Here is a 57130-nt window from a genome sequence, read left to right as displayed (position 1 = left end):
ATAACATGAGAAAGAAATAAAAAAATCGTACAAAAGGGCAAGCCTATAATGTACGATTGGGCATATATAATGTTTTAAAAATGAATTAACTTCCTTTCAATAGATACAGCTACTGCTTCTGACCTTGAATTAACACCTAATTTATTGTATATATTTGTTAAATATGCTTTTACCGTTCGCTCAGCTATTCCCATATCAAACGCAATTTCTTTATTTTTATATCCGCGCGCAATAGCTTTCAGCACAAACAATTCTTTATCTGTTAAGTTATTTTCTGCAACCTTATCAGCATGTACTTCTTTCCTTTTATACTTCACTATCTTTTCCATAATATTTGGTTGTAGTAAAATCTCACCTCGAATAGCCGCTTCCAATGTTCGAAACAAATTCTCTCGATCCGTATCTTTTAGCAAATATCCTTTTGCCCCTAACTCAATTCCCTTTAACATTAATTCATCTTCGTTATAAGTAGTTAATATAATAATCGGCGTATGGTTTTGTTTTTCATTCAAAGCCTCAATTGTTTCTAAACCACTCATTTTAGGCATATTCAAATCCATTAAAATGACATCAGGTTTCTTCTTTTCTATGAAAGAAAGGGCTTCTTCTCCGTTTGCAGCCTCACCTATAATTTGAAATGAATCACTCGTTTCTATTATTAATTTCAGACCTTCTCTTACAACGAAATGATCATCTACAATTAATACGTTATGTTTCATGGCTATCTCCTTCTTTATTTATAGGCACTTGAATATACACTTTCGTACCTTTCATCTTTTCACTCAATATATGTATTTCTCCCTTAATCAATCGAACACGCTCATTTAGACCAATTAAACCATAATGTCCAGGATTCTTACCGATATATCTAGTGTCAAAACCAATTCCATTATCTTCAACTTCAATAGTAAGTTTTTCAAGATCATCGATATATTCAACATTTAAATTTACATCTGCTGCCTGCGAATGTTTTGCGATATTCGTTAAACATTCACTAATTACATATAAGCAGTGCTCTTTTACTACGCTTGAAATATACGGTGGACTTTGGATAGTAAATCTCACATGTATAGACGTAGCTTCAGAAAAACGTTGAATCTCTTCTTTTACTGCTCCATTAAATGAATTAGTAGTATGACGCAAATCATCAATAACCAACCTTGCATCATGTAAAGTTTGTCTCGCTCTTATCATAGTTTGTTTCATAATCTCTTGAGATCGTCCTGTATTCCCTTTTTGCATATGGGCATCTATCGCTTCCAATTGCATAATTAAGCTTGCTAAACCTTGCGCTAACGTATCATGTAAATCTCTTGCCATACGCTGCCTTTCATTAGCTAATGTCAATTCTTCCACTCTCATATATGCAGACTCTAACTCTTGAATATAGCTCTGTATACGATTACGTGCATCAAATTGCTGCTTATTAATATAAGAAAAAGGAATAATAATTGCTAACACTAAAAGAAACATAGAGATAAGAATAGCTAATTTATTCACACCATAATTGATACTAATTGCAGCACAAAATATTGCATACATAAGAGTAAAAACTGCCATTACTTTAAATATATTGTTATAAACATATAAACTTTGGGCGATTAAAATAGGAGTTAATCCAACAAAAATCGCTATCGAAGCATTTGTTGCAATAAACGCAGCCAAAAACACAATGAAAAGTTGTACAAAAAAGAAGTACAACAATTGCCTATTTTTTAATGAACTCGCATACCAATGAAAAATAGTATGAATAACAATGACTATTGTAAAGAAAAAACTATCCATAGAGAAAATATTATTACGAAACTCTAAAAGTACTGAAGCTATATATACGAGTGTAATCCATAAAACAATAAACCTTCTTGGAATAAATACCGCTTCCAAGACATTTTTATCCAAATCTATATTTGAATTTATTTTTTTCATATTCGACCTCCACCATTATATTATACAAGATACAGCTTACATTTTGATAAAGTGAAGGCTTTTACATACAGCCCGACTCCCACAAATAGCGGGATAAGTCACTTATTCCTCTTCATCCTCATTACCAAATACAAATATGAACTATTGCATATCGAAATGCATTGATGTTTTTGTAAGCGCTTACTATAATGAATTTATAAAGATTTATTACATCTTACTACTAAAGGAGGCAATCATATGGAAATCGCAATGGCAGTTTTAAACTTTGTAGGTGGAGTAATTCCATTAGTTCAAGAGCTTTTAAAAGCATTCATGTAAGGTTATCATTCAGCAATTATTTATAAGAATTATCATACAAATGATCTGTATATCAAAAACACATTGATACACAGATCATTTGTGTGAGAAAACTTTATACGAGAACTATGTCACCTAGCAGAACAATAATGATACATCTATCTCAAGTTGGAAAAAGACGCTCACAAGGGCGTCTTTTTCTTATATTACTATGTATTCAGGAGAAATCGATTTTTTCAAAATAGATTTTTTATGTCTTATAAACCCTATTGTAGTATCCCAGCTTCAACTACCTAAAAAATAACATTGTCAACCGAACTTAAATTGGTTATTATAAAAGCGAATATAACAGGAGATGAGCAGATGAATATGAACGAAAAGAAATCTTTTTCAAAAGTTTCTCGGCGGAAATTAGTCGATGAAGTGCTAGAACGTCTACAAGAAAAAATCTTTTCTGGCGAGTATGAAGTTGGTGATCGCCTCCCTACAGAGCCGCAATTAATGGAAGAGTTAGGAGTAGGACGTTCAACATTGCGAGAAAGCATAAAGATATTAGTACATGCTGGCATATTAGAAGTTCGACAAGGACAAGGTACTCGTATTGTCTCACTCAATACAACGCAAGATTCATTTGAAAAACGATTGCAAGCAGCTAATATAAATCATGTGTATGAAGCACGAAATATGCTAGATAAAGAAGTAGCGATGTTAGCGGCACAGCGCCGAAGCGACGAGGATCTTTTATACTTAAAAGGACATTTGAATAAAAGAAAACATGCCCTTCAAGAAGGTAATTATGTAGCATACATAGATGCAGACATTCAGTTTCATTTAGCAATTGCAAAGGCGAGCAAAAACGAAGTTCTACTCGATTTGTATCAATCTTTCGTACCTGCCCTTCGCCACATTTTAAGCCAATTCATATTAAATACAGTGGACTATGAAGATAACTCTGACATTCATGAAAAGTTATTCCAAGCTATTTTTAAACAAAATACCGAAGAGGCACGAACATACGCCGTTCAAAATTTGGAGCTGAAATAAGCTCCTTATCTATTACACACAAACATCAGATGATATACTGAATAACATCTGATGTTTAAGAGAGGAGAAAATGAAATTGAAACATCAAGAACGAACTTATTTGTATATACTAGCACTATTTTTTGTTTCTATTAATTTACGTATCGGAATTACATCTGTTTCACCTGTATTAGAAACAATCCGACAAGACTTAAATATAAGCAATTTTTCCGTTAGCTTTTTAACAGCTATTCCTGTTTTTTGTATGGGGACATTCGCCTTACTGACTGGGAAGGTAATTAGGAAATACGGGGCAGAAAAATCAATTATGGCTTGTCTTATTTTAATCGGCTTTGCAACATGTATGAGAGCTTTTACCTTTTCCATTTCCACATTATTCGCGAGCTCTTTATTTATCGGTATTGGAATTGCACTTGCAGGTCCGTTACTATCAGGTTTTATTAAAGAAAAATCCCCTACGAAAATCGGCTTAATGATTGGCATATATTCAGTAGGTATGGGAACTGGTGCTTCTTTAAGTGCAGGATTAACGATTCCTTTACAACATGTATTAAAAGACGATTGGAATATGGCACTCGCTTTTTGGGGTGTGCTTACTATTATCGCTATTATATTTTGGTATCCCGTTATGAAACGAAAAAAGAATACGAGTACACAAAATAAAAAGAATAATAGCTTGCCTTTAAGAAATAAAAAAGCATGGTTGTTTACAATCTTTTTCGGACTACAATCAGGAATATTTTACTCTATTACAACTTGGCTTGCGCCGGCAAATCAAAGTATGGGTGTGAGTAGCGAACAAGCGGGGACTCTTATAACTGTTTTTACAGTGATTCAAATGATATGCAGTTTTTTAATTCCAACATTAGCGGATATTTATAAAAACAGAGCACTTTGGTTATTAGGAAGTATATGCTTTGTACTCGTAGGTTTATCGCTTATGATTTACCCATTAACCACACCATGGGTCCCTTCTATTTTACTAGGTATCGGGCTCGGCGGCATATTTCCACTCGCTCTCATGCTACCGCTATATGAAACAAAAACTTCAGAAGATGCGAGTGCATGGACTGCTATGATGCAGTCAGGAGGATATATTATGGGCGGATTCATTCCTGTCCTAGCAGGAATCGCTCGTGATTATTTTAATAGTTATACGCAAGTTTTTATTATAATGGCACTTTTAAGCTTCATTTTATTCCTATTAACTTTAGTCATGAATAAAAGGAAAAGAAATGCAGAAGATCTTGTCTCCGCTTAAATTCAAAATGTTAATATATGGTATAATTTAATTAAAAACGAAAGGAGCTTCTAACATGTGGTTCATTTCGGCAATCGCGCCTGTTGTAATAGTTGGTGGAATTGTAGTATTTGTAATTAAAAGATTGGAACATAAATATAAGAACGGAAAATTAGGTAAGAAAAAATCTCAAAAAGCTCAACTGTTATTAGATAGTTTCATACCTATGGGAATGCTTGTTGGCTGTATGATCGGTTTGATTTTCGGTATGTTTTTCCCGGACTTCTCCCTGCTTTCAGTTAGTTTAGGGGCCGGAATAGGCTATTTATTTGGTTATTTCGCCTATGAAATTTATAGTAAGACAGGAGATAATTTTTCATAATCCAAAAAGAATAATCAGGACAGTACATAGTAGTCATATACAATATGTACTGTCCTTTATTTTTGCATCAATGCTATCACCTTGCCTTTCACATCCTATACACCTTTTTTATTGATTTTCCTCTCCTCCCTCTTTTGTATATCCACTTTTTTATTTTCATTGGATCTATACCCATAGTAAAGTAGAGCACATGTAATAACTGAACCTACAATATATCCTAAAAAACATCCTAACCAAAACATAATGTGACTGCCTCCAATGCTTTATAAATTTTATGTAATACAACGCCTTACATGCTCAATCGTTTATTTCTATAAACTATACATCCTCTAAAGTTATTCATACCATTATTTCTCCCCTTACCTCAAATAACAATTTTATTATTTATCATAAAGTTAACACTCTCGTTAAACATATATAAAGATTGTTGTATTTCTTACTTTTCTCCTTGAAAACAATATATACTACATTTGAAATAAGCGGGTACGTCTGCTTATTATCTAAATTCCCGTGCAATATCCCTTCACGAAATGCTAGGAGCAATCCTAGCATTTTTTACAATAACGTTTGACGAAAAAGTTTTGGCCACTTTAAACATATGTAAATTATAGTTTCTTTTCAACTTTATCACTTAAACGGTTATATCATTTGAGTAAGCTAGTACATTCGCCCTCATCTTATTTTTTCCACTATAAAAATCCATCCTCTCTTCTTCATTTTAACTTTAATCATGAAACAAAAAAATCCCCTCAAAGCATCAACTTCAAGGGGGAGCCTGTTTTTCATTTACTTATATACGTACAGCTGTACCACTGACAGCAACCATTAACATTCCATCACGAACAACCTCGTAATCTACGTCAATACCAACGATAGCGTTCGCACCTTTTTGTTTTGCAAGTTCTTTCATTTCATCCATTGCGATATCACGAGCTTCTTTTAGCTTGCTTTCGTAAGAACCAGCACGACCACCGACAACATCACGAACGGAAGCGAATAAGTCGCGGACAATATTTGCACCCATAATAGCTTCACCATTTACAATATCAATATACTCAATAATTTCTTTACCTTGAATTCCAGACGTTGTTGTTACAATCATGACTGACACTCTCCTATAACTTATAATTTTTGATTAGCTTTCTTATGTCTTTATTATGACATGGAACAAGCAACTAATCTATTGAATTACCTTACAGGAGTGTGACAATTTTGTAATAATAAAGCGCCTATTCTATTTAACGAATTCTCCTTCCTCAAGTGTGTGAAGGGCGTAGCCCAACGATAGGTGGGAGATGAATTTCGGTTTGGCGTAGCCAAAAGGCTTTGCCTTTTATTGTCACCTTGTATTGGTCGTGAAATACAGAAGAAATGTATTTGATGATGATATGTCGGACTATGCAAAAGACATTTTTGTCCGACTATCTGAAAACTATAACATCACATTAGTTGAATGGAATCATGATGTAGACCATGTACATATCTTATTCAAGGCACATCCGAATACAGAAATGACAAAGTTCATTAATGCTTATAAAAGTGCAAGTTCTCGACTAATCAAGAGAGACTTTCCACATGTGAGAAAGAAACTTTGGAAAGAAATGTTTTGGTCAAAAAGCTTTTGCTTGATTACTACGGGTGGTTCACCGATAGATGTAGTAAAGAAATATATTGAAAATCAAGGAAAAAGTGAGGTGTAGGAAATGTTAAAATCATACAAATATCGTATCTATCCAAATAAAGAACAACAAATGTTTTTCTCAAAAACATTTGGATGTGTTCGATTTGTATACAACAAGATGCTTGCAGATAGAATCAAATCTTATCAAGAATCACAGGATAAACTTGATAAATCTGTTAAATATCCTACGCCTGCACAATATAAGGCTGAATTTCCATTCCTAAAGGAAGTCGATAGTCTTGCGTTGGCGAATGCTCAAATGAAGGACGTTAAGTTGTGAGTAGTTCACTAAAGCGCTTTAACATTAGGATACATAAATGATTCTCTATTTTCTTTCCAATCCTTTTCTACTTCTTTAAAAGTTGGTCGCCCTAACTCTTCCTTGTTTTTCTGTTTATGAAACCATTTCTTTACATACTTCTCCCCATTTTGATTTTGAACTGTACAAAGGAAACTATTACTACTATCCTTTAATATTTTTACAATCACGAAAAGACACCTCTTCCCTTTTTAATATCATAATAGAACTTGATCTTTTACTATAAGCCCTTCCTCTCTTATAGTCATACGACTCCTCGGCCGCGCCAAAGTTGTAAGATCAAAAACGATATTCACTATGTTTACATTTTGCATAATTGATATGTGAAGTAAATATTATTTAAAGAAATCGGAGTTATAAGCATTATGCTTATCAAATATTTTATAGATTTCTAACTTATCATCTAATTTTGCATCTACTAAAATTAATATATTTCCATCGTAAATGTATTCTTCATATTTCTTAGCATGTTCTTCGGGAATTCCTAATCCGATAAATGCTCCTATTAAACTTCCAGCTCCTCCGCCAATACCGGCTCCTCCAATAGCTGCTGCGATAGGTCCCGCTGCTACGATTGGACCCATTCCAGAAACAGCAAGTATACCAAGACCTGTTAATAAACCACCAAGTCCGCCTGCTACTCCTCCTGCCACAAGCCCTGTCGCTGAAAAGATATCCGCTTTATGTGGCGTTTCACTATTCACTTTTTCACCCGATTTTTCTTCCAGATGTTCAATTTCCTTTTGATCCTTCGCAATAGCTGAAATGTTACCCGCCGAGTATCCTTTATCTTTTAATTCATTAATAACGAATGCCGCATCATCAATTGTTCTAAAAATACCTACTATTTTTCTATCTACATCCATAACTATTAACCTCCTAAAGTTTTATATAATGTATCTTTATCTTTCTTCATTTCTGTATACACTAACCTTCTTATTAACATAACCATTTACGAAAAAAGCGAATAGTAACAGCATTACAAGCGAACTACTTAACAAGTAAATTAAATCAAATGTAATATCAATCATCATTTCATTCATGTATACCAGACTCCTTTTTATTTAAAGTAAAATTATATTTTGATAGACTAATCTACTAAACATAGAAATCTTACAATTCATCTTCAGTCAATCTCTTTGTAGTATATGTATACCCTTCGTAACCCTTTCTAAACCTAAAAAACTAGAATTATATTTTTCTTATTTATATGTTTAACATTTTTTAAAACGGGTATGTTTATATTGTTATGCTTACTATACAGAAAGGAATATTTCGATGAATGCAATCCAATCTACTACTATTCTTTATAATGAAACACCTACAATAAAGCAGATTCATCATTTTTATGCTTTAATGACAACATTTCAAACTAATTTATTTATAAGTAAACACGGAACACTTACTTCTATTAAAAGCTTAAGCACATTAATATCCTTTTTCCTTACTGTAAAAAAGAGAGAGCTTGTATTATTTATCTTTGAAGGAATAGATGCAAAAAAAGCTTTAAGAACACTCTTTCCTTCTTAAAAGTTTTATTATCCCCCTATTCCCTCGATCGTTACTTTTCATATATGTTTTTATATTTCAAACTGATTTCCTCTATTCAAAACGAGACCCCCTAATACAATAGGGGGCTTTCTAGTTTGGCCTTATGAAAACTGATATAATATATATTACGTTTTTCATCCTTTACAATTGAAAACTTTGAATAACCTTGAAGGTAGGAATTTTTAATGAAATCGAAAGCAAAATTTAGTATTCGCTACAAAATTATGGCTGGTTATTTAGTTATGATTTTGTTCTTACTTATTTCTTTCATTATGTTAAACAATGAGATTTCCAATTTACAAAAATCTCGTAATTTTATTATTGATCACGATTTTAAAGTTCTTAATTTAACGAATCAAGTGGAGAAAGAATTGCTAACAATTGAAAATAAAGCGAAAGGATTTATTACTTCTAATAACGCAAATTACGTGCAATCCCTGAACACTGCGGAAAAGGATTACGAAGAACATTATCAAGATCTTTTGGCTCTATTAGAGGATAATCCCTCTCAGCAAGAAAAATTAAAACAGATTAACGAAAATATTAATAGTTGGATTAATAAAGAGATTCATCCATTAATTACAAATCATAATAGTAATAACATACAAGCAATCGACACGACTCAAATTCAGTCATTACAATCGCAGCTAACTAACTTCCGTGGTGTAGAGGAGCAACTAACGAAAAAAAGAGCTGCACAATTAGATACTGAAAATAATAAATTAGAGATTTGGTTATACAGTTTATTGTTCTTACTTTCTTGTATCTCTATTATCATTTCACTCTATATTTCGAATTCCATTACAAAAACGATTAAAAACGTAATTCAAGCTATTAAATCCATTTCTTCTAAAGAAAAAATTACTGAAAGAATTCATGTAAACACGCGGGATGAAATAAAAGAGCTTGCTCATACAACGAACCACCTACTAGACGAAATATCTAAAAGAGAGTGGTTACAAACCGAGCTTGCAGAATTAATTTTAATGTATCAAGGTATACCTTCTATTGAGATGTTAGGTAAAAAAATTCTTAGTGGAGTTATACAAAAAACGCAAACCTCTTGCGGTGCATTCTATGTACGTGAAGAAATTGAAGAAACTGTCTACTATGTAAAGAAAGCTTCTTTCGCTGATCAAGGTGCTGATATTGGAAAACAATCCATTAAAATGGGTGAAGGTTTAATTGGGCAATGTGCTTTAGAAAAACAAAGCTTTATTCTTCGAGAAATACCAGAAGAATTTCGTTATGTCACTAGCGGCTTATTAGAAATACGCCCTCAAAACCTACTAGTCGTCCCTATCTTATTTGAAGATGAAGTGATCGCAGTAATGGAGTTAGTAAGTGTAACTGAGATTTCAGACTTACATCAAGATTTAATTCAACAAACCGTTGATAACCTAGGTCTAACCATCCATAGTATTATGGGACGTATGCGAATTCAAACTCTTTTACATGAATCACAAGCAATGACAGAAGAGTTGCAAGTTCAATCAGAAGAATTACAAACGCAAGCTGAAGAACTACAAATGCAAGCCGAAGAATTAAGAACAACTAATGAACAACTAGAGTCTAGAACTGAAGAGGCCGAGCAAAAGACAGCTGACTTACAAATTACTAAATCAGAATTAGAAGAAAAAGCAAGTGAAATATTACGTAGCTCAAAATACAAATCAGAATTCCTAGCAAATATGTCACATGAATTACGCACACCGTTAAATAGTATTTTACTATTATCTGAAATGTTAAGAGAAAATCATGATAATCATTTATCCGATGATGAAATTGAATTAGCAACCGTCATTCATTCATCAGGGAAAGATTTACTTACTTTAATTAATGACATACTAGATTTATCTAAAGTAGAAGCTGGGAAACTAGATGTTATTTTTGAAGCAACGAACATAAGTGACATGGCAGCAAATATGCATCAAAACTTTTTACATATAGCTGCACAAAAAAATGTCGCATTTACTATTGAAGACAGTGATATTATTCCTGATTTATTTTATACAGATGCAAAGCGGATTGAGCAAATTATTAAAAACTTATTATCCAATGCATTTAAATTCACGGAAAAAGGATCCGTCTCTTTACATTTCGATCCGATAGAAACAACCAATTTGAGTAATGAAATGCAGTCTATAAGTAATGATTGGATTACAATTTCAGTAAAAGATACTGGTATTGGTATCGCTACAGAACAGCATCAACTCATTTTCGAAGCCTTTCAACAGGCAGATGGCGCAACGATTCGGAAATATGGTGGTACAGGCTTAGGATTATCTATCTGTAAAGAGTTTGCTAGATTATTAGGCGGTTGGATTACGTTAGAGAGTAATTTAGGAGAAGGCAGTACTTTCACAGTATATATTCCTAACCTTCCAAATGGGTTAAATGATATACAGTTATCCAATTTAGAAGTCGCAGCAACGATAGATGACATTATTCCTGTTGAAGTTGTTGAGGAAACTATAGTTACTCCAGAAACAAATAACGTCTTCCAAGAGAAAACTATTTTAATTGTCGATGATGATCATCGAAATATATTTGCATTACAAAATGCATTAGAAAAACAACATGCCAACATTATTACTGCACAAAACGGCATAGAGTGTTTAGAAATACTAAAAAGCAATACAAATATTGACCTTATCTTAATGGATATTATGATGCCGAATATGGACGGTTATGAAACGATGGAACATATCCGAATGAATTTAGGGTTACATGAAATACCTATTATCGCATTAACTGCTAAAGCAATGCCAAATGATAAAGAAAAATGTTTATCTGCTGGCGCTTCAGATTATATAAGTAAACCATTAAATTTACATCAACTCTATTCGGTAATGAGTGTATGGTTAATAAAATAAGTGAGGTTTAGTTTAAGTGGAAAATAAGTATTATAATTTTGATCCATCCGTAGATATGGATAAGCGTACGAACTTAGAAATTGAATTACTATTGGAAGCGGTATTTAAACTGTCAGGATTTGATTTTCGCCAATATGCTCGCACATCTATTTATAGAAGAATTTGTAATAGAATGCAGCTCTCTAATATCCCTACCATTTCAAAATTAATTGAAAAAGTAATTCATGAGGAAGGGTTTTTAGAACAGTTATTAAATGATTTCTCCATTAATGTAACTGAAATGTTCCGTAACCCTACTTTTTTTAAAGCGTTAAGAGAGCATGTTATTCCTGAATTAAAAAAGTATCCTGAAATTAGAATTTGGCATGCTGGATGCGCAACTGGTGAAGAAGTGTTATCAATGTCCATCTTACTTCACGAAGAAGGATTAAGTGAAAAAGCTGTTATTTACGCAACAGATATGAATACGAATGTGTTAGAAAAAGCAAAACAAGGCATCCTTCCGTTAAATAAAATGCAAACTTATACGAAAAACTATTTACAAGCTGGCGGTACACAAGCATTTTCTAACTATTATTCAACAGATAGTCGTTTTGCTTATTTTAATCCATCCCTGTTACAAAACATTATTTTTGCGCAGCATAATTTAGTAACCGATCAATCTTTTAACGAATTTCATATTATACTTTGCCGTAACGTTTTAATTTACTTTACGAGTAAACTTCAAAACCAAGTACAGCAACTATTTTATGAAAGTTTAGGACACAATGGGTTCCTATGTTTAGGAAATAAAGAAACTCTTCGTTTTTCAGATATAATGCCGCATTATATCCAATTTAATCCTAACGAACAAATCTATCAAAAAATACAATAAAAAGCGTATGAAATCCTATGTTTGGATTTCATACGCTTTTTATTTCGCATTCGTTTGTATCATAATTAGACACATATCATCTGATTGTGTTTTCTTCTGTTCTTCCTTATAAAACCCTTCTATCTCTTCTTCTAAATCTCCCCATTTTCTTTCTGTAAAAGCACGTAATTTCTCTTCAGACTCAAATTCATCATTTGCAATTGCTTCAAGAACACCATCTGTAAATAATACAATTTGAGCGTTCTTCTCAAAAGGTATGACTGTCTTCTCGACTTTTATTTCATCAAAAAATCCTACCGCACAACTCCCGCGATTTAGTTCCACTACATTCTCTTCATCAACTAAAACGTATCCAGAAGGATGTCCTGCATTTACATATTCAATTGTTCTCTTTTCTGTATCAACTACTAAGTATATCGCTGTAAAATAATATGGAATATTGTCATTCTCATTATGTAAAAGAGTCATATATTTATTTAAGTCTTTAATGACAAGTTCCGGATCGATTAAACATTTAATCGATTCACGTAATACAGACGAAATAAACATACAAACTAATGAAGCAGATACACCATGTCCCATCACATCTAATAATATAATACCGTAGCGGTTTTCATCGATTTTATACCAATAATACATATCTCCAGCTAGTTTGAATGAAGGTAAGTAACTTGCTTCAATTTTTATATGATCTTCTCTTAATGGGCTACTTAATAAGTTTCTTTGTACTTGTGTAGCTAAATCTAATTCATTACGAAGATTTTCCTCTTGTTCTTTATGCCAATTCAATTCCGATTTCAAGCGTAATGCCACACGCATACGAGCTAACAATTCAACTTTATTTATAGGTTTCGTAATATAATCCATTGCGCCTATATCAAGCGCTTCAGCTAATTTATTCGCATCTTCTAAAGCTGTTACAAAAATAATAGGAATATCTTTAAACTTCTCCTCGTTTTGTAATCGCCTACAAACTTCAAGTCCATCAATCTCAGGCATCATGATATCTAATAGTATTAAATCAATTTCATTATGCCTGGAAGAATCTTTTCCAAAATGGATGTATTCGAAAAGCTCTTGTGCAGAATTAAGCGATACAAGATCCTGATATCCGGCTTGTTTTAAAATTTTTTCAATTACAAAGATGTTAACCGGATTATCATCGACAATTAAAATGGACACAAGTTATTTCCCCTTTTCTTATTTAAAATGTAAATCTATTATCATTTTCTATTTTTCTAGTATTACATACTCAGTTATAAAATAAAAATTTCCTACTCATACGTATTTATACAGCAAAAGAACAAACCCCCTAGAAATGAGAGTTTGTTCTTTCACTCTATAAAGTGAAACTTTAATCAGTGGGGGTTTTCTTCATCCCCCACTGATTATTAGTTGAACCAATCGGACTTTTATGGGCAGTTGATCCCCCACCTAAATTCTTTGCTTTCGCTGCATTTTGAGGTGTGGGTCTTACTGCCCATTAAAGTGGGGTAAATTTCCACTATTAATTTAACACCATCGCTTTGTCATTTAAAAGACGATCTAATTCTTCCATATGATTTGTTTCATCTGCAATCATATCTTCTAACTTTACAACTAACTCTGTCATATTTAATTTCGCTGCCTGTTCTTTTCTCGTTTCATAACGCTTAATTGTTTCATATTCTGATTGTCTAGCGTATTCTAACATTTCTCTAACATCTTTTACTTGTTTCACTGGTAAAGGGATCGTAGTAGGTGTACCACCTAGCGTCTTAATTTTCTCCGCTAAATATAGGGCATGTCCTTGTTCATCACTAATTTCAGATTCAAAGAAAGGTTTTAACACTTGTCTATATATACCAGAAACCGTAGCTGCATTATGGTTGTACATAATAATTGCCGAGTATTCTCCTGCTAAATCTTCATTCAATCCTTCGATTAGTTCTTTCACATCGTGTGACATTTTAATATCTCCTCCTATACTTAATAACTACCCCTTTTCTCATGTTTTAAACATAATTATTTTAAATTTTTTATGTATCTAAAAACGCCGCTTGCTTCAATTTACTTATCGCTTGTCTTTTAATACGAGAAACGTGCATTTGTGAAATACCTAACCGTTCCCCTGTATCCTTTTGATTTAAATTTTCTCCAAATATATAATGAATAACACTCTTTTCCGTATCATTTAATACGTTAAAAATATCATCTAAAACGAGACGTCTTTCTGTCTGTTCATATCCTTGCTCTACTTCACCTACAGATTCAATTCTCGCTACCGAACTTCCATCAGATGAATTTTCAACTACATCATCTAAGGAAGATACTTGATAATTATTTTTAGCATCCATAATTTCCAGAACCTCCTCTTCGGATAGTCCTAAATGATCCGCAATCTCTATAATCTTCGGTGAACGTTGCAGTTGATCTGTTAGCTCCTCTATCGCAAGTTTAATTTTCCCGCCTAAATCTTTAATTCGCCTTGGAACATGAATACCCCAAGTTTTATCACGTAAATACTTTTTTATTTCCCCTACTATCGTAGGTATTGCAAACGGCTCAAAAGCATTCCCTATCGAATAATCATACCTTCTTATTGCGCCTAAGAGTCCTAACATTCCTACTTGTATAATATCCTCATGCATCGGCCCACCTTTTGAATAGCGATATGCAATGGAATATACGAGATTTTTATAATGATTAACCAATCTTTCCTGCGCTTCATCACATTGTTTTTGTTGGAATTCTGCAATTAGTTTAATAACGTCTTCTTTAGTAAGATTTGTAGGTTGAGATTGGATTTCCATCATTCTCCACCTGCTCTCTTTGTATATATTTTGTCATTAAAACTGTCATGCCCTCATCATGCATAATTTGTATATCATCCATTAACGTATTTATTAAATATAAACCTAAACCATTTTCCGGCAAATGTTCTACTGGTTTATTAATATCATACGGACCAACTTTACTTTTTAAGGTGCTAAAATCAAAGCTAACTCCATTATCCGCAACCATAATTTCTAATCGATCTTCATATAGACCAAAGACAATTGTAATTTCTCCAACGTCTTCTTTATATGCATGTTGTACAATGTTTGTACATGCTTCACTAATAGCAATTTTCATATCTTCTATATCGTCATAAGCAAAGCCCATTCGATTCGCAACACCAGCCATTGTTAAACGAATAATAGCCACATATTCTGCTTTTGCAGGAATTTTCATTTCTATCTTTTCAAATTTCTCCATCATCCCTAGTCACCTTCTTTCTACTTTTTCAAAATCTGAATTCAAATTTAATATTTCTGTTAGTCCTGTAATATCAAATAATCTTTTTAGTCTTTTAGATACACCAATAAACTCTAGTTTTCCATCATTTTTCTTAATTGCTTTTAATAGCGCTATAAAAACGCCTAAACCTGTACTATCCATATAATCTACCTTATTAAAATCTACTACTATATAAACCTCTTTCTCACTTGCAATAGGCATTACCTTATTTTTTAAATCTGATGCCGTATACGCATCAATCTCACCATTAAGTTGTACTGTATAACCTAAATCATTTTGCAAAATATTTATTGCCAAATTCATCATTTCCGCCCCCTTATCTCAAACTACTACTATTTAATTACCCATAAAAATTAGTTTTAAACATATTTTTTCATTTTAATTATAAATAAATTTTCTACACCTTTCTCAGCTTAACACTAAAAAAAATACTACCAAATGTTTAAACCTTATAAATTTGTGTATGTATAATGTATAAACATTATTTTTAGGGGGATCTATCTATGGAAGAGCACAGCTTTAAAAAGGGAGATTTTGTTCAATTTTCTTATCGACACGATCATGCTACAAAATTAATTGGTTCCATTATTAACATACTAACGAATACAATTGTAGTTGATATAGGTAATAGCGAGGACTTATCTCATATAGAACCGAGGCAGGTCGTAAGAATAAATAATTGTAAAAAAGTAACGATAGCTTAATATGAAATCTCAATCAGTGGGGCCATCCTCACTCATTCCTATGTAAAATACATTAAAAAAGCATCCAAATTATTTTAATTGGATGCTTTTTTATGTATTTTTATCAGTTTATTAACTTTATAGCTATATATAATAAACTTAAGATTACTATTCATTATCATACTTACGCTTTCCTTAGCATTCTAGAAAAGAATGTAACGATTAAAATAAAGACGATTGCACCTAATAAAGCTGGAAGAATAAAGATACCTCCCCATTCAGGGCCCCAGTGACCAAATAAGGCACTACCTACCCAAGATCCGATTAATCCAGCAATAACATTACCAACTATACCTAAAGGAAAGTCTTTTCCCGTAATCATTCCAGCTAACATACCAATAAGTCCACCTACAATACACGTAATAATAAGTCCCACAATTAGACCTCCTATATATTTTTATAATGGATTTATCAAGCTTTGGCGTTTAACCAAAGCTTGATAAACATGTATTATTCTTTGTTATCCAATCCATCACTTATCTTTTGTTTCACTTTTCCGACTTTTTCTTTTACAGTTCCCTTCGTCTTCTCCCACTTCCCTTCATTTTTCAACTCTCTATCTTCTGTAACTTCACCAATTCCTTCTTTTACTTGCCCCTTTTTCTTTTCAACTTTACCAGTAATTTGTTCTTTTAGCCCGCTCTCACTCATATTTCCAATCTCCTTTTCGTAATAGATTTGTAGATTTAAAGAGTATGAATTTAAATAGAATACGTGCATCTTCTTTCTTGTAACCATTCACCGACTCTTTCTAAATCCTTAACGAATAACAAGATTTTCCCTTCATCCAGTTTTTCTTCATAAAAGTTAGCTTCTTCCTCATTAAGTCCTAATTCTTGCATCTTATTTCTTAACTGATCTCCTGTTTTTTGAAAAACATTAATAATACTTGTCCCAAGTCCCTCTTCTTTTATTCCAATTGTATTCACGTCTGCATTGTCTGCGATTCTATCTGTCCTTTCTTTCTCATGTGTTAATACGTAAATATCTTTTTGGTCGATTCCTTTCTTCACTAGATCATTCGCTGCATTCATGACCTCTTTCTCCGTAATAAATTCATATACAAAAGGTTTACTATACTTCGTTTCCATCTTTAACTTCCTCCTCTAAAATGAATTATTTGTTATATTATATGTAATACACCCATTTTCGAAATGTTAAACATAAAATATGAAAAAAATTATGTGAATTTTGATTTTGATAGAGAATGAACCGCATATTTTTCATATATACGCTTCATATTATTCATACGAACATCATTAAAACTAGTAAACATGTCTCCCTATGATTTACAAAATTATCTCCTTACAATAACTACCTAAAATAACAGAAAATTGTTATAATTAAACGTAAGGAGGGATACTATGAAAAAAATCATATCTATATGCGCTCTAACCGCTCTATCTTTCACTTTAATAGGCTGTACAAGCACTTCTACTACAAATAATACTCCAACAACTAAGCAAGAAAATACGAAAAATGCCATTCAATTAAACTCTGCAGACATTACCAACATTGAGATGCTTAGAACAACAAGTAATACTAGTTCCAAATCTCAAACAGATAACGAGGAAATGATACAATCAATCGCTTCAGCAGTCCAAAAAGGAACACCGAAAACAATCACACTAGATCAAAAAAAGAAACAATCTGCGCATTCTACTATAACCGTTACATATAAAGATGACTCAAAAGAAGAGTTTCTTGTGTGGGTTGATAATAAGGAACAAATTACGATTGCTAAAGATGAGAAGAAAGATAAAGCAGAAGCTGTAACGGTGAATATTAAAGGCGCTAAGCTAATGAAGGATTTTTTTAAAAATGATAAAACATAAAAGGATCCCCATCAACTTAAGAATTCAAAATTAGCACAAAATTTTGTTCAGAAACACTATAAAATTCCAGCCTAATAGGTCAGTGGCGAGACCGTATATTATTAAACTTAAAATGTTTCAAATCGAAGGAAGACACCTTATAAGGTGTCTTTTCTTTATTTTCAAAAGGACCTGCTCCATTCATAAATGCATAAAGTAAATTGAATCCGTTAAAACACATGAGTGAACCTTTGTCTTCCCCCTCCTATCTAAAGGAGGAACTGTTATGGGCTTTGGTGGTAGTTGTGGCGGCTGTGGCTTCGCTGGAGGATTTGCTTTATTAGTTGTATTGTTTATTTTATTACTCATCGTTGGAGCTGCTTGCTTCTGCTAAAAAACTATCGGAAAAGATCCCCGTGCTAAACAAAAAATAAAATAAGCTGCCCATATGGACAGCTTATTTACATAATTATTGTTATAGGCAGTAAATCAATCAAATAAAAAAGGATTAGCATTTTCGCTAGTCTTTTTTTATTACAAATTAATGGTAATCACATTTCTTTCAGAAAGGGGAATTATAGGTTAATTTGCGCCCCTGTTAGATATTGGAGGGCTGTTCATGTAGTCGTGGCTTCGCCACTCCTGTAAAGACGTTTCATTTATGTAAAAAACGGGAAAAACAACAAACTGGAATTTGTTGTTTTTGCTAATTCAATAAGCACGAATATCATCACATTCAGTATCTATATAGTTTAACTCTACAAATTCCACATCTTTTTGGCGTTTTAACAATTCTTTTTTATTCATATTGCTCCAATCAAATACTTCTGCATGAGAAACTAAGCACTTCGCTTTCACAGTAGTTGTAATTCTCAGAAGTTGTTCTCTATCCTGCCATGTTGATATAAGACATGGCATCTCTAGCTCAATTAAAACTTTTTCTCCTACGGCAAAAAAATTCATAACACTGGGTGCATCTGATTCAAAAATTTCACATTCTGTTGTTTTTGAAATGACTTCTGCCCAATCATCTAAATAGTCAATACCTTTTAGCATAATGGGAAGCTGCTCTATCATTTCAACTTTTTGTGTTATAACCTCCAATAATAAGGTTTCAGCTAAAATATCAATCTTTTCTTGTTCCAATATTAAATTCCCTCCTTAATCGACGAAACAAAGAAATATTTTCTATATTATATTATGAATTGATCTTTGAAAGAAAAATAGATGAATGCTCTATACAATTCTATTTAACATAACGCATTATTATCAGCAGTCAATGTATCTCTAAACCTATAAAAAAAGTCCCTTCAGAAACAGCCTGAATGGACTTTTCGTTCACAAAATTAAGTCTTATGAGATTTTGAAAAAAGACAATCGAGCGGCTGGTTGATTACTACCTGTATTACCTCCTATCGTAATTGACTGCCCACTAACATTATTAAGAGTAATTGTATCCCCAGCAACGACTTGAAGAAATCCAAAAGCAACAACTTCTTGGCCTGCTGCAGTTCCATAATTTACTCCATCCAAGCCTGGAGAAAGATTATTAAGAGATATAGTTACTCCAACAGGTCCTGCTTGATTTGCAGAAGTCATTAGTGCACCAATAAAATAATAAATACCAGGCACTTGAATTGTAAATGTGGAAATTCCATCAAATAAAACATTGTTTAATATAACAGCTCCAGTGCTAAAATTGACTAGAGCAAGATTAGCAAGAGTTTGTGATGTAATTGTTATAACACTAGCACTAGCAGTTGAGAGTGTTCCAGTTGCTCCTGTTTCCCCTGTTGCTCCTGTTGCTCCTGTTGCTCCTGTTTCCCCGGTTGTCCCAGTTGCTCCTGTTGCTCCTGTTGCTCCTGTTGTCCCAGTTTCCCCTGTTGCTCCTGTTTCCCCAGTTTCCCCTGTTGCTCCTGTTGCTCCTGTTTCCCCTGTTGCTCCTGTTTCCCCTGTTGCTCCTGTTGCTCCTGTTGCTCCTGTTTCCCCTGTTGCTCCTGTTGGTCCGGTAATTCCGGTTGGGCCTGTGATTCCAGGTCCTCCTGTTGGCCCAGTAGGTCCTGTTGTTCCCGTCGGTCCGGTTTCTCCTGTAATCCCAGTCGGACCAGTAGGTCCTGTAGGTAAAGTAAATGGTGGAATAGGTGGTAATGTAGGACCCAATAAATTTGGATCAAATGCTGCCCCACTCAAAAACTCATTTTTTTCATTCATGTACACACCTCCTTACGATGCTTGTACTTATCATAATTATTAAATGCTCAATACTAGATAAATGATCTTCATATAAGCGGAATTTCTCTTTTTTTATTTTCATTCGACAAAACATAACAAAATAGTTGTAACCACATTTGTTATGTTAGTTCAGGAAATCTAACATTTTACACACTGGGGGATACATATTATGAACAATAAACTATTAAAAACACTTATTTGTTGCGCTTTATTTATGGGATTAGCAGCATGTTCTTCTAACGAGACAAAAAGTTCATTTTTTCGTTTTGGAGTAATTCTAAATTTTTAGCTTGATGGGCATGGGGCACGCTCTATAAAGCAGATTTTTTTGAACGGCGTAACATATCAATATAATTCATACTGTATATCTTATATATTAAGCCAAAAGAATTAGTAAGTGATTATCGTGAAGGAGAAGCCGCAGTGGAAGTGTTTGTGAGGTTTTTTACTGAACTACGCATAGGTAGAAAAGTAGATATATACTTCTATACCTACCTTAACGTTACTTGATAAGTACTTGTTTTAATTATATATACAAGGAAATTAAACCGGATATAACAATCAATGGAAGGATTACTGCAAGTTTATTTTTTAGAGGAACACGTTTGTCTGGGACGCCTGTATGGGTAACAAAAGCAAGTAAAACCACGATTCCTATTAACACAGCAAAAATCTTCTTTTTGTCCATTGCTAATCCTCCAAAATGTAAAATTTCAAAAGTTATCATAACAGATGCAATTATGTTCCGTTATCACATTATGTCGAACTAAAATAATAAAAAAGCATCTGAAATAGATGCTTTTTTCATTATCAATACATAAACGTAATCGTCACCAAAGAATACCCTTCTTTCGCATTATACGGCTCAGCTTTATAAGAAACACGGTTCGCTCCTTTCGGATAACCGATTTCTCCAATTACTTTTTTCACATCTTGCAATGCGCCATCCATTGATTGTTTATAAAGAATTTCAATCTTTGCTGACTTTGTGCTATAACGCTGCTGCATTTTATTTTTGAATTCATTATAGTTATTTGCGATATATTCATTTCCTAAATAATTTAACTTTGTATCTTTCAATATTTGCTGATATGCAGGTGCTTTCGTACCACCTGTCGCAATTTTATTTGTTAATGTACTATAATAGTTTGTTGTAGCTTGCGGATAGTCCACGCGGTTCCACTCATGATTTCTTGCAATTTGCTCGTCAGATAAGTTGAAATAAGAATATGTTACGCGGCCTTGTTCATCTGGCACTGGATCATCAAATGTCGTATCAAGATGGTACCACTTGTTATCGATTTTCACTAAATTCCAAGCATGAGGCTGACCGTCTCCAGTTCCTACTACAAAATGATTCTCAATTCCAGCTTCTTTTAATAATTGATAGGTTAATAGTGTGTAACCTTGGCAAACGGCAGAACGATTCGCGAGTGCCTCATATGCTGTATACGCTTTATAAGACGTATCGTAAGAAACATGTTTTACAACATAGTCATGAATCGCCTTCACTTTTTCATGATCATCCATCCCGACTTGAATAATAGAAGAAACAATCGCTTTCGCTTGTTTCATCACATATTCTGTTTGTTCTTTCGTTTCACGATATGTAATATTTAGCGTAAACGTATAATTCCCTGGCGATCCAGATAGTGAGTATGAAACATTCGATCTATTATAATTTGTATACTCATTTTTACTTGCGACTTCTTTATATGCGGTGAAAAGTGTATTCATCACTTCTTTTGTATTACTGTTTTTCGTTTTATATGGAAGTGTAATATTCGTTTCATACGTATTAATAAGCGTTTGTACTTCATTTTTGAATGCTGTTAATAATGCCGCATCTTCTGTATCTTGCACCGCAACCTCAGGCTTTTTATATTTCAATGCATTATATAAAAACTGTGCATACTGTTCACGCGTTACCGTTTTAGCTGGTTCAAATTTCCCGTCTCCTGTACCAGATGCAATCCCGTTTGACTGCACCGCACTAATCGCGTTTTCTGCCCAAAACCCATTTGGAACATCATTAAATGTATGTTTTTGTTTAGCTGAAACTTGGAACGCATTTTTAATAATTTGCGCCATTTCTGCACGGCTAACAGAATCTTTCGGTCTAAAACCGCCATTTCCATCACCTTTAAAAATCCCCAATTTCGTTAACGTTAAAACCTCTTCCGGAAACATTGTAGAACCTGAGCGAATATCACGATACGGATTGTTTAAAGTAGACCCATCTTTTAATACATAACGAGCACCATCATTACTAAACGTACCACCTTGCTTATTCGGTACTAACACACGATAAATTAAAGCTGCAACTTGCTCCCTCGTCGCAACATCACCAAAACCAAACATCCCATTTCCATAACCTGAAATAATATTTTTGCTCGCTAAGTCTTTAATCGCAGGATATGACCAGTGCGATGTTGGTACATCAGAAAAAACGCCCGCTTCCGCAGCTTTCACATCACTGCCATTTGTATATAATAACGCACCACCAATAAGTGATAATGATGTAATTGATTTTAATAGTTTTGTGTACATAATGCCTTCTCCCAATACGTCTTCTATTTTTTGTTGTTTTTTGTCGAAAAATCTAAAATAATATAACAAAACACATTATACAATCAAAACTTTTCGGAGGATATACTGAATTTCAAAATATGCAAAAATTCATATCACTATAGGGATTCATACTGATATTATGCTATTTTACTTGCGAATATATAAAGTGAAACTTTAATCAGTGGGGGTTTTGTTCATCCCCCACTGATTATTAGCCTTCACCAATCGGGCGTTTACGGGCAGTTGATCTCCCACCTAACTTCTTTGCTCCAGCCGCATTTTAAGGTGGGAGTTTTACTGCCCGTTAATGCGGGATAAATAAAAAGAAAAATACTAATGTAACATTGTAAATATACATATCGATTTTTAAGCTTTTATTTCGCTAAAATGTAGCCTAAAAAACAATGCTATCTCCATTAAAATCACAATATAATCCTGAGAACATACCTTTTAACATGATTCATTGTAATTAACTTAACTTTTTATTTGCTAAGAAACTTTGCAACAGAACCTAGTAAAGTCTCAAAAAACAACTTATTATCAATCAATATTTAGTAAAAATATATTGATTCTTTAGAATTTCTTTAATTTTCATTATTCTTTATTTAAGGTTATCCTTTATATTTATAATGTATTTATTTGAATTTATCATATTGAGGCAGAGTTTCACATGACTATAAGCAATTCGAAAAATGGAAAAAACAAGGTCCCCATTAGATTAATTATACTGTTTTTTTGCGTCTCTTATCTATTTATGTTAATTACTATGCAGCTAAGAAAAGTACAATTTATTGATGGATATACATATAAGAATGTAGTTAAAAAACGAGAGAATGCGACAATTAATATTACAGTTCTGTGCGGGAAAACTTGGGTAAATTCAAAGGCATTAATAAGACAATTGATTGGGATCGTAATTACGGAAATGGTAACATATGAAAACGATGGAGAGAGGAAATAAAATGAATTTAGTGAACTTACGTCCTAAACAGCGGTCTAAGTATCGCATTCTACTAGGGACATGGTATTACTCTACAAAGAGGTACATTCAGTGGTTAGCAGATGGAAAAACATATGCAAAAACGTTTCAACAAGAAAAGTTACCCTATACAGCGATTCAGCATCGAACGATACTACTTCGTAAGCTCAAAGATGTAGATATATGGTATCAACAGAATAAAGTTGTTAATTTGAAGATTGCTATTAAACAACTAAATGGTATCGTCATTAGACCGGGAGAAACATTCTCTTACTGGCGTTTAATAGGTAAGCCTACGAGAAGAAAAGGGTATGTAGAGGGCATGATACTACACTATGGATCTTTTCAAGCAGGCATTGGAGGAGGGCTTTGTCAGCTTTCAAATTTAATATATTGGATGACCTTACATACACCATTGACAGTAACAGAGCGATATCGTCATAGTTTTGATGTCTTTCCTGATTCCAAGCGGACCCAACCATTTGGAAGTGGAGCGACTTGTTCTTATAATTATTTGGATTTACAAATCAAAAATGAAACGGACCAATCGTATCAACTTCACCTTTATATTACAGATAAGCATTTAGTCGGTGAGTGGAGAATTGCCCATCCGCAGCTTTATCAATATGAAGTATATGAAAAAGAACACTCAATCCAATCTGCATACTGGGGTGGTTATATACGACATAATGTTATTCAACGTAAAGTATATACTCAACAGAAACAGTTTATAGAAGACCAATATGTAACGGAGAATCACGCTATAATGATGTACGAACCACTATTAGCTTATAATAATGAGGAGGGTGAGTGAAGGTAACATTGGTGTATCAAGTATTTTTGTCTAGTAACACACTACATGCCTCTCTTCATATAATTAATAGGCACAACCCTTTTTGCAACATAACTTTTTCTTGTTAAAAAACTTTGTAACAGAACCTCTTTTTAGGTTCTAGTGTGAAAATAAAGGGATGTGATAATTAATTTTTTCTGTACATCATAAAAAATCAATTATACTTATCATTTCTTACAATCAAATCTGATAAGTATTTTGTAATTTAATAAAAATTTCGTATGAGAATGTATTTTTGCTCATGCATTTCAATTAATTTAAATCATGCTACATTGTAATTTGTTGATTTATTTCTACTTTTAAAACTAAAGCGGCATGCTACATAAATCTATTTTGATTTCTCGACATATAAATCGCTGCTATGCAGAATATAACAGGACCGCTACTGACTTTCTCCCTTTGTTTTATACCTCGCATGTGGAAGGAAAAGGAAATTCTCTAGAGATATCATTTCTCGTTTTTATTGAAAATAAATTTTATATCTTCCTTTCCAATGAACTGGTTCCTAAACTAAACTGCCACGTTTCTAGAATAAGAAAAGAGCTGTCCATAAGTCAGTTTCACCAACTTATGGACAGCTCTCATAGTTTCACCTTATTCTATCGATGAATCCAAACTGCACCTGCAGATTTGTCTTCAGCTTGACCTACTACTTCAAACTTCAATCCTAATTTCGGCAACTTACGTCCTGCATCTGGAATAGCGCTGTTGATGTACTGCTTAGAATCATCAAATTTTGCAACTCCTGGTAATCCTTTATAGTCAAAGATACCGCGAGTTGGCGAGTCTACTCTCCATGCTGGCGCTTGATCAAATGAGAATGCCGCATCGGCAATTTGATAACGCGTACTGCTCTTCACAGTCGGTTGTCCGTTTAATGTACCTACGATTGCCTCTGGATGAGAATCTACTACTCCTAAGAATCCTTCACCTGGATGAACACCTACCCAGTTATCTGTAAAGCTTTGATCCGCATACCATACAACCATTCCTGTATTAAAGACTGGACCACGCGCATGTTTTAACGCCGTGTCAGAACCAGCGTAATTTCTCCACTCTACGTAGTAGTTATTTTTTTTCTGTTCCAATCCGTTAGATACAGTAAATCCTTTTAACGTCATTGCTGGCCCGCCTTCTGCATCATCTGAGAAAACAACTTTTCCATCTACAGTTAATGCAGCATTATCTAACGCAAATCCTTTATAAGCTACTGCAATATCTGTTAAATACTCAAATTGCAGTTTTACTTTTTTCCCTTTAAATTGGCTTAAATCGTATGATTTATCAACCCACTTACCATCAGTTGTATCCACGCCGCCTTTTACATCTTTTTCGCCCATTCTATCAATACGTGTCTTCGTTCCATCTTCTGCAATCGCATATACGTCAAGGAAATCATACTTCGCTTCAAGTTCGTAGAATGCCTTATAATCGAACTTAGCATCCTTTGCATTTGTTAAGTCAAATACTGGTGTCTCAAGTGTTGTATGAATGTCATTTCCTTTTGTACTGTAATAAAACTTCTTACCAAATGCTGACTCGATATTTTTAATATCTTTGTCTGGCAAGTTAACACGAACGATTCCTGGTCGTTTTGATTTTGTAACACTTTGATCTAAATATGTTGCAACACCGACTCCCGTGCGAAGTTTATCATAATCTACCTCAACGATATTCGCCCAGTTGCCATTCATATTCTTTTGGAAAAACTCTTTATTTTGTGGTGAGAAACTTGTTGGCTCTGTTCCTGCAATTTTTCCAGCCCAGCTGCCGCCGCTCATAATAGACCATGACTCAACAGGTTCACCTTGTCCTGAATACTTTGTATCGTACTCATCTGGTAAGCCTAAATCATGACCATACTCATGCGCAAACACACCAACTGCTCCATCTTCAGGCTCGATTGTATAATCGTATGCAGCCATCTTTCCGCCCCAATTCGAAACAGAAGATTTTGTGCCATCAATCGCATATGGTTTTGATCCAAGTTTTGAACGATGAGACCAAATCGCATCATCTTTCAATTTACCGCCGCCAGCTTCTTGACCAACGCCAGCATGTACAACCATTAAATGATCAATAATGCCATCTGGCTCGTTTTTATTTCCATCACCATTTTGATCGTATTGATCAAATTGATCATAGTCTGCTAAATTAATTCCTTTTGCTACCGCTGCTTTTAATGCTTCTTTCACAAGATCGCGTGGCCCTAAAGGACCTTTGTTATCATGACCAGTACCTGCATCCGCACCATAATCTGAAGCTTTTCCTGGAACAGTAAGCCATTCCGTTACAGTTCCATCAACTGTGTAGCTCCCGCCAGATTGTTCTTCATAATATTGTTTAAATGTGTTAATCTTCGATCCATCAAATAACGTAAATGGTTCATTACCAAATAACATTTTTTGATAATGTTCACGATTGAAGTCCTTAGAATACATGTATCCTGGCTCTTGATCAATATTGTTATGCTTAAAATCGCTAAATTCTACAAGTAAAACAAGTACTTTATCTTTTCGAACAGTACCGTTGTACTCTTCTTGCTTCGCTGGTGCAGTAGGTACTTTTCCATTTAATTTACTAGAATTCAATCCTGCACCTTGTCCAGCTACTGGCCCTACTGTTGGCTGCTGCGCCTGTTCATTTTCCTTCATTTTTGCATCTTTTACTTTTTTCATAAAATCAGAAGCTTCTTGCGTAAGACTATCTCCTGTCAAGATTTCTTTACCAGGGTTTTCCCCTTTCTTTTTCTCAACATATTTTTCGACAGCCTTTGACGTCTCAGCTTGTGATGCAGATTGATCAATTACGCCCCGTTGTTTTAGCGCTTCTGCCAAACGCTCCTCCGGTATTAAATGCTCATCTATTGGTAGAGATGATGGCGAATCAGCATACGCTGCATGACTTCCAAAAGCAAAACTACTACTTAGTACTGCTGCTGTTGCTAAAACTGATAATGGTTTTAACTTCTTATTCTTTTTCAATGCATTTCCTCCCCAGTGTCTGCGAATTATCGTTTTTTTTGCCGATAGAAACATAATATTCTCTTTATAGAGAATATTCAATCTTTTTCAACAAATAAAATGTTGAGAAATATTTTTTTGTGCAGGGTGGGATACGTAGGATAAAAAATACAACATAAAAACTGATACTTTTCTTGCTGGTGCAAAAACTCTAAAAACCTTGTAAGTACGCTCTTAAACTTGGACATACTGATACTATTAATTTAGCAAAGGTTTGCACCAGAACCTTATTTTTTAATCAACATTATCTAACTGACTCTACTTGTTTTTCTAATTCTATTCCAAGGAATTTAGCAAGCTCAAGCATACCAAATTGATTAGCTACAGACTCTGCGTCAGAATTATAGTTTGTGTTTGTATTAATATCATACGTATAAATTGTTCCATCCGAACTGCGAATAAATTCAATACCAGCAACGGTAACTTCATTTTCTTTCAAAAATTCTTTGTATTGTTCAATAATTGGCTCTTGGAAGTCCGATATAATTTCAAATTTTGTTGACGACTCTTTCTTACTCTCTTCTCCTACTGGGTAAAAAGCATCGTGAATAGAGCACGCATCTGCTGGACAAAGCTCAAATCCTTCTGATGTATCTACTTTAACTGCATATACAAACTGACCGCCTACAAACTCACAACGTGTAATATATGGTTCTGGCGCTTCAATATACTGCTGGATTAAAGTAATTCCATCAATGGGTTCTTGAAATGTCGGACCATCCAAATATTGTTCTAAAGCATCAATAGAATGAAAAAGTTGAACACCAAGGCCTTTACCTGCACGGTTATGCTTTGTAATGAACGGTACTTCCCCTAACTCCCTTGCTGCTTTTACTATATTATCACGGCCAACAGCACCAATTGTTTTCGGCACTTGTATCCCAAAATTTCTTAATGCTGCATATTGATTCAATTTACTTACTTCAAGGCGTAATGCACGAGACCCATTAAATACTGTTCGTCCGTATCCCTCTAGCCAAGCAAGAACCCCTTCAGTCAATTCAGGTGCATATCGATGCCCTCTCGTATGTGAAGAGGCACTCATACGGCTATAAAAAACACCTTGGGGAGGTTCTTGTTCTAACGAAACAGTTCCTTCATCTAAAAACCACTCCTCATAAGGTAACTCCAGTTCTTCCAATCTTTTCACCAAATGATCCGTCCATTCCTTATTCTCATGTAATATGTAAATTTTACTCATTTGTAATCAATTCCTTTCTTTTTGCTTCAACTAATGGCATCACTTTTTCAGAAAATCGTTTCATCTCTTCAAGCTGTGGCGAAAATTGTAAAAGTAATAACGTAACACCCACTTTTTCAAAAGCAAGTATCCTTTCTGCAATTTGTTCTGGTGTTCCGATTAAATTAGGACGTAACCCGCGATTAGATACGGAATAATCATTTAGCTTCACTTGCTGTTCCAAATGCGATTTACTAATAAAGTCTTGATAACCCGCGTAACCTAAAGCATCGTCTTTCACATCCGTTATGCGTCTCCATTCTTCTAACGCCTCTTCTTCTGTATCACGACAAATGACGTAAGCCGCAAGCCCGAATGACTGCAATGGCTCCTCTGTGACTTTCTTTCTACGATTCTTCATATCTTCTATTTTCACAAATACTTCTTCCACTGTTCCGCCATGCATTACATATGCATCCGCGTGATTTACAATTACTTCTTTTCCTCGCTCACTCTCACCACCTGCATAGATCTTAATGCCTTGTTTCTGCACAGGTTTTGGACTTAAATGTGTATGATGAAGCTCATAAAAGTTCCCTTTATAAGAAAACTCTTCTTCTTTCCAAAGCTCTTTCAAAACTGTTACAAATTCCTCTGTGCGATCATATCGTTCATCATGTGCCGTAAATACCCCGCCGTACTGTCTCGCTTCTTCTTCCCACCATGCTGAAACTACATTCAATGTAAAACGGCCATTACTTAATTGATCAATATTCGCTACCATTTTCGCTGTAACTGCTGGATTGTGAAAACCAGGTCTTACAGCTGTCATAATCTCTAATCGATCTGTTACCGCAGCAAGTGCTGCCGCAGTTGTCCATGCTTCCAAACTTGGTGCTGAAACACCTTTTATATCATTTAAGTTTAATTCCGCAATAAGCGTTGTTGAAAAACCTAATTGTTCTGCCGCTTGCGCTGTTTGTTTTGCATACTCAAACGTAGGTGGCATAGATTCATCATCTACATTTCGAAGCCATCCCCCAAAAATCGGTAACCAAAAACCATACTCCACTACCTATTCCCCCTTTATCTTTTAGCCATAAAGTGAAACTTTAATCAGTGGGGATTTTGTTCATCCCCCACTGATTATTAGTTGAACCAATCGGGCTTTTACGGGCAGTTGATCCCCCACCTAACTTCTTTGCTTCCGCTGAATTTTGAGGTGGGGGTCTTACTGCCCGTTAATGCGGGATAAAAAAAGCTACTCTTATCGAAATAAGAGTAGCCTTCTTGACTAAGTGAACTGCTCTTATCTTTCAGGTGTTTTTTTCACCTGCAGGATTTGGCACCTTTCGTCTAAAACGAGGTTGCCGAAGTTTCATAGGGCCCGTCCCTCCACTTCTCAACATAAGAATTGTTTGTTTTTTATTTATTATAATCATCAGAATAATAAAACTCAATACTTTAATACTTATTTTTCCGATAAACATTAAATGATATATGAAACATCATATTGTTATAGAGATTTATAGGGTATTATGTTGTTTTACTTGCGGATATATAAAGGGCTATGTTGTATCATGTCGAAAACATCATTTATAACCAAGTTGCTTTACTTCTATCTTAAAAACACAGAAAAATAAATATCAATCAAATGAGGTGTTAGTAACATGAAAAATAAACGATGCGAGAATTGTGGTTCTACTACATTTAAAGAAGGAAGGGTTGGATCTGCTTATCATGCATATGTTTGTGAGGATGAATCTAGTAGATTCTTTTCAGGAGGGAAACGTTCCAAACTATTAACCACATTTTGTTTAGAGTGCGGTGAGGTGCAATCATTTAGAGTTGAAAAACCGGAGATATTTAAAGAATAAAATAATACTAATTACATATTTACAGTAGGAGTGATAACAACGGACGATTTCGCTACAACTAGAGTAAATACACCAATCATATTAATAAAAAACAAGAATAAGGTGTCTAAAGGACCCCCTATTTTGAGCCAATAATGAGACATTATGTTAATCTTAATAGAATCTCTTTATAATATGTATAGTTGCACAAAATTGAGAAACTTAAGGAGACAGATAAATTTTATGAGGAAATTATTCATATTACTTACTTTAATTCTAGTATTAGTCAGTGTTACGGCTGCTTGTACACAAGATAAAAAAGATAGTGCCGTTGAAAATGGTCCAATAGAAGAACCAACCGCAAAAAATGAAAATGAAGAATTAATAAATTTTGAAGAAAAAGAAGATATGAGCCGCTTAGAACAAGGTATTTTATTAGTTGGTGAGAGTGTTAAAGGAGGCTATTACTTGGCCACCGTTCAAAGTGCATATTTAAATGCTAACAACGATTCCGTCGTTGTTAATGTCTCTGTAAAAAATGTACGAGGTCAAACGATTGGACTATCAGAATTAAAATATAACTTAAAAGATGAAAAAGACGGAAAGGCCTATGAAGGAAAGGTGCTTGATCAAAACCCTTCTGATATACAAGTTAAACCAAATGAAACAGTAGAATTGAAAATAGCTTTTGAAGTAACAAGTACCGCAGATGAATATATGTTTTATATTGAAAGCTCTTTAGAATCTCTAGAAGCACACTGGAAAATCGATAAGCTGCAATCACAAAAAAACTAAGTCTCAAATAAGCAAAAAGCAATGAAAAATTTGATATAGATACAAATGAAGAATATATAAAAGTCCCTCCGCCTTAAGGCAGAGGGGATCTTCTAATTCCTATTTCAAACTACCCGCAATCTCCGTAAAGATAACCCCAAGCGCATGCGCGCATGCGCACCTGCATCTGGATAGCCTAAGCTTCTTTCACCAACTGTACCAGCGCGGCCCATGCGAGCTACAATTTCTTTCGTATACTCTGCTCCTTTTTCAAAGGCGATTTTCACTACGTTTAAAATATCTGAAAACATAAATTCATTTACTTTTTACGAAAATAAAATTGTATTTTTTAGAATTTTAATGTTAATCAATTTGAAACTTTATGAGTTAATTAAATGTGATATTTAAAGAAGGAATTTATGATGAAGTACTCACATGATGGAATTAATGTTAAAAAACAAAAAAACTCTAACTAATTCGTCATGGCGATTTAGTTAGAGTTTTTTTGTTTGAAGTATTCACGAGTATCTACCCTTATTTTTTCAGGTAAAACAATGTCAAGTTCTTTATCTAACCATGCAAGAGTCTTTTTACGGAGAAACTCACGCATGTGTTCTTCTGCTTCAAGCATTACTAAGTTAATTGTACAAGAAGAATTGCTAGGTTCACAAGAATTACAAGCCTCGTCTCGATATAGTAGGCCATTCTGCACAATATTTTTACATTGAAAAATAGGTTTTGGACCTTCGACAGCTTCTATTACATCCCAAAAAGAGATATCTTCTGGAGACTTAGCTAACCTATATCCTCCCTTTACACCTGGGACAGAATTCACAATGTCAGCTTTAGATAATTTACCGAAAACTTTTGAAAGAAATGTTTCAGAAAGTCCTTGAAACTCTGCCAAATCTTTTATTCCAACACTTTCCTTGGAAGGAGTATTAATTAAATAAACTAGGCAATGCAAGGCATATTCAACCCCAACACTATATTGCATATACAAATCACCTGCTTTTTATTTTAAGGGTTATCAAATTGTATCTTAGGACCATTTAGAATTTTAGTCAAATAAAAAAAGGCTCTTTTAGAATAGTATGTATTTCATTTGACAAAAATAATTTCAGAGTTTATATTAAAGACCGAACTAATCGACGATTAATTTAGTCGATAATTAAGACGTAAAAACTTTTAAAAAGGGGAAATACAAATGAACAAAACACTTATCATAAACGCACATCCGAAAGTAGATGATACATCATCAGTCAGCATTAAGGTTCTTAACCACTTTTTAGTATCTTATAAAGAATTAATTCCTAATAATGAAACGATTGAACAGATTAATTTATACGATGATGTAGTACCAATGATAGATAAAACTGTTTTAAGCGCATGGGAAAAGCAAGGAAATGGACAGAAGTTAACTGATGAAGAACAAAAAGTAACAGAGCGTATGTCCGAAATTTTACAACAATTTAAAAGTGCAAATACGTATGTTATCGTATTACCTCTGCACAACTTTAATATTCCATCAAAGTTAAAAGATTACATGGACAATATCATGATTGCACGTGAAACATTTAAATATACTGAAACTGGATCAGTGGGATTACTTAAAGATGGAAGAAGAATGCTTGTTATACAAGCAAGTGGAGGAATCTATACAAATGATGATTGGTATACAGAAGTGGAATACTCTCATAAATATTTAAAAGCAATGTTTAATTTCCTAGGTATTGAAGATTATCAAATCGTTCGTGCACAAGGAACAGCAGTACTAGATCCAAATGAAGTATTACAAAATGCATATAAAGAAGTTGAAGAAGCAGCTTCTAGATTGGCTAACAAATAAATTTTTTCACTGGAAGAATGATGGTTATAATTAAAAATCCCCTCCACCACAAGGTAGAGGGGATCTTCTAATTCCTATTTCAAACTACCCGCAATCTCCGTAAAGATAACCCCAAGTGCATGTGCACCTGCATCTGGATAGCCTAAGCTTCTTTCACCAACTGTACCAGCGCGGCCCATACGAGCTACGATTTCTTTCGTATACTCTGCTCCTTTAACCGCTGCTTCTGCTCCTTTTTCGAAGGCAGTTTTCATGTCTGATTCGTTTGAAGCGCTATTTAACCAAGAGTCTACACATGGAGCAAGTGCATCAACAAGTGTTTTATCACCAACTACCGCTCCTCTACCGAACGATCTTTCACCGATAGATTGTATGCCTTGAAGTGCCGCTTGCAATATTTCAGCGAACTCTTTGGCTGTTAACTCACGTTTTTCGCCTGCTGCTTTACTAGCTGCACGGAATGCTCCGCCCCAAATTGGACCAGAAGCGCCGCCGCAATGTTCCATAATAATCATTGAACAACCGTCAAGGAATGATCCTATCGTTACATTCTCTTGTCCTAAAATAGAATGCCACTCACGCTTTAATTGCTTAAATCCTTTTGCAACACTCATTCCGAAGTCTCCGTCACCTGCATGTGTATCTAACTCACAGAACGGTACTTCATTTTTAATAATAATGTCACTCATTTTATCAACGAGATAAATCATGTTATTTAATGTAATGACATTATTTTTAATAACAGCATGCTCTTCTGCTGTTTCTAGTTCAAATGAAACTTCCTTCTCTTCTACGTCTTCAAGCACATTCACGTACTCTACACTTTCAACTGGTCCATCTACTTTGAACGCTGGTGTATTACACTCTTTCGATAATAATGTTTTTAGCTCATCATCTAATTTCATCACTGTTAAAGACATACCAGCCATATCGATACTTGTCATATAGTTTCCGACAAATACTCTATTAATTTTAATGTTTCTAGCAGCTAATTCTCGCGTCACTGCGTTGTTAAATAAGTAAAGTTCTTGTAGTGGTGTTCCGCCAAAACCGTTAACTAGAAGTGCGATTTCCTCGCCATCTTTTACTCCTAAATCTTTTATTACATCATTTGTCATACGGTTAGCTAATTCATCAGCTGACATCGTTTTTTCACGCTTAATTCCTGGTTCACCGTGAATACCAACGCCGTATTCCATTTCATCTTCCGCAAGTGTGAAAGTAGGTGATCCGCTCGCTGGAACTGTACAAGAAGTTAACGCTAAACCGATTGTACGCACGTTAGCCGCTGCTTTTTCTGCGACAGCTTTCACCGCTCCTAAATCCATACCTGCTTCCGCTGCTGCGCCGGCAATTTTATGAACGAGAATAACGCCCGCAACGCCGCGGCGTCCTACTGTATATAGGCTATCTTCTACCGCAATATCATCGTCCACTTTTACGTAGTCGACTTCAATTCCATCTTCCGTCGCTAAATGAGCTCCGTTTTTGAAGTTCATAATATCGCCGCTATAATTTTTAATAATTAATAACGTACCTTTTTTACTTGCTGTCTCTTTAATTGCTTGATATACCTGAATTTGTGAAGGCGAAGCAAACACATCTCCGCACACTGCCGCATCTAACATTCCTTTTCCGACTAGACCTGCATGCGCTGGCTCATGACCACTACCGCCGCCACTAATTAACGTTACTTTATTTTCATTCATTTCTTTCTTCTTAATAACTTTATATTTTTTCAAAAACTCAAGCTCTGGATGAGCCATAACCATTCCGTTGCACATTTCCATTACTAATGTTTCTGGTTTGTTTATAATCTTTTTCATTGTGATTCTCCCTCAATTCCTTTAATATATTGTGATATATTTGAAATCTTCTTCTTACTACTCATGTTAAAATGAAAGCGTTTTATAGTAAACGGACAAAAAGGACAATCTGTCTAAAGACACCGCTCTCATTTATAGATAGGATTTTTATATTACTAACATTCTAGGGATGATTCAGATGACCTCTTCTATAATTTCTAAAAAGATAATCGCGAACTCATTGAAACATTTAATGGAAACAGAATCGTTTCATAAAATATCAGTGAGCGATATTATGTTACACTGTCAAATGCGTAGGCAAACTTTTTATTATCATTTTAAAGATAAATTCGAACTATTAAGCTGGATTTATAAAGAAGAAACGAAAGAAAATATTATAGACTTTCTTGATTATGAAACATGGGAAAACATTTTCGATTTATTATTTGATTACTTTTATGAAAATCAAAAATTTTACCGAAATGCTTTTAAAGTCATTGAACAAAACTCGTTTAATCACTATTTATTTGAGCATACGAAAAACTTATATATGAAGATTATTGATGAACTATCGATGAGCTGTGGATTCAGCCTTTCTGATGAGACAAAAAATACGATTGCCTCTTTTTATAGTCACGGCTTCGTTGGGACGATAAAAGATTGGATTGAAAGTAAATGTGAAGTAGATCCGTCCATTATGTCTTCTCTCATGAAAAATATGATAAACAATCAATTACTACTATTACTGGAGCAATCAGCAAAGTAATTAAAGGGTGGAAAAAGCAATGAAAAAGATTATGAATGATGTACAAAATATTGTTCAAGATATGCTGCATGGCTTTTATTTTGAACATAACGACAAAGTAAATTACGACGAAACAAATAACATCATTTATGTAAAAGATATCGCAGAAATGGAACAAACCGTTGTCATTATAAGCGGCGGTGGTAGCGGACACGAACCAGCTGATATTGGCTATGTAGGAAACGGAATGCTTACGGCGGCAGTAAACGGCAGTATCTTCACTCCCCCTACAGTCGAACAAATTGTGGCGGCAACTCGCTTAATGCCACAAGATAAAAGTATTTTATTCATTATTAAAAACTTTAAAGATGACGTAGAAAACTTTTTAGCTGCAGAACAAATCGCCAAAGAAGAAGGAAGACAAATTGACCACATCATCGTAAATGACGACGTTTCAATTGAAGATGACGCTTCTTTTAATAAAAGAAGACGCGGCGTAGCTGGCACCGTTTTCGTTCAAAAAATATTAGGTGCGGCCGCTGAGAGCGGTCATTCTTTAGAAGAACTAACAGCACTTGGCCAATCTGTCATCCAAAACTTACACACATTAGGAGTCGCCCTTTCACCTGCAAACGATCCAGTACAAGGAAAAGCTTCATTCACATTAAACGACGATGAAGTCTTTTACGGCGTTGGTATTCATGGCGAAAAAGGTTACCGCAAAGAAGCACTATCCTCTTCTGAAATATTAGCGATTGAACTTATGAACAAACTAAAAAGCATTTATCGCTGGAGAAAAGGTGACAACTTCGCCATCCTCATTAACGGACTCGGTGCGACACCATTAATGGAACAATACATTTTCGCAAACGATATTCGCCGTTTATGTGAGCTGGAAGGCTTACATGTGAAGTTCGTAAAGGTTGGTACCCTTCTCACTTCTTTAGATATGAAAGGTGTTTCGCTCAGTTTGCTTAAAATAGAAGATTCGGATTGGGTGAAGTGGTTGAAGGCGGATGTTAGAGCGAGTGGTTGGTAACAATAAACTAAACCTTATGATGATTGAACGTTTAGTAATCAAAAGTACTGACTTATATGAAGAATGTATAAACCTTAGGTATCTGTAAATAAATCGAAGCATACATACTATTTGCAAGTTATCCGCCAGTTTCGAAATGCGGTTATCCAGTCGGAGAAAGGCACCTTAATGTGTCTTTTTTTTATTTTCAAAAGGACCTGCTCAATTATTGCGTAAAAAACATAAAGTAAATTGAATCCGTTAAAATACATGAGTGACCCCTTGTTTTCCCCTCTTATTAAAGGAGGAACTATTATGGGATTTGGTGGTAGTTGTGGCGGCTGTGGATTTTCTGGCGGCTTTGCTTTATTAGTAGTATTGTTTATTTTATTAATCATAGTTGGAGCTTCTTGCTTCTGCTAAACAAACTATCGGAAAAGACACTCTTATATGGTGTCTTTTCTTTGTAATAAAAAACTCTCCATAAAGGAAAATTTTTAAGTTTATACATTCAAGTCATCCAAATTAGTTATTCATACCGCACCTTATCACTTTCGGTCTTTAGTGTGACATACAAATAATCCTTCCCCTACACAAAGTTGCTCAACTAACTTTAATTCCTTAGATCCAAAACTTATATAATTAAAACACACATCATCATTAAATTCATTTCCTTACATCAATAGTTAGCTCATCTGTAATCTGCTCAAGATGAAAAAATCTTTTTATATAATGGATATGTGACCACTTTTCTTCCCCACCAATAACAAATAATTCTTGCGCATCATACATAAATGAAAAGCTTGGATAGAAACTGTCCGCTTTTATTTCAATCTCACCAGTATGATTACTAATCGTCTTACAGTCTGCTGAATAGCTTAATAACGTATAGAGAGAATCTTGTGCTGATTGAAAGAAATACTTCATAAGTGTAGCTATATCATCACTATCGGTAATGCACACTTTAAAAAAGTTCGTATCTCTTTTCTTATTATTAAAAATCAGCTCAAACGGGAATTTATTCTCTTCTAAAAATCCTTCCATAAAGTCACCGCGCAAATAAGTTTCAAATACCATATACATAGGAAATTTGTTAATTAAGCCTATAAATCCTTTAATGATTTCTTCAAATCCTTTATGCTGATTCCAATTCGTTCCCACACCCATCATAATACGGTGATTTAAATAGATAGGATAAGGTGATAACCCTTCATCTTTTAACATATACACTCGTTTTCCATCTGTATGAAGAGCTGTTTGAGACTCTTTTAGTAAGTATTGAGATAATTGAACATGTAACATATTTACATCTACCTATCATGTAATACATAAACTATATCTATTAAGTTAGAAAATGCAATGAATTATTCATATTTTACCGTGTTTAAGCGTGGAGAACTAGAATAGATCGTAATCTTATTGGAAGCTTACAGGTCTCCAGGATAATAAATTAACATCGCACCTACAAATGAACACACTAAACAAAAAATAGCCTCGTATTTTATGACTAAAGAAGAGTTGGTATCAAGCTTTTTTTCCTCTCTTTTACATATCATTTTAAATAAAACTCTATATATTATATACCCAACAATTGCCCCGAGGGTATTCGTAAATAAATCATCAATATCTGTAATTCTATTATTTAGTAATTGATTTAACTCAATTGCCAATGAAAAAAAGAATCCCGCACATACGGTGTTTTTCATTTTTCTAAACTGTGGCCAAATAGTCGGTAATAAAAAACCGAACGGCATAAACAGTACAATGTTCAAAAGATACGTAGTACTACCTGCCGTATCAAATAGAGTCAAATTAATTTGACTGACACGAATCCACGTTTCATATCTACTTATATCCCATACAGTCGCGATTTGCGTCACCCCATATACTAGCGAAAGGTAGAATAGAAAAACATATACCCATAGAAAATGCAGAATAGATATATTTCTTTTCGCTTTAAAATAAAACCCAATTTGAAACACAATACAAAAAATAATAGTAAAGAAATAAGTATACAAATAACTCATCAAAACTTCTGTATCCATGCAGAATCCCCTAACTTTACATTTTCATCTATGACTTTATCGTTTTTAGTATCCTTCTTGATGTAACTCATTTATAGGATAGGAAAAACTTTTAAAATAAAAAATGGGGTAAACATAAAATTTTTCTTAAATCTTCAGTTGGGTTTTATTATTACTCTTCTTAGGAATCCGCCATTGATAGCTAGGCAACAACATGCTTAAACCTAACAATATTATCATTTTTGCACGTAATCCTCGTAGTACTTTAACCGATGAAGCATATATAAAATCATGTGAATCGTTTGTTCAGTTAAAACATGAAATTAAGAAATATATGACGTACTATAATCACTCTTGCTATCAATAGAATTTAAAGAAGATGACTCCTGTTTGCATACCGAAATCATCTTTTTTAGGTTGCCTAACTTTTTTTAGAATGTCCTTTACAAAAGGTACAGATCAAGAGCACCTCATTCCTATTTAAGAGGATCCCGTATACCTTCTCCCCTTAAAATCACCAAAACCCATTTACAAATCTATAAAAGTAGATATAATATCCTTATGGAACCTTTATTAATTTATAAAGCATTGTCAAATGAAACAAGATGTCAAATTTTATCATGGTTGAAAAATCCAGAAAACTATTTCGATGAAAAACCTTATCTAGAGCAAGGCCTTAACTTTCAAGTTGGAGTGTGTGTAGGAGATATCCAGCTTAAAACTGGCTTAGCCCAATCGGTTATTTCTAGTTATTTATTAACAATGAAAAAGGCAGGCTTACTAGACTCTGACCGAATTGGAAAATGGACCTACTATCGCCGAAATGAAAAAACAATACGAGAGTTTTCTGAATACGTTCAAAACGAATTATAAAATGAAAGCTAATAATCAATCTACATATCAATTGATTGATTATTAGCTTTCACACATTCTGCTTTTTTACAGGTATCCAATTATTTTTTTATAAAATTGCACTACTTATAAAAGCAAGAAACATAGAAAGGAGAAAATTTTTTAACATATCATATCTAGTTATTTAGATATCTGTTATTGTATTTGAAATTACATAATCCTGATAATATTGGCATCCAATCATACTTGTAATAATGCTTCTTTGTTAATGAATTTACTTTCAAAATACTGATACGAATGGAGAGTTTTATAAATGAAAAAAGTAAATCCTTTACTTATTCTGACACTCGCAATAGGTGTGTTCGGAATTATTACTACCGAGATGGGTATTGTCGGCGTATTACCACAAATCACTCAAAAATTTGGAATTTCAACTACACAAGCTGGATTTTTAGTAAGTATATTTGCACTAGTTGTTGCTATTTCTGGTCCGTTTTTAATTCTGCTCGTCTCTAGTATTAATCGCAAAATAATTTTATTAACAGCAATTTTTGCATTTGTTATTTCAAATATAATCTACGCTTATACAACACAATTTGAAATCATGCTTATTTTTCGTATTTTACCGGCAGCACTTCACCCACTCTTCTTTTCAATTGCTCTTGTAACAGCTGCTAAACTTGTCCCTCCAGAAAAGAGCGGTCAAGCAGTTACAAAAGTTTTCATGGGAATTACTGTTGGCTTTGCTTTAGGTGTACCACTAACCTCTTACCTTGCAGACCAATTTTCACTCGAAATGGCTTTCTTATTCGGAGCATTCGTTAACACTCTTGCATTCATTGGAATACTACTCCTACTTCCTTCTATGCCTGTTAAAGAAAAAATGTCTTTCGGCAAACAAATTCGTATACTCGGCAAACCAGGATTATGGTTAAATATTTTAACCGTCACATTCCTTTTTGCAGCCATGTTTTCCGTATACAGCTACTTCGCTGAGTACCTTGCAAAAGTAACTTCCATGAATGGATCTCTCATCAGTATCATGCTATTCATATTTGGTATAGTTATGATTTTAGGTAATCATTTATTTGGTGGTCTTCTGCAAAAAAGCATAATAAACACTGTAATATCATTCCCTATTCTATATTCTATTGTTTACATATTGGTTTATTATTTAGGTTCCTACCTTGTTCCAATGATTTTTATCGTATTCATTTGGGGAATCGTACATGCTGGTGGATTAATCGTTGGTCAAACATGGTTAATAAGTGAAGCTAAAGAAGCACCTGAATTTGGTAATAGCCTATTCGTTTCATTCTCAAATCTCGGAATTACTTTAGGAACAACTATTGGAGGCTGGTTCATTTCAAACTTAGGTATTCACCAACTTATTTGGAGCGGATTCATTTTCACACTACTCTCATTTCTGTTAATTATAATAAAACTAAAATTTTTCAATTCTAATAGCCAATCTTCATTATCAAGCTAGTACATTTTCAGTTTCAAATTTGATAAAAAAACATTATAAATTCTTCTCATAAGATTTTATAAAGTGAAAAGTATAATGATCAAAGCCTTTAGCCATAATTACGACTAAAGGCTTTTTTGTATGAAAGAATAAACAACTATAAATCTAAAAGGAGCTAATTTTATGGAACATAATCAAAATGGAGTACTTGCTTTAATTGTTTTGTTTTTAGGATTAGTATTTTTCGTTAGTGGAATGGTTTATCATTTATGGGGTTCTTATTAATTTCAACTTTTAGAAAGATAAATAATTTAAAAACTAAAACGTATATTGTAATTATCGATATGGCATATTTCCAAAAACAACTTAACATGGTAAAATAATATTCGGACGGGAGTCCAATATTATTAAAATTAAGATGGTTCAAGTCGGAGAAAGGCACCTTAGGGTGTCTTTTCTTTATTTTCAAAAGGACCTGCTCAATTATTGCGTAAAAAACATAAAGTAATTTGAATCCGTTAAAATACATGAGTGACCCCTTGTTTTCCCCTCTTATTAAAGGAGGAACTATTATGGGATTTGGTGGTAGTTGTAGTAGTTGTGGCGGCGGCTTTGCTTTACTAGTTGTATTGTTTATTTTATTGATCATTGTTGGAGCTTCTTGCTTCTGCTAAAAAACTATCGGAAAAGACACTCTTATATGGGTGTCTTTTCTTTGTAATAAAAAGCTCTTCATCACTTTCGGTCTTTAGTGTGACATACAAATAATCCTTCCGCTACACAAAGTTGCTCAACTAACTTTAATTCCTTAGATTCAAAACTTATATAATTAAAACACCCATCACCAATTAATACACCTATTCTTAAATCAGAAAATATTAATATAAGTTTATCAACTTCTCTACTTGGTAAAAACTTTAACACATCATCATTAAATTCAATTATGTTTTTGGTGTACTTGCTATATGTTAACGATTCTACATCATCTAAAACATATATATTCTCATCATATAAATATAACTTGCTTAAAGCTAACACACTTTTGTTCAAAATATTATATTTATTGGGTATCAATACATTATCTTCGAAATCAAAATACTTCTCACTCTTTACTACCGCTGGAAAAGTATCAACAACATAAAAATCGCCTACTTCTTTAAAATAATACTCGTCAAGCATCTTTTGAAACAATCCCTTAATTTCACTCATTATTTTCTAATACCCTTTCCTTCTCATTATTTTCAGCAGGTGATAAATCTTTCAAATCTTCTTTTTCTACTGTTTCAAAATACTAACAGTTTATCAACTGCTGCTTTAATGTATTTAAAACTTTCTTTCTCTCATCATAATCTTCCTCACCGGCTTCTTCCCAAAGTCCAAGATCAGCTCCGCGTTCGATTAATGTAATCGCATTGCTGCGAACCTCATCTTGCGGCAATACAACCTTTCTCCAGTTGTATTGCCGCAAGACCGATGAACACTAAAGACATCTCCTCTAAATCTTCATCAATATCGAACTCATCTAAATACTCTTCTAAAACGAGCTTAGTTGCTTCTTCTGCACTTTTCCTTCATCTAAATAATCAATAAACTGATCCTTCACATCACAAGTTGTATCATCATCAAATAATCCAGTTCCCCAAGCGCCCATATTCCACAGCCCCTTCTTTGTGCTTTTCTTTTCATTTATATTTCAATTTTAAATATAGTAGAAACTCATTACAAGGCTAGTTATATATACAATTATTATAGATAATATATACCTTTCACCACATGTATCATTCTGAATAATTAAAAACAACTATTGAAAATTCCATATAGACCCATTACTGGTTAAAATGTTATAATTAAACCATCCTACATAGTTACTCATGTTCAGGATGAGAAACTAACGTCTTATTAAGTAATGCGCATAACTTAAATAAACAAGACACTGCAAAGTGTCTTGTTTATTTGTATCGAGTTTCCTTTTTATCCCAAAACTAATATAATCAAATGCAACATTTAATACATATAAAGAAAAATATAGATTTATTAAATCATTATGGCACCCATGAAAGTACTTTTATTTTGGAGGAACAAACTATGAACAAAAAGTTATTAACATCATTATTATGTAGCACATTCTTATTTGGATTATCAGCTTGCAGTTCACATGATACATCTAGCAGTAACACGAAAAACGAACAGGAGACTTCTAAAGAAACAAAGAATGATGAACTTAGCAACAAGGATCCTCAAAAAGAACTTCCCACCCATGGAGATTCTTCTGATGTATACATATCAATACACTCTGCCGATTCATTAGATGTTATAGGTAATGGAGAAGTTAAAGCACAAGGTGTATTTAAAGTATTAGACGTCGCAGTTTATAATCGTCAAGAGGAACCCATTACACTAAATAACAATAACTTTAAATTAATTGACGGAACCGGAAGAGAATATCACATTTCTAATGAATCTCAATTAGTACTTAAAGCTGCAAATACTGCTACATTTAAATTTGGTGTTCTTAATCCTAATGAAAATTCGGAAGGGAACATTGTATTCGATGTTCCGAAAAATACGCAAGGATTAACTTTGAAAATTAATGGAGATATGCTGGATGAAGGGATCGAGTTAAAGGTGGAATAGTCAAAGAAAATACAAACCGCCTATCACAACTTATACTAACATAACAAAAAGTACAGCCTCTGTATTAACTACAGTAGACTGTACTTTTTCATTTGTGATTTTGTATAACTCACTATAATAGGATTCCTTAGTTCTTTTGAGAAGATGCTCTCCAATCACGAAAAGATGTTGGAAACCCAGAATGTCCACGTTGCTTTGTAACAACTGGTTTCTCTTGAAGAGTAGTTGATTTCTCTTCAGGAATAGTTGGTTTTTCTTCAAGAATACTCAAAGCTGTTTGCATTTTCTCCAGCTGTTCTTTTAAAGCTTGCTGCTCAATCTTTAAATCCGTAAGTAAACGTAATATCATCTCAGAATTAGCCATAACGATCTCCTTTCCCCCAATGCACAGAATAAAATACCATATGTAATAAGCGGAATACTCGTGACAAAAATAAGTTCGTCAACTCTTTTAAAATACCGAGTACTTTTATTTTTTCAAAAGGACCTGCTCAAGTTTATCCGTAAAAACATAAAGTGATATAAATCCATTAATATATGGACTTTATGGAAGGAGGAGTTAATATGGGCTATGGTGGTAGTTGTGGAGGCTATGGTGGTAGTTGTGGTGGAGGCTGTGGTTTTGGCGGTGGATTCGCCTTACTTGTTGTGCTCTTTATCTTATTAATCATCGTTGGAGCTAGCTGTTGGGGCGGCGGATTCGGCTGCTAATAAGAGGCACTCTTGAGAGTGTCTTTTTTTTATTTCTCAATATAGGGCTAACATATATGTGTTACTATCAAAAGGCGAGATTCCCTAAGCGTAATATAGTAGTTTACCAACTATGAAAGCCACTGTCACAAGAAAACAGTAGGCTTTTATTTTGTTATTTAACAAGATTAAAACATGAATTGCCATTTCCCCTCAGTAACATTTTTAAATGACATAGCACTTCATGCACCATATACTGTTAACAACAGTATACTGTCATTAACAGTATATATTCCAATTCATTCTAGGAGGTATATTTATGAAGCATACAGGAAGACATACAGGTGCATTTCTTTTGTTATTTTTAGCAGAAGGTGATAACTATGGCGGGCAACTACTTCAGAAATGTGAAGAAGAACTTCCGATCAATCCAATCGATAGTGCCATCCTTTACCGCACGCTGAAGAAATTAGAAAACGAAGGTGCTATTGAATCTTATGTAAGTACATCAGTTCCAGATAAGCCGAGAAAGATGTACAAAATTACTACAGCCGGAAAAGAACAATTAGCAGATTTTCAAATGGATATTGAGGAAAAAATGAAAAACTTATCATTTTTCTTAGACAAATATAAAGACTTAAAGGAATCTTATCATGATTAATGGCGCTATCCTTTACATTTTGGCCATTATTCTTACGGGGATTTCTTTTATGAAGGATCGGACTAAAACGAAAGCTGCCCTATTAAAATCATGGAAAATATTTCGAAACCTCCTCCCTGCCATGCTCTCCATTATGCTTTTCGTTGGACTATCACTTTCTATCTTAACGCCGTCCTTCATCTCTTCCATCATTGGAGAACAGTCCGGGTTCATAGGTATTATTTATTCAGCAATACTCGGCTCCGTTGCACTCATTCCAAGCTTTGTCGTGTTCCCACTTGGTAATACGTTAGTACAGCACGGCGCAGGTCTTCCTCAAGTTGCGGCACTCATGTCTACACTAATGTCAGTAGGAATTACAACCTTGCCGATGGAACAAAAGATATTCGGACGAAGCTTTGCTTACGCTCGTAATGCATCTGCATTACTCATGTCACTCCTATTCTCATATATCATTTGGGTGGTGATGGTATGAAGGAACTAAAAAGATATCGCTTCTTTTTCATTTTGCTGATTGGACTTATCATACTAACTTTTATAAACCAATCTTTAGGATGGAGCGCATTACAATTAACGGGGAATAGCATTTTAGATATGTTGTTTCTACTCCCCCCTGTCCTAGTATTTGTAGGGTTACTTGATCAGTGGGTGAAGAAAGAAACACTAATGAAATACATGGGAGAAAAGTCCGGCATATATGGAATATTATTCTCTCTATTATTAGGCGGAATTGCAGCTGGTCCCCTCTATGTTGCCTTTCCGATTGCAGCACTACTATTAAAAAAAGGCGCAAGTATTAGGTACATCGTATTTTTCTTAGGTGTTTGGACAACTGCGAAATTACCGATTATGGTGTATGAATTTTCTTCATTCGGAGCTACCTTTACGCTCGTTCACATTTGCTTCGGTCTGTTGTTCTTCTACGTAATGGGCATCGTTTTTGAGAAGTTTTATGATCAACGGCAGTTGTTGCAGTATGATATTACGAAAGAAATGTAAAAAGACATCTTTATCTTGTAAAGATGTCTTTTTAATATGAACCTTAATTTTCGTTCTGTAAAACCCTCGCTGCCTTTACTTCCTTTTTCTCTTCTTTTAAGAACAACGATACGATAAAAGCAATAATGATAAAGATTAATCCAAGTGTAAATGCACCTTGGAATCCTGATGTTAAGCCATTTAACTTCTCTACTGGGTCCATTGGATTTGCGGAGCTTTCCATATACTTAGTTGTTCCTGAAGACATTTTCGAAATAAAGATAGCCGTACCAATTGCGCCAGCTACTTGCTGTAACGTATTAAACAGTGCTGTTCCGTGCGGATATAAATCTGGTGTTAATTGATTTAATCCATATGTTTGTGCTGTCATTACAAACATGAGTCCGACCATTAATACGCTATGCATGACAATAATTTGTACCATTGATGTATCAGGAGTAATGCCTTTAAATAAGAACATTGCAATACCTACTAACACAATACCGGGAACGATAACAACTTTCGGGCTAAATTTATCAAATAGTTTACCTGCGATTGGTCCCATTATGGCGCTAATAATACTTCCTGGAAGCATTATTAGTCCTGATTTAAATGCTGTAACGAGTAAAACTGTTTGTAGGAACATCGGTAATAAAGTCATCGTTGAAAATAACGACATCATCACAATGACGATTAATCCAACTGATATTGTAAACATCGGAACTTTAAATGCTCGTAATTCTAAAATCGGATTCTCAATTTTCAATTGTCGAACGACAAAAATACATAATGAGATAAGCCCAACAAGTAAAGTGCCATACACTTTCGCATCAGACCATCCTACATCACCCGATGCACTAAAGCTATACACAAGCCCTCCAAATCCTAATGTCGATAAAAGGATAGATGGATAATCCACTTTTGGCCTTGTTAACTCTGAAACATTTTGAATGTACTTCATCCCAATCATAATTGAAATGATCACGATAGGAATAACAATATAGAATAACCAGCGCCAATTTAATGAATCCACAATTACTCCAGATAATGTAGGACCAATTGCAGGAGCAGACATCATCACAAGTGCGATTAATCCCATTGTGGCACCACGTTTTTCAGGCGGACAAATAAGTAAAATCGTATTCATTAATAACGGTGAAATTAACCCCGTCGCTACAGCTTGGACGATACGGCCAACTAATAAAATAGAAAATGTCGGTGCGAATCCCGCAATTAATGTACCGACTAAAAACGTTACCATAGCGATCAAAAACATTTGTCTCGTTGTGAGCCATTGCTGAAGTAACGCTGTAATCGGGACTAAAACCCCAACTACTAACATGTAAGCTGTAGAAAGCCATTGAATCGTTGAAGCTGTTACGTCGAATTCTTTCATTAATACAGTTAACGCATTACCAAGTAATGTTTCGTTTAATAATGCAACCATTGCCCCTAAAAGTAATGCAATTAAAATCGGGGTATGTTTCATATTAGAAGTATCAACTTTGCCACTTGCAGGGCTCTTAGTTGTTATATTCATGTATTGATTCTCCTCCTGTTTTTTACTTGAAAATCTTTAAATAAACCGGAACACATGTAATATAATATACATATGTAGATTAAAAAGGGAGAATCAATTTAAAGCCATTGTATATTTAATCTACAAAAAAGGAGAATTGTAGATGAATGATAATGAAAAACAGCTTGATTTACGTATTAGACGTACACATAAATTATTGTGGGATTCCTTATTTGACTTAATGACGCAATCAAAACAGAAATATAGTACTATCACGATTAACCAAATTTGTGATCGTGCAATGGTACACCGAACAACTTTTTATAAACACTTTGAAGATAAAGATGCTTTATTAGCATTTGGATTTAAACGCTACAGCAAGATGATTGCTGAAATACCGATTTCAGATCGATTAAGTAAACCATTTCAAGTAATGGAACAATTTCTACACCATGAAGAAATCGGTAAAATATTAGAGACGCAAATGTCTGATGAACAATTTATTAGCCGTACACAGTATTTAAGTCACGAAACGAGAAAACAAGAAATAGAAGCGTTAAATCAACTTTGCAAAAACCATACGATGCCAAATAATTTAATCATTGAATTTTATTCAGGGGCAATCACCTCATTAAGTGCATGGTGGTTTAAAAATGAAAGAAGCGTTTCTGCTGCTGAAATGGATAGGTATCTCCACCAACTTATTAACCGGAATATTTTTCAGTTTGAAGAAGAATAACTTCACCATCAAAAAAACGCCTATATGAAATAGGCGTTTTTTACATACTATTACTTACCGATTTTCTTCAAATCCGAACTTTCTATAATTGAACGAGAATATCCATCTTTCCCAACTCGCACCATAGCTCTTCCCAACTGCTTAGAAGTTATCACACTGCCGAATCGCTTCAACAGAGGATTAAAGGGCTTCATCACATCATACATTAATTGGTACAATTTCGTTTTTGATTTCACACCATTTGCCGGAATGATTAATCTTAGTCTAAACATATACGCAGATTTGAAAGGTAAACGTAATAACTCATTTTCCGTTCTCTCCTTCACTCTCGCCCACATCGTACGTCCTGATTCTGTACTATCTGTTCCGCTACCGGATACGTAAATGAATGTCATGTTTGGATTTAACTTCGCTAATGTTTTTGCGGTAGATAACGTTAATTCGTACGTAACTATAGAATAAAACGTCGATAAATTTTTGTTCCAAATATTCAGAATTAATATTAAAATAAACAATGGGGATAGGGGTATGGAATCATAAATTATACATAACGAGGGAATAGAAATGAAAATTCAATTAAAAGCTGATTTAATGCTACTACTAGTTACATTTTTTTGGGGTGCATCCATCCTACTTACAAAGCTTGGACTTGATGGCATAGAAGAATATAATTTAATCGCATTACGATTTATTATTGCCTTTCTTTTATCAGGTTTAATATTTTACAAACATTTATTCAAAGTCGATTTTAAAACTGTAAAATATGCTTTTATACTAGCTTCCGTTTTATTTATCGTTTACATTTTCGCGACATTCGGTACAAAGTATACAAGTGTGTCTAATGCTGGTTTCTTACTATGTCTCACAGTCATTTTCATTCCAATATTATCAGCTATATTTTTAAAACACATTCCTGAAAAGAAAGTTATATTAGGAATTGTGTTAACGATAATAGGAATTGGCTTATTAACATTAACTAGTGAATTCAAAATCGGTAACGGCGATATATTTTGCATACTGTCTGCCTTATTTTATGCGATTCACGTCATCATTACTGGAAACGTAACAAAACATGTGAACTCGATTGCACTCGGGGTCATACAACTCGGTTTCGTCGGCCTATTTAGTCTTATTTTTTCATTAGTAATGGAAACCCCAAAACTTCCTAGCACGATCAACTCATGGCTAATCATCTTAGCCTTAAGCATATTTTGCACCGCAGTCGCTTTCATCGTGCAAGTTATCGCCCAACAATACACGACGCCAACACATACAGGACTTATCTTTTCATTAGAACCCGTCTTTTCCGCAGGCTTTGCCTTCGTTTTCACAGGCGAAACGCTCACAGGAAAAGGGTATTTAGGGGCGACGCTTATATTATTGAGTGTGTTGATTGCTGAGATAGATTTTAAGGGGTTGTTGCGGGTTAATTATAAGAAGAATATAGAGTAAACATTTCACTATGATCAATAAACATACCCCAGAAAAATATGAGTTTATATCATTCTCTTCACTTAGATTTTCTTTTAAATGAGACTTTTTTAGATGCTATCTTCGAATAAGGTAGCATCTAAAAAATGTTAAAAGAAATTTGCCCCTAGTATCTTCTTATATTTTATGTAGCCTTCATATTTGACCTTTTCTACGTTCTTTGAAGTAAAGATGTTCAAAATTACTTACTGAATATAGTCATACAGATTTTTCGCTAACAATAAACAAGTTACTGTAATGAAAAGAGCACGAACATACCCGCTTCCTTTTTTTATAGCAAACTTGGAGCCAGCAATTCCTCCAGCAATTTGAGCAATCCCCATTATAAAACCATACGCATAGTTTACTTGCCCTACATACATAAATATTAACAATGCACCAACATTACTTCCTAAATTAAGAAACTTCGCATTACCTGCTGCTTTTAAAAAATCATACCCAATAAATAAAAGAGCAAACATTAAAAACGAACCTGTGCCAGGCCCTAGAAATCCATCATAAAAACCAATAGCAAAAACAAAAAAAGTAAAGATAATGACGTGTCGACCAGACAATTTTTTATGAGTGGAAATACTACCCCAATCCTTTTTGAATATCGTATAAATGGCAACCGCACCAAGCATAATCAGCATCAATGGCTTCAGTACTTCTGGGTTCATTAAATGAACGGTCCATGCCCCTATTATGGAACCTACGAAAGTGAGTGGAACTAATTTAAACGCCGATTTCAAATCAAGATTACCAGAACGATAAAACACAATATTACTAGTTGCACACCCCATTGTCGACGCTAGTTTATTCGTAGCTACTGCACTTGCTGGATTCAGTCCTGTAAATAATAAAGCGGGTAAGGCAATGAGTCCTCCACCACCTACAACTGAATCAATAAATGCAGCTAAAAATCCAAAAGCAATCAAAATAATTAATACTGATGGGTCTAAATAAAAATCCATACTATTAACCTCCCCTTTAGTCACTATCCGAATAGTAACTAATAATTTGCTAAATGTAAACAGTTATTGTAACGTTGAAATATAAAAGCAAACATCGGAGGACGAAAAAAGTGGACTACATAGTGCAACAGCTTAAAAAAATTGGTTTTAATGAATATGAAGCTAAATCTTATGTATCTCTTGTTAAACAGGGGCCTGTCACAGCCTACCAAGTGAGTAAGGATTCGGGTATCCCAAGAGCGCGAATTTATGAGATTTTGGGTAACCTTGTAGAAAAAGGAATTGTCATGAAGGAAGAAATAAATGACACCACTCGCTATTCACCTCTACCTGTTGAAATCTTTTTACAAAAGGCGCAATCAGAATGGCAGTCTACTTATGAAGTAATCAGTGATTCATTAAAAAAACTGGAAACTTTCGAGGAAAAAATGGATAATCGAGTGATTACTTTAAAAGACAATAAAACAATAATTAGCTACTGTCAGGCATTAATAAAAAAAGCCCAAAAACGTATTGTCATTTCAATGTGGGATGAGATGTATGAAGCGTTAAAAGAGGAACTATCTGAGGTAGCTGATAAAGTTACAGTACAAGGTATTACCCTGCATGTTGAAAATCCCATTAAAAATCTAGAAGCCCATCGTATAACACCTTATACAGAAACCCTGTCTACAGAACATTGGTTTATTTTATCGATAGATTCTAAAGAGATGATTTATGGACCATCAATTGAAGAGCGTAATATTGCTTTTTATACAGATGACCCCATTCATATATACTTACTAGAGGATTACGTATGGCATGATGTTTTAGTAAATCGACTTGTCCGACGTAGCCAAGACGATTTGGAGCAATGGATTACTACAGAGAGAAAATCCTTCTTTATGGAAAAATAAGAAACATATTCAAGAGCAAATCAAAAAAATTGCGTATTAAACCTAACAACTTCTCCGTACAAAAATAGCCGACTATTATATAGTAAATAGTCGGCTATTTTTATATAAATTTATACAGACGCTGCCATTTTCCCTTTGCGGAATATTCCCATTAACCCAGCGATTAATGAGATAAACGATTCTCCCACTCTTTCACCTTCTCAATTGTTACATCTAATTTCTTAGCCACTTCCTCTATACTCATTCCCTTAAAGAGCATTCCAGCTGCCGAAAGTGCTTTATCTATTTCTTCTTGCTTCTCTTGCTCATATAAAGTGAAACTTTAATCAGTGGGGGTTTTGTTCATCCCCCACTGATTATTAGTTGAACCAATCGGGCGTTTACGGGCAGTTGATCTCCCACCTAACTCCTTTGCTCCAGCCGAATTTTGAGGTGGGAGTTTTACTGCCCGTTAATGCGGGATAAACGACCTACTTTTGTCAACCGTAACCACTCCTTTACCTTTTTATATGCCTTCTTCTATTTTATCATCCAATCTCCACAAACCGCCCAAACTCCTTCAAAAATCTCAGCTTAAAACTACCCACAGGCCCATTCCGATGCTTCGCCACATGAATCTCCGTCATCTCTTTCTGCATCGTTTCTTTATCGTAATAATCCTCTCGATACATAAGCATAATGACATCCGCATCTTGCTCAATTTGTCCCGTCTCTCTTAAATCAGATAAAAGCGGACGCTTATCTTGACGTGACTCTACGGAACGAGACAATTGCGACAATGCTACTATACAAACATTTAAATCACGCGCTAATAACTTAAGCTTACGAGAAATCTCACTAATCTCTTGAAATCGATTGCCCTTATGCTTCGGATCGCCCGTAATGAGCTGCAAATAATCTACAATAACTAAAAGCTTTTTATCACCGTGCTTCCGCTTTAACTTACGAGTCTGCATCCAAATATCCTGCATTGTAACACCGGCCTTATCATAAATTTCAAGTGGCAACTCACCAATCTCCGCAAACGCCTTACTCACCTTTTCCCAGTCTTCTATCGTAAAACGATGCTTCGGATTTTTCAGCCTACCTCCTGACACTTCGCCCGCGCAAGACGCCATCCTTTTTAACAGTTGCTTACTACTCATCTCTAACGAAAACAATCCAACTGCCGCTCCAGACTTCGCCGCATGTAGCCCAACATTTAACGCAAACGCAGTCTTCCCCATAGAAGGACGCGCTCCAAGAACGACAAAATCCCCTTCCTGCAATCCGCACGTCATCTTATTTAACGATATATAACCAGTCTCAATACCAGTATTCTCTTTCGTATCTTGATGAAGCTCTTCATACAAACCAACTAAAGCATCCTTCAAATCAAACTCACATACACAGTCCTTTTCCTCTAACTCACAAAGCTCCGTAATCGTCTCACCAATAATTTTCTCATTCTTCTCCGCAATAAGACGCTCTCCCATCTTACGCCCAAGAACGCCAGCCTGATACATCTTCCAGGCACCCCGAACAAGCCCCTCATAATAAGAGAAGTTGGCAGTTGTAGGCACACCCTCTATTAATGCTATAAAATACTCCATCCCCCCGATATTCTCCAAAAAATTTGGATTCATCCGAGAAACGAGCGTCACAAGATCAATTGGTTGCCCTTCATCTTCAATTTTTCGCATTAACCGAAATATAGACTTATGCACCGGCATAGAAAAATAATGCTCCGTCAAACGGCACTCCTTAATAAGCTCTCCATCAATTAAAAGAGAACCTAACACCGTCTTTTCCGCCTCCACATTTTGAATACTCATGGACGCCACCCGCGTTCAGTTAAGAACCGCTGCAACTCTTCCTCAGACGGCGCATTCTTCTCCCACTCCTCACACCTCGCCAAAAACTCCTCCGTCTCCGCCGTACTAACAGACGACTCCTTCTTCCTAAAGCTCGCCGTATCCGCCTCAACCTCACACACTTTCGTAAATCCTTTCCCGTGCCAACCTCTCAAAATCCCCTTCACATAAGCAACCGTCCGCTTATTATTCTCATACGCAATTTGAAGAGCCTTCAGCACAAGCTCCTCTGACAAATCTTCCATCCACGCACTCAATTCCTCTACCGTATGAGGAGACAAACTACCGAAATTTTGTTCATAAAAAGAAAACACGCGACTTCCCGTTTCTTCCTCTATAACCTCTTCTTCCGCCTCTTCACAAACCGGATCAACATCATGAACGGCCAAATCACTCGGCATACCGAAATGTGCTAAAAGCATCGGAACACTCAGCTCCTCCTCTATGCACTTCTGAAGAAACATATGTACAAACTCCTTATTCTTCACACCCTTAAGCTCACGAAGCACACACTTCTCCACATTCGTATTCGTCACAGGATTATAACGAAGCCAATTTAAAACGAATAACTCTCTCGTATCTGCATCATAAAGAATCTTTCCATAATCAATGAAGCGCTGCACAAGCTTATCAACAGTCTCCCGATTATAACCCGTCTCCATCTCAGCTAACCGCTTCGGAAAAGGAAAAATCCCACACTGCGTCGTCTTCGAACAAGTTAACAAATAAACATAAAAATACCGCTCCTCCGGCGTCAAATCTAAAACAAAATCATCCTGCCAAAAATTCACCTGCACATTACGATACACCGCCATCCTAATTCCTCCCGTCCTCATTCAAAAGTAAAAATTTCTTCTTTGTACTATATATAGGAAGGAGGGCCAGGTTTTTGGCGTGTTATTTCAAATTTTTTTTGACTACTACTACGGTGTTTGTTGGTGTTTTTGTTTTGTTGTGTTTTTTCTTAGTGATTTATTACTTGGTAGGGGCTTGGAAGGGGTATGGGAGGGGCTAGTTGTCGGTTACTTCGATTAGGAAGACTCGATCTGAGAAGCCGCCTCGTTCTTTTGCTTTCTTTTTTCGGATGTTGTTGATTTCTTCTAGTGTTGTGCCTGCGTGTTCGGCTAGGGCGTTTATTGGTTCTGGGAGGTTGGAGAGTTCTTCTAGTTTATCTGGTTTTGTTTTTGCTTCTAGGTATTCGGTTAGTTCTTCTTGTGTTTTCTTGCAGAGTTCTTTTATGTATTCATCTTCGGGTAGGATTCTTGTTGTAGATGTTTTTCCGTTGTTTTTTATTATTTGTGGGATTTTGTCTCGGATTAGTTTGTTGTAGGTTGGCATGGGGTTTTCCTCCGTTAGTTTTTTCTTCTATTATAATGAAAAAGCAGTTTAACTAGTTGTTAAACTGCTTCATTGCTTCTTTTATATAGTTTTCTTCTTCAGTTGTGAAAAGGGTTGGGAATTCAGATAGTGGGAAGTTCGATTGATTAATTATATCCTCTATATCACTTTGAGGTGTATCAAGATAGTTCGTTACCTCTTCTATTAAATTGAAAAATTCCTTCAAGGTAACTTGAACTTCATGATGACTCGGGTCCTGCTCTTCTTCTTTATACTTTTTCAACTTCCCGATCACATCCATAAATCGCCAATCAAACTTTTCTTTTAACTCTTTTATTATTATAAGCCGCTTTGCCTCTCTAACGTTCCATTTCATCTTATCTCTACATCATTTATGACAACATATACTACCTTTCAAATAAATATTTTTCAGAATCCCTTAAAATAAAAAACAATCCATTGATTAACCTCAGAATTATATTCCTACTAACTGATCTTCAGTTATATGCTCCATAAAACTATTCAAATCAGGAATTATAGTTTCCAATAAAGTTTCTCTATTAACCCAAAATGTTCTTTTTATTTGCTGGCTACCATCTGTAAAAGTAAAGGTATCATTTGCATCTTTAGCCTTAGGCCTAATATGTAACCCTTTATTAGCAGATGCTTTTACAAACTCCTCTGCATTTCCAGCCTTAAATTTATCTACAGTATCTTTATATACTACTTTTGCCTTATGAGAAAGGTATGAGAAGTTAAACTTAGGGATTACGTGGATACCGACAAGCTTTCCAACTAGATTTTCGATAAAGATAAAAAAGAGAAACTCTTTTTCAATTTCTTTTTTTAAATATGAATCTTCAAAGGACAATATTTCATCATCTTTTGCACCATCATATATTTTAGGGTAATCCTCTGTCTCATAAAATTGACTAAATGTTTTACTTGGTAAAGCAAATGACTCTTTCAAATTAAACCCTTCATCTTTACCTTTAAAAATTACATTGATTGTCCTAAAATCTACTTTTATCCCCTGTTCCTCCAACTCTTTTTTTATAAACATACTTCGGTTAGATTTAGATTTATTGTTATCCTTGTAGGTTTCAAATTTACTGGCCAATTCTGAAGGCTCTTTAAAGAATTCAATCGCTTTATCTTCATCCTCTTCTAAATTCTTATGATTTTCTTGATAAATTTTGTACAAATCATCCCTTTTCAACATATTAGAATCTATTATTTTAGGAGCTAATTGAATAAATGTATCTACAAAACTTTCATATATCCCCTGAAAATATTCCTCTTTATCATTCTCATCTTCTGCATCATTATATACATCTTTGGAATAAGACTTGAAATAAAATTTACCATTACTAGATAATCCAGAATAATCCTCTTCAGACACCATTTCAGGTTTCTCCCTTTTTCTCCACCACTTGTCAATATAATTAAATATATCCATACTACTTAAAAAATCATCAACCATTTCAACATCTTCATCTAAAAACTTATCTATTTCCTCTAAATACTCTACCAATTTGTTTTTATTAAGATTTCTTGCCGTCCCTGGCTTATTTTTAAATAACAAATAAGATTTAACGAAATCTGGCAATAAAAAACCGCCGTAACTTCTATCTTCACCATTCCTACAAATTCTCTTATTTTTTTTGTCTAATTTTTTATTGATTTTCTCTACCAGCTCAGTATTAGTTTCTATATCCTCAATCTTAACTGGGATTTGAGTATTCAATCCTAATGTTACAGATCTCTTCAATTTAGAATTCACTGCAATGAATATTGTTTTTATTTTAACAGACTGTTTTAATCTATCCATTAATTGATTAACAAAATCAATTACTTCTGAATTGTCTTCCCCAAGTTTGCTCTTCAAACCCTTTGTAATTGTTCTTACAATATCAGTACAATGCGTTAATGTTTGTGCCCCATTTATTACACTAACATTTAATGGGTTGAAAATAATTTTATCTTCTTCAACTCGGAACTTTTCAGGTGAATAAATCGTGATTCCATTATGGTGAAACCAAAAATTTTCCAAAGCATTTTCATATCCATCAAAATTCTCTGAACCATTATTCTCTTTAAGATATTCATTCACTTTTTCCTTA

At 34.4% G+C, this 57130-nt stretch carries 61 protein-coding genes, 8 pseudogenes and 1 riboswitch (1 of these 70 running past the window's edge); of the genes and pseudogenes, 32 read left to right on the top strand and 37 right to left on the bottom strand.

Annotated elements, in window-relative coordinates; all coding sequences use genetic code 11:
• Positions 1 to 74 precede the first annotated feature (74 nt).
• A complete protein-coding gene (locus MKY90_RS05105; protein ID WP_098169100.1) occupies positions 75 to 719 on the bottom strand; it encodes a response regulator in 645 nt (214 codons plus the stop codon).
• Positions 709 to 1926, bottom strand: a complete 1218-nt coding sequence (locus MKY90_RS05100; RefSeq protein ID WP_002168979.1) for a sensor histidine kinase — start codon at positions 1924 to 1926, stop codon at positions 709 to 711. The genes MKY90_RS05105 and MKY90_RS05100 overlap by 11 nt, the downstream gene beginning before the upstream one ends.
• Before the next feature lie 136 nt (positions 1927 to 2062).
• Between MKY90_RS05100 and MKY90_RS05095 the strand changes: the two are divergent.
• From MKY90_RS05095 to MKY90_RS05080, 4 genes and pseudogenes are all read left to right on the top strand, one after another.
• Positions 2063 to 2244: pseudogene (locus MKY90_RS05095) on the top strand (hypothetical protein).
• A 342-nt stretch (positions 2245 to 2586) separates the two neighbouring features.
• Positions 2587 to 3267 carry a FadR/GntR family transcriptional regulator gene (locus MKY90_RS05090; RefSeq protein ID WP_002168980.1) on the top strand — a complete coding sequence of 227 codons (681 nt, stop codon included), beginning with the start codon at positions 2587 to 2589 and terminating at the stop codon, positions 3265 to 3267.
• Positions 3268 to 3337: 70 nt separating this feature from the next.
• The gene (locus MKY90_RS05085) at positions 3338 to 4528 is read left to right on the top strand and encodes an MFS transporter (protein WP_078202933.1); all 1191 of its coding nucleotides are present in this window, start codon (positions 3338 to 3340) and stop codon (positions 4526 to 4528) included.
• 55 nt (positions 4529 to 4583) lie between these two features.
• Complete coding sequence (locus MKY90_RS05080) at positions 4584 to 4889, top strand: hypothetical protein (protein WP_002186510.1); 306 nt, start codon at positions 4584 to 4586, stop codon at positions 4887 to 4889.
• Positions 4890 to 5679: 790 nt separating this feature from the next.
• Here MKY90_RS05080 and MKY90_RS05075 read toward each other — a convergent pair.
• Entirely contained in the window at positions 5680 to 5991 is a 312-nt protein-coding gene (locus tag MKY90_RS05075; RefSeq protein ID WP_000637510.1) for a YbjQ family protein, read from the bottom strand.
• Positions 5992 to 6214: 223 nt separating this feature from the next.
• Here MKY90_RS05075 and tnpA point away from each other — a divergent pair.
• Together tnpA and MKY90_RS05065 are read left to right on the top strand one after the other, a co-directional pair.
• Positions 6215 to 6589: pseudogene (tnpA, locus tag MKY90_RS05070) on the top strand (IS200/IS605 family transposase); the annotation flags it as partial.
• 3 nt (positions 6590 to 6592) lie between these two features.
• A pseudogene (locus MKY90_RS05065) lies at positions 6593 to 6832 on the top strand (helix-turn-helix domain-containing protein); the annotation flags it as partial.
• A 26-nt stretch (positions 6833 to 6858) separates the two neighbouring features.
• Here the strand turns inward: MKY90_RS05065 and MKY90_RS05060 are convergent.
• The 3 genes from MKY90_RS05060 to MKY90_RS05050 all read right to left on the bottom strand — a co-directional run bounded on the left by MKY90_RS05060 (position 6859) and on the right by MKY90_RS05050 (position 7932).
• The gene (locus MKY90_RS05060; RefSeq protein ID WP_002186515.1) at positions 6859 to 7059 is read right to left on the bottom strand and encodes a DUF4028 family protein; all 201 of its coding nucleotides are present in this window, start codon (positions 7057 to 7059) and stop codon (positions 6859 to 6861) included.
• A 165-nt stretch (positions 7060 to 7224) separates the two neighbouring features.
• Positions 7225 to 7755: a general stress protein gene (locus MKY90_RS05055; protein WP_063217531.1), complete on the bottom strand. Its 531-nt coding sequence runs from the start codon at positions 7753 to 7755 to the stop codon at positions 7225 to 7227.
• A gap of 36 nt (positions 7756 to 7791) precedes the next feature.
• Complete coding sequence (locus MKY90_RS05050; RefSeq protein ID WP_002011076.1) at positions 7792 to 7932, bottom strand: hypothetical protein; 141 nt, start codon at positions 7930 to 7932, stop codon at positions 7792 to 7794.
• Between the two features lie 235 nt (positions 7933 to 8167).
• On the opposite strand from MKY90_RS05050, the gene MKY90_RS05045 reads away from it, so the two are divergent.
• From MKY90_RS05045 to MKY90_RS05035, 3 genes are all read left to right on the top strand, one after another.
• On the top strand, positions 8168 to 8419 hold the full coding sequence (locus tag MKY90_RS05045) for a hypothetical protein (protein ID WP_002168986.1): 252 nt from the start codon (positions 8168 to 8170) through the stop codon (positions 8417 to 8419).
• A 206-nt stretch (positions 8420 to 8625) separates the two neighbouring features.
• A complete protein-coding gene (locus tag MKY90_RS05040) occupies positions 8626 to 11316 on the top strand; it encodes a response regulator (protein ID WP_098169098.1) in 2691 nt (896 codons plus the stop codon).
• Positions 11317 to 11332: 16 nt separating this feature from the next.
• Positions 11333 to 12190 (top strand): CheR family methyltransferase, encoded by an 858-nt coding sequence (locus MKY90_RS05035; protein ID WP_002166216.1) that lies wholly within the window; start codon positions 11333 to 11335, stop codon positions 12188 to 12190.
• Between the two features lie 39 nt (positions 12191 to 12229).
• On the opposite strand, the gene MKY90_RS05030 is transcribed toward MKY90_RS05035, so the two are convergent.
• The 5 genes from MKY90_RS05030 to rsbV all read right to left on the bottom strand — a co-directional run bounded on the left by MKY90_RS05030 (position 12230) and on the right by rsbV (position 15775).
• On the bottom strand, positions 12230 to 13372 hold the full coding sequence (locus tag MKY90_RS05030) for a fused response regulator/phosphatase (protein WP_341090619.1): 1143 nt from the start codon (positions 13370 to 13372) through the stop codon (positions 12230 to 12232).
• A gap of 325 nt (positions 13373 to 13697) precedes the next feature.
• On the bottom strand, positions 13698 to 14138 hold the full coding sequence (locus tag MKY90_RS05025) for a ferritin-like domain-containing protein (RefSeq protein WP_002186521.1): 441 nt from the start codon (positions 14136 to 14138) through the stop codon (positions 13698 to 13700).
• A gap of 70 nt (positions 14139 to 14208) precedes the next feature.
• Positions 14209 to 14985 carry an RNA polymerase sigma factor SigB gene (gene sigB, locus MKY90_RS05020; protein WP_098169141.1) on the bottom strand — a complete coding sequence of 259 codons (777 nt, stop codon included), beginning with the start codon at positions 14983 to 14985 and terminating at the stop codon, positions 14209 to 14211.
• Entirely contained in the window at positions 14948 to 15430 is a 483-nt protein-coding gene (gene rsbW, locus MKY90_RS05015) for an anti-sigma B factor RsbW (protein ID WP_000970215.1), read from the bottom strand. Before rsbW ends, sigB begins: the two co-directional genes overlap by 38 nt.
• Positions 15431 to 15436: 6 nt before the next feature.
• Entirely contained in the window at positions 15437 to 15775 is a 339-nt protein-coding gene (gene rsbV / locus MKY90_RS05010) for an anti sigma b factor antagonist RsbV (protein ID WP_002011067.1), read from the bottom strand.
• Positions 15776 to 15972: 197 nt separating this feature from the next.
• Here rsbV and MKY90_RS05005 point away from each other — a divergent pair, with 197 nt between their 5' ends.
• Positions 15973 to 16173 carry a methyltransferase gene (locus tag MKY90_RS05005; RefSeq protein ID WP_002140674.1) on the top strand — a complete coding sequence of 67 codons (201 nt, stop codon included), beginning with the start codon at positions 15973 to 15975 and terminating at the stop codon, positions 16171 to 16173.
• 163 nt (positions 16174 to 16336) lie between these two features.
• Here MKY90_RS05005 and MKY90_RS05000 read toward each other — a convergent pair whose 3' ends face one another.
• The 3 genes from MKY90_RS05000 to MKY90_RS04990 all read right to left on the bottom strand — a co-directional run bounded on the left by MKY90_RS05000 (position 16337) and on the right by MKY90_RS04990 (position 17303).
• Complete coding sequence (locus MKY90_RS05000; protein ID WP_000522906.1) at positions 16337 to 16588, bottom strand: GlsB/YeaQ/YmgE family stress response membrane protein; 252 nt, start codon at positions 16586 to 16588, stop codon at positions 16337 to 16339.
• Positions 16589 to 16662: 74 nt separating this feature from the next.
• Positions 16663 to 16863: a CsbD family protein gene (locus MKY90_RS04995; protein ID WP_000004264.1), complete on the bottom strand. Its 201-nt coding sequence runs from the start codon at positions 16861 to 16863 to the stop codon at positions 16663 to 16665.
• A 50-nt stretch (positions 16864 to 16913) separates the two neighbouring features.
• Entirely contained in the window at positions 16914 to 17303 is a 390-nt protein-coding gene (locus MKY90_RS04990) for a general stress protein (RefSeq protein ID WP_000448809.1), read from the bottom strand.
• 273 nt (positions 17304 to 17576) lie between these two features.
• On the opposite strand from MKY90_RS04990, the gene MKY90_RS04985 reads away from it, so the two are divergent.
• Both MKY90_RS04985 and MKY90_RS04980 read left to right on the top strand, forming a co-directional pair.
• Entirely contained in the window at positions 17577 to 18047 is a 471-nt protein-coding gene (locus tag MKY90_RS04985) for a hypothetical protein (RefSeq protein ID WP_341090615.1), read from the top strand.
• Positions 18048 to 18312: 265 nt separating this feature from the next.
• On the top strand, positions 18313 to 18420 hold the full coding sequence (locus tag MKY90_RS04980) for a YjcZ family sporulation protein (protein WP_078184601.1): 108 nt from the start codon (positions 18313 to 18315) through the stop codon (positions 18418 to 18420).
• Between the two features lie 317 nt (positions 18421 to 18737).
• Here MKY90_RS04980 and MKY90_RS04975 read toward each other — a convergent pair whose 3' ends face one another.
• The 4 genes from MKY90_RS04975 to MKY90_RS04960 form a co-directional block, all read right to left on the bottom strand.
• Positions 18738 to 19172: a hypothetical protein gene (locus MKY90_RS04975; protein WP_098169168.1), complete on the bottom strand. Its 435-nt coding sequence runs from the start codon at positions 19170 to 19172 to the stop codon at positions 18738 to 18740.
• A 207-nt stretch (positions 19173 to 19379) separates the two neighbouring features.
• Entirely contained in the window at positions 19380 to 20237 is an 858-nt protein-coding gene (locus MKY90_RS04970) for an exosporium leader peptide-containing protein (protein WP_341090613.1), read from the bottom strand.
• A 547-nt stretch (positions 20238 to 20784) separates the two neighbouring features.
• Complete coding sequence (locus MKY90_RS04965; RefSeq protein ID WP_341090611.1) at positions 20785 to 20946, bottom strand: hypothetical protein; 162 nt, start codon at positions 20944 to 20946, stop codon at positions 20785 to 20787.
• Between the two features lie 122 nt (positions 20947 to 21068).
• A complete protein-coding gene (locus MKY90_RS04960; protein WP_098167700.1) occupies positions 21069 to 22808 on the bottom strand; it encodes an S-layer homology domain-containing protein in 1740 nt (579 codons plus the stop codon).
• Positions 22809 to 23499: 691 nt separating this feature from the next.
• Between MKY90_RS04960 and MKY90_RS30375 the strand changes: the two are divergent.
• Positions 23500 to 23703, top strand: a pseudogene (locus MKY90_RS30375) (hypothetical protein); the annotation flags it as partial.
• An 88-nt stretch (positions 23704 to 23791) separates the two neighbouring features.
• A complete protein-coding gene (locus MKY90_RS04950) occupies positions 23792 to 24622 on the top strand; it encodes a VanW family protein (RefSeq protein WP_061689897.1) in 831 nt (276 codons plus the stop codon).
• A gap of 638 nt (positions 24623 to 25260) precedes the next feature.
• Here MKY90_RS04950 and MKY90_RS04945 read toward each other — a convergent pair.
• The 3 genes from MKY90_RS04945 to MKY90_RS04935 all read right to left on the bottom strand — a co-directional run bounded on the left by MKY90_RS04945 (position 25261) and on the right by MKY90_RS04935 (position 29936).
• Complete coding sequence (locus MKY90_RS04945) at positions 25261 to 27645, bottom strand: immune inhibitor A domain-containing protein (RefSeq protein ID WP_341090606.1); 2385 nt, start codon at positions 27643 to 27645, stop codon at positions 25261 to 25263.
• Positions 27646 to 27928: 283 nt separating this feature from the next.
• Positions 27929 to 28885, bottom strand: a complete 957-nt coding sequence (locus tag MKY90_RS04940; RefSeq protein WP_341090605.1) for an ATP-grasp domain-containing protein — start codon at positions 28883 to 28885, stop codon at positions 27929 to 27931.
• Complete coding sequence (locus MKY90_RS04935) at positions 28878 to 29936, bottom strand: LLM class flavin-dependent oxidoreductase (protein WP_341090603.1); 1059 nt, start codon at positions 29934 to 29936, stop codon at positions 28878 to 28880. The genes MKY90_RS04940 and MKY90_RS04935 overlap by 8 nt, the downstream gene beginning before the upstream one ends.
• A gap of 234 nt (positions 29937 to 30170) precedes the next feature.
• Positions 30171 to 30278, bottom strand: a riboswitch (SAM riboswitch).
• Between the two features lie 256 nt (positions 30279 to 30534).
• Between MKY90_RS04935 and MKY90_RS04930 the strand changes: the two genes are divergently transcribed.
• Positions 30535 to 30741, top strand: coding sequence for a hypothetical protein (locus tag MKY90_RS04930; RefSeq protein ID WP_002035364.1), 207 nt, complete (start codon positions 30535 to 30537; stop codon positions 30739 to 30741).
• 222 nt (positions 30742 to 30963) lie between these two features.
• Positions 30964 to 31515 carry a DUF4352 domain-containing protein gene (locus MKY90_RS04925; protein WP_098168917.1) on the top strand — a complete coding sequence of 184 codons (552 nt, stop codon included), beginning with the start codon at positions 30964 to 30966 and terminating at the stop codon, positions 31513 to 31515.
• A gap of 99 nt (positions 31516 to 31614) precedes the next feature.
• Here MKY90_RS04925 and MKY90_RS04920 read toward each other — a convergent pair.
• A pseudogene (locus MKY90_RS04920) lies at positions 31615 to 31805 on the bottom strand (DAK2 domain-containing protein).
• Positions 31806 to 31984: 179 nt separating this feature from the next.
• Positions 31985 to 32491 (bottom strand): RrF2 family transcriptional regulator, encoded by a 507-nt coding sequence (locus tag MKY90_RS04915; protein ID WP_016101675.1) that lies wholly within the window; start codon positions 32489 to 32491, stop codon positions 31985 to 31987.
• Positions 32492 to 32701: 210 nt separating this feature from the next.
• On the opposite strand from MKY90_RS04915, the gene MKY90_RS04910 reads away from it, so the two are divergent.
• A complete protein-coding gene (locus tag MKY90_RS04910; RefSeq protein ID WP_016101676.1) occupies positions 32702 to 33343 on the top strand; it encodes an FMN-dependent NADH-azoreductase in 642 nt (213 codons plus the stop codon).
• Between the two features lie 74 nt (positions 33344 to 33417).
• On the opposite strand, the gene dhaK is transcribed toward MKY90_RS04910, so the two are convergent.
• Entirely contained in the window at positions 33418 to 35169 is a 1752-nt protein-coding gene (gene dhaK / locus MKY90_RS04905) for a dihydroxyacetone kinase subunit DhaK (protein ID WP_341090599.1), read from the bottom strand.
• 178 nt (positions 35170 to 35347) lie between these two features.
• On the opposite strand from dhaK, the gene dhaS reads away from it, so the two are divergent.
• The 3 genes from dhaS to MKY90_RS04890 all read left to right on the top strand — a co-directional run bounded on the left by dhaS (position 35348) and on the right by MKY90_RS04890 (position 37334).
• On the top strand, positions 35348 to 35914 hold the full coding sequence (gene dhaS, locus MKY90_RS04900; protein WP_061689901.1) for a dihydroxyacetone kinase transcriptional activator DhaS: 567 nt from the start codon (positions 35348 to 35350) through the stop codon (positions 35912 to 35914).
• 19 nt (positions 35915 to 35933) lie between these two features.
• On the top strand, positions 35934 to 36932 hold the full coding sequence (gene dhaQ / locus MKY90_RS04895) for a DhaKLM operon coactivator DhaQ (RefSeq protein ID WP_341090597.1): 999 nt from the start codon (positions 35934 to 35936) through the stop codon (positions 36930 to 36932).
• 294 nt (positions 36933 to 37226) lie between these two features.
• Positions 37227 to 37334 (top strand): YjcZ family sporulation protein, encoded by a 108-nt coding sequence (locus MKY90_RS04890; protein ID WP_000505673.1) that lies wholly within the window; start codon positions 37227 to 37229, stop codon positions 37332 to 37334.
• Positions 37335 to 37577: 243 nt separating this feature from the next.
• Here the strand turns inward: MKY90_RS04890 and MKY90_RS04885 are convergent, their stop codons facing one another.
• Both MKY90_RS04885 and MKY90_RS04880 read right to left on the bottom strand, forming a co-directional pair.
• Positions 37578 to 38213: a hypothetical protein gene (locus MKY90_RS04885; protein WP_098168911.1), complete on the bottom strand. Its 636-nt coding sequence runs from the start codon at positions 38211 to 38213 to the stop codon at positions 37578 to 37580.
• A gap of 125 nt (positions 38214 to 38338) precedes the next feature.
• Positions 38339 to 38956 carry a VanZ family protein gene (locus tag MKY90_RS04880; protein ID WP_088265669.1) on the bottom strand — a complete coding sequence of 206 codons (618 nt, stop codon included), beginning with the start codon at positions 38954 to 38956 and terminating at the stop codon, positions 38339 to 38341.
• A 244-nt stretch (positions 38957 to 39200) separates the two neighbouring features.
• Here MKY90_RS04880 and MKY90_RS04875 point away from each other — a divergent pair.
• From MKY90_RS04875 to MKY90_RS04860, 4 genes and pseudogenes are all read left to right on the top strand, one after another.
• A pseudogene (locus tag MKY90_RS04875) lies at positions 39201 to 39302 on the top strand (TetR family transcriptional regulator); the annotation flags it as partial.
• A 194-nt stretch (positions 39303 to 39496) separates the two neighbouring features.
• Positions 39497 to 39808 carry an ArsR/SmtB family transcription factor gene (locus MKY90_RS04870; RefSeq protein WP_000433545.1) on the top strand — a complete coding sequence of 104 codons (312 nt, stop codon included), beginning with the start codon at positions 39497 to 39499 and terminating at the stop codon, positions 39806 to 39808.
• 292 nt (positions 39809 to 40100) lie between these two features.
• On the top strand, positions 40101 to 41276 hold the full coding sequence (locus MKY90_RS04865) for an MFS transporter (RefSeq protein ID WP_341090592.1): 1176 nt from the start codon (positions 40101 to 40103) through the stop codon (positions 41274 to 41276).
• A 551-nt stretch (positions 41277 to 41827) separates the two neighbouring features.
• Positions 41828 to 41929: a YjcZ family sporulation protein gene (locus tag MKY90_RS04860; RefSeq protein ID WP_000505688.1), complete on the top strand. Its 102-nt coding sequence runs from the start codon at positions 41828 to 41830 to the stop codon at positions 41927 to 41929.
• A 61-nt stretch (positions 41930 to 41990) separates the two neighbouring features.
• Here the strand turns inward: MKY90_RS04860 and MKY90_RS04855 are convergent, their stop codons facing one another.
• Positions 41991 to 42464: a hypothetical protein gene (locus MKY90_RS04855; RefSeq protein ID WP_002011002.1), complete on the bottom strand. Its 474-nt coding sequence runs from the start codon at positions 42462 to 42464 to the stop codon at positions 41991 to 41993.
• 82 nt (positions 42465 to 42546) lie between these two features.
• Positions 42547 to 42906, bottom strand: a pseudogene (locus MKY90_RS04850) (MarR family transcriptional regulator).
• 434 nt (positions 42907 to 43340) lie between these two features.
• Between MKY90_RS04850 and MKY90_RS04845 the strand changes: the two are divergent.
• Positions 43341 to 43889: a DUF4352 domain-containing protein gene (locus MKY90_RS04845; protein ID WP_002166236.1), complete on the top strand. Its 549-nt coding sequence runs from the start codon at positions 43341 to 43343 to the stop codon at positions 43887 to 43889.
• A 127-nt stretch (positions 43890 to 44016) separates the two neighbouring features.
• Here MKY90_RS04845 and MKY90_RS04840 read toward each other — a convergent pair whose 3' ends face one another.
• A complete protein-coding gene (locus tag MKY90_RS04840) occupies positions 44017 to 44253 on the bottom strand; it encodes a hypothetical protein (protein WP_002140614.1) in 237 nt (78 codons plus the stop codon).
• A gap of 200 nt (positions 44254 to 44453) precedes the next feature.
• Here MKY90_RS04840 and MKY90_RS04835 point away from each other — a divergent pair, with 200 nt between their 5' ends.
• The 4 genes from MKY90_RS04835 to MKY90_RS04820 all read left to right on the top strand — a co-directional run bounded on the left by MKY90_RS04835 (position 44454) and on the right by MKY90_RS04820 (position 46239).
• Positions 44454 to 44600, top strand: coding sequence for a YjcZ family sporulation protein (locus MKY90_RS04835; protein WP_000540380.1), 147 nt, complete (start codon positions 44454 to 44456; stop codon positions 44598 to 44600).
• A 298-nt stretch (positions 44601 to 44898) separates the two neighbouring features.
• Positions 44899 to 45240 carry a PadR family transcriptional regulator gene (locus MKY90_RS04830; protein WP_002010991.1) on the top strand — a complete coding sequence of 114 codons (342 nt, stop codon included), beginning with the start codon at positions 44899 to 44901 and terminating at the stop codon, positions 45238 to 45240.
• A complete protein-coding gene (locus tag MKY90_RS04825) occupies positions 45233 to 45715 on the top strand; it encodes a hypothetical protein (RefSeq protein ID WP_341090587.1) in 483 nt (160 codons plus the stop codon). Before MKY90_RS04830 ends, MKY90_RS04825 begins: the two co-directional genes overlap by 8 nt.
• Positions 45712 to 46239 carry a permease gene (locus MKY90_RS04820; RefSeq protein ID WP_341090586.1) on the top strand — a complete coding sequence of 176 codons (528 nt, stop codon included), beginning with the start codon at positions 45712 to 45714 and terminating at the stop codon, positions 46237 to 46239. Before MKY90_RS04825 ends, MKY90_RS04820 begins: the two co-directional genes overlap by 4 nt.
• 43 nt (positions 46240 to 46282) lie before the next feature.
• Here MKY90_RS04820 and MKY90_RS04815 read toward each other — a convergent pair whose 3' ends face one another.
• Positions 46283 to 47758 carry an MDR family MFS transporter gene (locus tag MKY90_RS04815; RefSeq protein WP_098168906.1) on the bottom strand — a complete coding sequence of 492 codons (1476 nt, stop codon included), beginning with the start codon at positions 47756 to 47758 and terminating at the stop codon, positions 46283 to 46285.
• Positions 47759 to 47900: 142 nt separating this feature from the next.
• Here MKY90_RS04815 and MKY90_RS04810 point away from each other — a divergent pair, with 142 nt between their 5' ends.
• Complete coding sequence (locus tag MKY90_RS04810; RefSeq protein ID WP_341090584.1) at positions 47901 to 48476, top strand: TetR/AcrR family transcriptional regulator; 576 nt, start codon at positions 47901 to 47903, stop codon at positions 48474 to 48476.
• A gap of 50 nt (positions 48477 to 48526) precedes the next feature.
• On the opposite strand, the gene MKY90_RS04805 is transcribed toward MKY90_RS04810, so the two are convergent.
• Positions 48527 to 48871, bottom strand: a complete 345-nt coding sequence (locus MKY90_RS04805; RefSeq protein ID WP_341090582.1) for a hypothetical protein — start codon at positions 48869 to 48871, stop codon at positions 48527 to 48529.
• A 169-nt stretch (positions 48872 to 49040) separates the two neighbouring features.
• On the opposite strand from MKY90_RS04805, the gene MKY90_RS04800 reads away from it, so the two are divergent.
• Positions 49041 to 49928, top strand: a complete 888-nt coding sequence (locus MKY90_RS04800) for a DMT family transporter (RefSeq protein WP_033730899.1) — start codon at positions 49041 to 49043, stop codon at positions 49926 to 49928.
• A 224-nt stretch (positions 49929 to 50152) separates the two neighbouring features.
• Here MKY90_RS04800 and MKY90_RS04795 read toward each other — a convergent pair whose 3' ends face one another.
• Entirely contained in the window at positions 50153 to 50920 is a 768-nt protein-coding gene (locus MKY90_RS04795; protein ID WP_341090580.1) for a TSUP family transporter, read from the bottom strand.
• A gap of 110 nt (positions 50921 to 51030) precedes the next feature.
• On the opposite strand from MKY90_RS04795, the gene MKY90_RS04790 reads away from it, so the two are divergent.
• The gene (locus tag MKY90_RS04790; RefSeq protein WP_341090578.1) at positions 51031 to 51816 is read left to right on the top strand and encodes a TrmB family transcriptional regulator; all 786 of its coding nucleotides are present in this window, start codon (positions 51031 to 51033) and stop codon (positions 51814 to 51816) included.
• A gap of 527 nt (positions 51817 to 52343) precedes the next feature.
• Here MKY90_RS04790 and dnaB read toward each other — a convergent pair.
• From dnaB to MKY90_RS04765, 5 genes and pseudogenes are all read right to left on the bottom strand, one after another.
• On the bottom strand, positions 52344 to 53630 hold the full coding sequence (dnaB, locus tag MKY90_RS04785) for a replicative DNA helicase (RefSeq protein WP_341090576.1): 1287 nt from the start codon (positions 53628 to 53630) through the stop codon (positions 52344 to 52346).
• Positions 53627 to 54484: a DnaD domain-containing protein gene (locus MKY90_RS04780; protein ID WP_341090572.1), complete on the bottom strand. Its 858-nt coding sequence runs from the start codon at positions 54482 to 54484 to the stop codon at positions 53627 to 53629. Before MKY90_RS04780 ends, dnaB begins: the two co-directional genes overlap by 4 nt.
• 196 nt (positions 54485 to 54680) lie before the next feature.
• The gene (locus MKY90_RS04775) at positions 54681 to 55007 is read right to left on the bottom strand and encodes a nucleoside triphosphate pyrophosphohydrolase (RefSeq protein WP_341090570.1); all 327 of its coding nucleotides are present in this window, start codon (positions 55005 to 55007) and stop codon (positions 54681 to 54683) included.
• Between the two features lie 52 nt (positions 55008 to 55059).
• Positions 55060 to 55341: pseudogene (locus MKY90_RS04770) on the bottom strand (MerR family transcriptional regulator); the annotation flags it as partial.
• Between the two features lie 141 nt (positions 55342 to 55482).
• On the bottom strand, positions 55483 to 57130 hold the 3' portion of the coding sequence (locus MKY90_RS04765) for a DNA mismatch repair protein MutH (RefSeq protein ID WP_341090567.1). 710 nt of this gene lie beyond the right edge of the window; the window shows 1648 of its 2358 coding nt (coding positions 711–2358); its start codon lies off the right edge, out of view; the stop codon is at positions 55483 to 55485.

Origin of the sequence: Bacillus sp. FSL P2-0099 (assembly GCF_038007445.1) — a bacterium.
GTDB lineage: Bacteria > Bacillota > Bacilli > Bacillales > Bacillaceae_G > Bacillus_A > Bacillus_A mycoides.
Note: the sequence above shows the minus strand (reverse complement) of the source record. Positions and strands in the feature narration are given on the sequence as shown.

What these genes read in the sequence shown, in the direction of transcription:
- MKY90_RS05105 (WP_098169100.1), bottom strand. Translation starts at nt 719, where the DNA reads ATGAAACATAACGTATTAATTGTAGATGATCATTTCGTTGTAAGAGAA.
- MKY90_RS05100 (WP_002168979.1), bottom strand. Translation starts at nt 1,926, where the DNA reads ATGAAAAAAATAAATTCAAATATAGATTTGGATAAAAATGTCTTGGAA.
- MKY90_RS05090 (WP_002168980.1), top strand. Translation starts at nt 2,587, where the DNA reads ATGAATATGAACGAAAAGAAATCTTTTTCAAAAGTTTCTCGGCGGAAA.
- MKY90_RS05085 (WP_078202933.1), top strand. Translation starts at nt 3,338, where the DNA reads ATGAAATTGAAACATCAAGAACGAACTTATTTGTATATACTAGCACTA.
- MKY90_RS05080 (WP_002186510.1), top strand. Translation starts at nt 4,584, where the DNA reads ATGTGGTTCATTTCGGCAATCGCGCCTGTTGTAATAGTTGGTGGAATT.
- MKY90_RS05075 (WP_000637510.1), bottom strand. Translation starts at nt 5,991, where the DNA reads ATGATTGTAACAACAACGTCTGGAATTCAAGGTAAAGAAATTATTGAG.
- MKY90_RS05055 (WP_063217531.1), bottom strand. Translation starts at nt 7,755, where the DNA reads ATGGATGTAGATAGAAAAATAGTAGGTATTTTTAGAACAATTGATGAT.
- MKY90_RS05050 (WP_002011076.1), bottom strand. Translation starts at nt 7,932, where the DNA reads ATGAATGAAATGATGATTGATATTACATTTGATTTAATTTACTTGTTA.
- MKY90_RS05045 (WP_002168986.1), top strand. Translation starts at nt 8,168, where the DNA reads ATGAATGCAATCCAATCTACTACTATTCTTTATAATGAAACACCTACA.
- MKY90_RS05040 (WP_098169098.1), top strand. Translation starts at nt 8,626, where the DNA reads ATGAAATCGAAAGCAAAATTTAGTATTCGCTACAAAATTATGGCTGGT.
- MKY90_RS05025 (WP_002186521.1), bottom strand. Translation starts at nt 14,138, where the DNA reads ATGTCACACGATGTGAAAGAACTAATCGAAGGATTGAATGAAGATTTA.
- sigB (WP_098169141.1), bottom strand. Translation starts at nt 14,985, where the DNA reads ATGATGGAAATCCAATCTCAACCTACAAATCTTACTAAAGAAGACGTT.
- rsbW (WP_000970215.1), bottom strand. Translation starts at nt 15,430, where the DNA reads ATGATGGAGAAATTTGAAAAGATAGAAATGAAAATTCCTGCAAAAGCA.
- rsbV (WP_002011067.1), bottom strand. Translation starts at nt 15,775, where the DNA reads ATGATGAATTTGGCAATAAATATTTTGCAAAATGATTTAGGTTATACA.
- MKY90_RS05005 (WP_002140674.1), top strand. Translation starts at nt 15,973, where the DNA reads ATGGAAGAGCACAGCTTTAAAAAGGGAGATTTTGTTCAATTTTCTTAT.
- MKY90_RS04995 (WP_000004264.1), bottom strand. Translation starts at nt 16,863, where the DNA reads ATGAGTGAGAGCGGGCTAAAAGAACAAATTACTGGTAAAGTTGAAAAG.
- MKY90_RS04990 (WP_000448809.1), bottom strand. Translation starts at nt 17,303, where the DNA reads ATGGAAACGAAGTATAGTAAACCTTTTGTATATGAATTTATTACGGAG.
- MKY90_RS04985 (WP_341090615.1), top strand. Translation starts at nt 17,577, where the DNA reads ATGAAAAAAATCATATCTATATGCGCTCTAACCGCTCTATCTTTCACT.
- MKY90_RS04980 (WP_078184601.1), top strand. Translation starts at nt 18,313, where the DNA reads ATGGGCTTTGGTGGTAGTTGTGGCGGCTGTGGCTTCGCTGGAGGATTT.
- MKY90_RS04970 (WP_341090613.1), bottom strand. Translation starts at nt 20,237, where the DNA reads ATGAATGAAAAAAATGAGTTTTTGAGTGGGGCAGCATTTGATCCAAAT.
- MKY90_RS04965 (WP_341090611.1), bottom strand. Translation starts at nt 20,946, where the DNA reads ATGGACAAAAAGAAGATTTTTGCTGTGTTAATAGGAATCGTGGTTTTA.
- MKY90_RS04960 (WP_098167700.1), bottom strand. Translation starts at nt 22,808, where the DNA reads ATGTACACAAAACTATTAAAATCAATTACATCATTATCACTTATTGGT.
- MKY90_RS04950 (WP_061689897.1), top strand. Translation starts at nt 23,792, where the DNA reads ATGAATTTAGTGAACTTACGTCCTAAACAGCGGTCTAAGTATCGCATT.
- MKY90_RS04940 (WP_341090605.1), bottom strand. Translation starts at nt 28,885, where the DNA reads ATGAGTAAAATTTACATATTACATGAGAATAAGGAATGGACGGATCAT.
- MKY90_RS04930 (WP_002035364.1), top strand. Translation starts at nt 30,535, where the DNA reads ATGAAAAATAAACGATGCGAGAATTGTGGTTCTACTACATTTAAAGAA.
- MKY90_RS04925 (WP_098168917.1), top strand. Translation starts at nt 30,964, where the DNA reads ATGAGGAAATTATTCATATTACTTACTTTAATTCTAGTATTAGTCAGT.
- MKY90_RS04915 (WP_016101675.1), bottom strand. Translation starts at nt 32,491, where the DNA reads ATGCAATATAGTGTTGGGGTTGAATATGCCTTGCATTGCCTAGTTTAT.
- MKY90_RS04910 (WP_016101676.1), top strand. Translation starts at nt 32,702, where the DNA reads ATGAACAAAACACTTATCATAAACGCACATCCGAAAGTAGATGATACA.
- dhaK (WP_341090599.1), bottom strand. Translation starts at nt 35,169, where the DNA reads ATGAAAAAGATTATAAACAAACCAGAAACATTAGTAATGGAAATGTGC.
- dhaS (WP_061689901.1), top strand. Translation starts at nt 35,348, where the DNA reads ATGACCTCTTCTATAATTTCTAAAAAGATAATCGCGAACTCATTGAAA.
- dhaQ (WP_341090597.1), top strand. Translation starts at nt 35,934, where the DNA reads ATGAAAAAGATTATGAATGATGTACAAAATATTGTTCAAGATATGCTG.
- MKY90_RS04890 (WP_000505673.1), top strand. Translation starts at nt 37,227, where the DNA reads ATGGGATTTGGTGGTAGTTGTGGCGGCTGTGGATTTTCTGGCGGCTTT.
- MKY90_RS04885 (WP_098168911.1), bottom strand. Translation starts at nt 38,213, where the DNA reads ATGTTACATGTTCAATTATCTCAATACTTACTAAAAGAGTCTCAAACA.
- MKY90_RS04880 (WP_088265669.1), bottom strand. Translation starts at nt 38,956, where the DNA reads ATGGATACAGAAGTTTTGATGAGTTATTTGTATACTTATTTCTTTACT.
- MKY90_RS04870 (WP_000433545.1), top strand. Translation starts at nt 39,497, where the DNA reads ATGGAACCTTTATTAATTTATAAAGCATTGTCAAATGAAACAAGATGT.
- MKY90_RS04865 (WP_341090592.1), top strand. Translation starts at nt 40,101, where the DNA reads ATGAAAAAAGTAAATCCTTTACTTATTCTGACACTCGCAATAGGTGTG.
- MKY90_RS04860 (WP_000505688.1), top strand. Translation starts at nt 41,828, where the DNA reads ATGGGATTTGGTGGTAGTTGTAGTAGTTGTGGCGGCGGCTTTGCTTTA.
- MKY90_RS04855 (WP_002011002.1), bottom strand. Translation starts at nt 42,464, where the DNA reads ATGAGTGAAATTAAGGGATTGTTTCAAAAGATGCTTGACGAGTATTAT.
- MKY90_RS04845 (WP_002166236.1), top strand. Translation starts at nt 43,341, where the DNA reads ATGAACAAAAAGTTATTAACATCATTATTATGTAGCACATTCTTATTT.
- MKY90_RS04840 (WP_002140614.1), bottom strand. Translation starts at nt 44,253, where the DNA reads ATGGCTAATTCTGAGATGATATTACGTTTACTTACGGATTTAAAGATT.
- MKY90_RS04835 (WP_000540380.1), top strand. Translation starts at nt 44,454, where the DNA reads ATGGGCTATGGTGGTAGTTGTGGAGGCTATGGTGGTAGTTGTGGTGGA.
- MKY90_RS04830 (WP_002010991.1), top strand. Translation starts at nt 44,899, where the DNA reads ATGAAGCATACAGGAAGACATACAGGTGCATTTCTTTTGTTATTTTTA.
- MKY90_RS04825 (WP_341090587.1), top strand. Translation starts at nt 45,233, where the DNA reads ATGATTAATGGCGCTATCCTTTACATTTTGGCCATTATTCTTACGGGG.
- MKY90_RS04820 (WP_341090586.1), top strand. Translation starts at nt 45,712, where the DNA reads ATGAAGGAACTAAAAAGATATCGCTTCTTTTTCATTTTGCTGATTGGA.
- MKY90_RS04815 (WP_098168906.1), bottom strand. Translation starts at nt 47,758, where the DNA reads ATGAATATAACAACTAAGAGCCCTGCAAGTGGCAAAGTTGATACTTCT.
- MKY90_RS04810 (WP_341090584.1), top strand. Translation starts at nt 47,901, where the DNA reads ATGAATGATAATGAAAAACAGCTTGATTTACGTATTAGACGTACACAT.
- MKY90_RS04805 (WP_341090582.1), bottom strand. Translation starts at nt 48,871, where the DNA reads ATGACATTCATTTACGTATCCGGTAGCGGAACAGATAGTACAGAATCA.
- MKY90_RS04800 (WP_033730899.1), top strand. Translation starts at nt 49,041, where the DNA reads ATGAAAATTCAATTAAAAGCTGATTTAATGCTACTACTAGTTACATTT.
- MKY90_RS04795 (WP_341090580.1), bottom strand. Translation starts at nt 50,920, where the DNA reads ATGGATTTTTATTTAGACCCATCAGTATTAATTATTTTGATTGCTTTT.
- dnaB (WP_341090576.1), bottom strand. Translation starts at nt 53,630, where the DNA reads ATGAGTATTCAAAATGTGGAGGCGGAAAAGACGGTGTTAGGTTCTCTT.
- MKY90_RS04780 (WP_341090572.1), bottom strand. Translation starts at nt 54,484, where the DNA reads ATGGCGGTGTATCGTAATGTGCAGGTGAATTTTTGGCAGGATGATTTT.
- MKY90_RS04775 (WP_341090570.1), bottom strand. Translation starts at nt 55,007, where the DNA reads ATGCCAACCTACAACAAACTAATCCGAGACAAAATCCCACAAATAATA.